45 protein-coding genes, 5 pseudogenes and 1 riboswitch are annotated in these 53237 nt (G+C 69.2%); of the genes and pseudogenes, 16 read left to right on the top strand and 34 right to left on the bottom strand.

The features are described 5' to 3' along the window. Positions 1-68: 68 nt before the first annotated feature. Positions 69-473 (bottom strand): helix-turn-helix domain-containing protein, encoded by a 405-nt coding sequence (locus tag RB628_RS24060; RefSeq protein ID WP_318322594.1) that lies wholly within the window; start codon positions 471-473, stop codon positions 69-71. 118 nt (positions 474-591) lie between these two features. Here RB628_RS24060 and RB628_RS24055 point away from each other — a divergent pair, with 118 nt between their 5' ends. The 7 genes and pseudogenes from RB628_RS24055 to RB628_RS24025 all read left to right on the top strand — a co-directional run. Continuing rightward, entirely contained in the window at positions 592-1443 is an 852-nt protein-coding gene (locus RB628_RS24055; protein ID WP_318322590.1) for an NAD(P)H-binding protein, read from the top strand. Positions 1444-1610: 167 nt separating this feature from the next. Beyond that, positions 1611-2579 (top strand): EamA family transporter RarD, encoded by a 969-nt coding sequence (gene rarD, locus RB628_RS24050; protein ID WP_318322589.1) that lies wholly within the window; start codon positions 1611-1613, stop codon positions 2577-2579. Positions 2580-2620: 41 nt separating this feature from the next. Beyond that, positions 2621-3118 carry a VOC family protein gene (locus RB628_RS24045; protein WP_318322588.1) on the top strand — a complete coding sequence of 166 codons (498 nt, stop codon included), beginning with the start codon at positions 2621-2623 and terminating at the stop codon, positions 3116-3118. 159 nt (positions 3119-3277) lie between these two features. Beyond that, the gene (locus RB628_RS24040) at positions 3278-4252 is read left to right on the top strand and encodes a M28 family metallopeptidase (protein ID WP_318322587.1); all 975 of its coding nucleotides are present in this window, start codon (positions 3278-3280) and stop codon (positions 4250-4252) included. 97 nt (positions 4253-4349) lie between these two features. Beyond that, positions 4350-5777 (top strand): hypothetical protein, encoded by a 1428-nt coding sequence (locus tag RB628_RS24035; RefSeq protein ID WP_318322586.1) that lies wholly within the window; start codon positions 4350-4352, stop codon positions 5775-5777. 4 nt (positions 5778-5781) lie between these two features. After that, positions 5782-6105 (top strand): annotated as a pseudogene (locus RB628_RS24030) (amidase family protein); the annotation flags it as partial. Beyond that, positions 6077-6505 (top strand): annotated as a pseudogene (locus tag RB628_RS24025) (flavodoxin family protein); the annotation flags it as partial. The pseudogenes RB628_RS24030 and RB628_RS24025, both read left to right, overlap by 29 nt. On the opposite strand, the gene RB628_RS24020 reads toward RB628_RS24025, so the two are convergent. The 4 genes from RB628_RS24020 to RB628_RS24005 form a co-directional block, all read right to left on the bottom strand. Continuing rightward, positions 6495-7415, bottom strand: a complete 921-nt coding sequence (locus RB628_RS24020) for an ABC transporter permease (protein WP_318322585.1) — start codon at positions 7413-7415, stop codon at positions 6495-6497. The pseudogene RB628_RS24025 and the gene RB628_RS24020 overlap by 11 nt on opposite strands. Further along, complete coding sequence (locus tag RB628_RS24015; protein WP_318322584.1) at positions 7402-8385, bottom strand: ABC transporter ATP-binding protein; 984 nt, start codon at positions 8383-8385, stop codon at positions 7402-7404. The genes RB628_RS24020 and RB628_RS24015 overlap by 14 nt, the downstream gene beginning before the upstream one ends. A 46-nt stretch (positions 8386-8431) precedes the next feature. Further along, positions 8432-9745, bottom strand: a complete 1314-nt coding sequence (locus RB628_RS24010) for a DUF2092 domain-containing protein (protein ID WP_318322583.1) — start codon at positions 9743-9745, stop codon at positions 8432-8434. Positions 9746-10170: 425 nt separating this feature from the next. Further along, positions 10171-11181, bottom strand: a complete 1011-nt coding sequence (locus RB628_RS24005) for a polyprenyl synthetase family protein (protein WP_318322582.1) — start codon at positions 11179-11181, stop codon at positions 10171-10173. Between the two features lie 626 nt (positions 11182-11807). Continuing rightward, positions 11808-11973, top strand: a riboswitch (cyclic di-AMP (ydaO/yuaA leader). Between the two features lie 3 nt (positions 11974-11976). Here RB628_RS24005 and RB628_RS24000 point away from each other — a divergent pair. Continuing rightward, a complete protein-coding gene (locus tag RB628_RS24000; protein WP_318322581.1) occupies positions 11977-12471 on the top strand; it encodes a transglycosylase SLT domain-containing protein in 495 nt (164 codons plus the stop codon). A gap of 68 nt (positions 12472-12539) precedes the next feature. Here the strand turns inward: RB628_RS24000 and RB628_RS23995 are convergent, their stop codons facing one another. After that, positions 12540-13373 carry an HAD family hydrolase gene (locus tag RB628_RS23995; RefSeq protein WP_318322580.1) on the bottom strand — a complete coding sequence of 278 codons (834 nt, stop codon included), beginning with the start codon at positions 13371-13373 and terminating at the stop codon, positions 12540-12542. Positions 13374-13576: 203 nt separating this feature from the next. Next, positions 13577-13869, bottom strand: a pseudogene (locus RB628_RS23990) (ATP-grasp domain-containing protein); the annotation flags it as partial. 202 nt (positions 13870-14071) lie between these two features. Here RB628_RS23990 and fahA point away from each other — a divergent pair. Then, on the top strand, positions 14072-15286 hold the full coding sequence (fahA, locus tag RB628_RS23985; protein ID WP_318322579.1) for a fumarylacetoacetase: 1215 nt from the start codon (positions 14072-14074) through the stop codon (positions 15284-15286). A gap of 153 nt (positions 15287-15439) precedes the next feature. Here the strand turns inward: fahA and recQ are convergent, their stop codons facing one another. Beyond that, on the bottom strand, positions 15440-17518 hold the full coding sequence (gene recQ / locus RB628_RS23980; protein ID WP_412180714.1) for a DNA helicase RecQ: 2079 nt from the start codon (positions 17516-17518) through the stop codon (positions 15440-15442). 310 nt (positions 17519-17828) lie between these two features. On the opposite strand from recQ, the gene RB628_RS23975 reads away from it, so the two are divergent. Further along, a complete protein-coding gene (locus tag RB628_RS23975; RefSeq protein WP_318322578.1) occupies positions 17829-18473 on the top strand; it encodes a hypothetical protein in 645 nt (214 codons plus the stop codon). 64 nt (positions 18474-18537) lie between these two features. On the opposite strand, the gene nuoN is transcribed toward RB628_RS23975, so the two are convergent. From nuoN to RB628_RS23905, 14 genes are read right to left on the bottom strand one after another with little or no spacing between them, the layout of a single operon-like run. Next, positions 18538-20187, bottom strand: coding sequence for an NADH-quinone oxidoreductase subunit NuoN (nuoN, locus tag RB628_RS23970; protein ID WP_318322577.1), 1650 nt, complete (start codon positions 20185-20187; stop codon positions 18538-18540). Next, positions 20184-21779, bottom strand: a complete 1596-nt coding sequence (locus tag RB628_RS23965; protein WP_318322576.1) for an NADH-quinone oxidoreductase subunit M — start codon at positions 21777-21779, stop codon at positions 20184-20186. The genes nuoN and RB628_RS23965 overlap by 4 nt, the downstream gene beginning before the upstream one ends. Before the next feature lie 5 nt (positions 21780-21784). Then, the gene (nuoL, locus tag RB628_RS23960) at positions 21785-23680 is read right to left on the bottom strand and encodes an NADH-quinone oxidoreductase subunit L (protein ID WP_318322575.1); all 1896 of its coding nucleotides are present in this window, start codon (positions 23678-23680) and stop codon (positions 21785-21787) included. 14 nt (positions 23681-23694) lie between these two features. Then, entirely contained in the window at positions 23695-23994 is a 300-nt protein-coding gene (gene nuoK, locus RB628_RS23955; RefSeq protein WP_006382214.1) for an NADH-quinone oxidoreductase subunit NuoK, read from the bottom strand. Beyond that, positions 23991-24833 carry an NADH-quinone oxidoreductase subunit J gene (locus tag RB628_RS23950; protein WP_318322574.1) on the bottom strand — a complete coding sequence of 281 codons (843 nt, stop codon included), beginning with the start codon at positions 24831-24833 and terminating at the stop codon, positions 23991-23993. Before RB628_RS23950 ends, nuoK begins: the two co-directional genes overlap by 4 nt. Beyond that, positions 24830-25468 carry an NADH-quinone oxidoreductase subunit NuoI gene (gene nuoI, locus RB628_RS23945; RefSeq protein WP_318322573.1) on the bottom strand — a complete coding sequence of 213 codons (639 nt, stop codon included), beginning with the start codon at positions 25466-25468 and terminating at the stop codon, positions 24830-24832. The genes RB628_RS23950 and nuoI overlap by 4 nt, the downstream gene beginning before the upstream one ends. Then, positions 25461-26858 carry an NADH-quinone oxidoreductase subunit NuoH gene (nuoH, locus tag RB628_RS23940; protein ID WP_318322572.1) on the bottom strand — a complete coding sequence of 466 codons (1398 nt, stop codon included), beginning with the start codon at positions 26856-26858 and terminating at the stop codon, positions 25461-25463. The genes nuoI and nuoH overlap by 8 nt, the downstream gene beginning before the upstream one ends. After that, positions 26855-29359, bottom strand: a complete 2505-nt coding sequence (locus RB628_RS23935) for an NADH-quinone oxidoreductase subunit G (RefSeq protein WP_318322571.1) — start codon at positions 29357-29359, stop codon at positions 26855-26857. Before RB628_RS23935 ends, nuoH begins: the two co-directional genes overlap by 4 nt. Next, entirely contained in the window at positions 29356-30705 is a 1350-nt protein-coding gene (gene nuoF / locus RB628_RS23930) for an NADH-quinone oxidoreductase subunit NuoF (RefSeq protein ID WP_318322570.1), read from the bottom strand. Before nuoF ends, RB628_RS23935 begins: the two co-directional genes overlap by 4 nt. Next, complete coding sequence (gene nuoE / locus RB628_RS23925; protein ID WP_318322592.1) at positions 30702-31520, bottom strand: NADH-quinone oxidoreductase subunit NuoE; 819 nt, start codon at positions 31518-31520, stop codon at positions 30702-30704. The genes nuoF and nuoE overlap by 4 nt, the downstream gene beginning before the upstream one ends. Positions 31521-31549: 29 nt before the next feature. After that, a complete protein-coding gene (locus RB628_RS23920; RefSeq protein ID WP_318322569.1) occupies positions 31550-32872 on the bottom strand; it encodes an NADH-quinone oxidoreductase subunit D in 1323 nt (440 codons plus the stop codon). Continuing rightward, a complete protein-coding gene (locus RB628_RS23915; RefSeq protein WP_318322568.1) occupies positions 32869-33630 on the bottom strand; it encodes an NADH-quinone oxidoreductase subunit C in 762 nt (253 codons plus the stop codon). Before RB628_RS23915 ends, RB628_RS23920 begins: the two co-directional genes overlap by 4 nt. Next, positions 33627-34181, bottom strand: a complete 555-nt coding sequence (locus RB628_RS23910) for a NuoB/complex I 20 kDa subunit family protein (RefSeq protein ID WP_056552623.1) — start codon at positions 34179-34181, stop codon at positions 33627-33629. The genes RB628_RS23915 and RB628_RS23910 overlap by 4 nt, the downstream gene beginning before the upstream one ends. Positions 34182-34195: 14 nt before the next feature. Then, positions 34196-34555 carry an NADH-quinone oxidoreductase subunit A gene (locus tag RB628_RS23905; RefSeq protein WP_189151771.1) on the bottom strand — a complete coding sequence of 120 codons (360 nt, stop codon included), beginning with the start codon at positions 34553-34555 and terminating at the stop codon, positions 34196-34198. Positions 34556-35280: 725 nt separating this feature from the next. On the opposite strand from RB628_RS23905, the gene RB628_RS23900 reads away from it, so the two are divergent. Both RB628_RS23900 and def read left to right on the top strand, forming a co-directional pair. Continuing rightward, the gene (locus RB628_RS23900) at positions 35281-36135 is read left to right on the top strand and encodes a C40 family peptidase (protein WP_318322567.1); all 855 of its coding nucleotides are present in this window, start codon (positions 35281-35283) and stop codon (positions 36133-36135) included. A gap of 140 nt (positions 36136-36275) precedes the next feature. Then, entirely contained in the window at positions 36276-36902 is a 627-nt protein-coding gene (def, locus tag RB628_RS23895; protein WP_318322566.1) for a peptide deformylase, read from the top strand. A gap of 29 nt (positions 36903-36931) precedes the next feature. On the opposite strand, the gene RB628_RS23890 is transcribed toward def, so the two are convergent. After that, positions 36932-38215: a geranylgeranyl reductase family protein gene (locus tag RB628_RS23890; protein ID WP_318322565.1), complete on the bottom strand. Its 1284-nt coding sequence runs from the start codon at positions 38213-38215 to the stop codon at positions 36932-36934. 99 nt (positions 38216-38314) lie between these two features. On the opposite strand from RB628_RS23890, the gene RB628_RS23885 reads away from it, so the two are divergent. Both RB628_RS23885 and RB628_RS23880 read left to right on the top strand, forming a co-directional pair. Further along, a complete protein-coding gene (locus tag RB628_RS23885) occupies positions 38315-38821 on the top strand; it encodes a GNAT family N-acetyltransferase (protein ID WP_318322564.1) in 507 nt (168 codons plus the stop codon). A 159-nt stretch (positions 38822-38980) separates the two neighbouring features. After that, positions 38981-39285: pseudogene (locus RB628_RS23880) on the top strand (serine/threonine kinase). Between the two features lie 3 nt (positions 39286-39288). Here RB628_RS23880 and RB628_RS23875 read toward each other — a convergent pair. From RB628_RS23875 to RB628_RS23860, 4 genes are all read right to left on the bottom strand, one after another. Beyond that, positions 39289-39984, bottom strand: a complete 696-nt coding sequence (locus tag RB628_RS23875) for a demethylmenaquinone methyltransferase (RefSeq protein ID WP_318322563.1) — start codon at positions 39982-39984, stop codon at positions 39289-39291. 100 nt (positions 39985-40084) lie between these two features. Further along, a complete protein-coding gene (locus tag RB628_RS23870; protein WP_318322562.1) occupies positions 40085-41350 on the bottom strand; it encodes an acyltransferase in 1266 nt (421 codons plus the stop codon). Continuing rightward, positions 41350-43722, bottom strand: a complete 2373-nt coding sequence (locus tag RB628_RS23865) for a bifunctional polysaccharide deacetylase/glycosyltransferase family 2 protein (RefSeq protein ID WP_318322561.1) — start codon at positions 43720-43722, stop codon at positions 41350-41352. Before RB628_RS23865 ends, RB628_RS23870 begins: the two co-directional genes overlap by 1 nt. A gap of 18 nt (positions 43723-43740) precedes the next feature. Beyond that, entirely contained in the window at positions 43741-44094 is a 354-nt protein-coding gene (locus tag RB628_RS23860; RefSeq protein ID WP_412180713.1) for a hypothetical protein, read from the bottom strand. Between the two features lie 411 nt (positions 44095-44505). Between RB628_RS23860 and RB628_RS23855 the strand changes: the two genes are divergently transcribed. Beyond that, positions 44506-45555 (top strand): hydrolase, encoded by a 1050-nt coding sequence (locus RB628_RS23855; protein WP_318322559.1) that lies wholly within the window; start codon positions 44506-44508, stop codon positions 45553-45555. A 66-nt stretch (positions 45556-45621) separates the two neighbouring features. Here the strand turns inward: RB628_RS23855 and RB628_RS23850 are convergent, their stop codons facing one another. The 4 genes from RB628_RS23850 to RB628_RS23835 all read right to left on the bottom strand — a co-directional run bounded on the left by RB628_RS23850 (position 45622) and on the right by RB628_RS23835 (position 51255). After that, on the bottom strand, positions 45622-46068 hold the full coding sequence (locus RB628_RS23850) for an imidazolonepropionase-like domain-containing protein (RefSeq protein WP_318322558.1): 447 nt from the start codon (positions 46066-46068) through the stop codon (positions 45622-45624). 39 nt (positions 46069-46107) lie between these two features. Beyond that, complete coding sequence (mqnC, locus tag RB628_RS23845) at positions 46108-47301, bottom strand: cyclic dehypoxanthinyl futalosine synthase (protein WP_318322591.1); 1194 nt, start codon at positions 47299-47301, stop codon at positions 46108-46110. Between the two features lie 89 nt (positions 47302-47390). Continuing rightward, positions 47391-48197: an A24 family peptidase gene (locus tag RB628_RS23840; RefSeq protein WP_318322557.1), complete on the bottom strand. Its 807-nt coding sequence runs from the start codon at positions 48195-48197 to the stop codon at positions 47391-47393. A gap of 4 nt (positions 48198-48201) precedes the next feature. Further along, positions 48202-51255 (bottom strand): BTAD domain-containing putative transcriptional regulator, encoded by a 3054-nt coding sequence (locus RB628_RS23835; RefSeq protein WP_318322556.1) that lies wholly within the window; start codon positions 51253-51255, stop codon positions 48202-48204. Between the two features lie 267 nt (positions 51256-51522). Between RB628_RS23835 and RB628_RS23830 the strand changes: the two are divergent. Further along, positions 51523-52152, top strand: a pseudogene (locus tag RB628_RS23830) (hypothetical protein); the annotation flags it as partial. Positions 52153-52176: 24 nt separating this feature from the next. On the opposite strand, the gene RB628_RS23825 reads toward RB628_RS23830, so the two are convergent. From RB628_RS23825 to RB628_RS23815, 3 genes are all read right to left on the bottom strand, one after another. Next, a complete protein-coding gene (locus RB628_RS23825) occupies positions 52177-52533 on the bottom strand; it encodes a hypothetical protein (protein WP_318322555.1) in 357 nt (118 codons plus the stop codon). Beyond that, positions 52517-52762 carry a hypothetical protein gene (locus tag RB628_RS23820; protein ID WP_412180712.1) on the bottom strand — a complete coding sequence of 82 codons (246 nt, stop codon included), beginning with the start codon at positions 52760-52762 and terminating at the stop codon, positions 52517-52519. The genes RB628_RS23825 and RB628_RS23820 overlap by 17 nt, the downstream gene beginning before the upstream one ends. Positions 52763-52871: 109 nt before the next feature. After that, positions 52872-53237, bottom strand: a 366-nt coding sequence (locus RB628_RS23815) for an ATP-binding protein (RefSeq protein WP_318322554.1), incomplete at its 5' end; no start/stop codon positions are given.

Raw genomic sequence — 53237 nt, 5'->3', positions numbered from 1 at the left:
CGCCGCACTACTCGCCGGCCGCGACACCTGGACCGTCACCAACTGACCGACCGACCCGCACCGAGCGGTTACCGGGCCCGGGCCTTTTCGGCCCGGGCCTCGTCGTATGCCCCGCGGGCCCGCTCCACGTCCGGCATGCGCTCCGTGGTCCAGACGGCCAGGGCCCGGACCTGGGTCGCGGCCTCGCGGCCGAGGTCGGTGAGCGAGTAGTCGACGCGGGGCGGGATGACCGGCTTCGCGTCCCGGTGGACCAGGCCGTCGCGCTCCAGCGTCTGGAGGGTCTGCGTCAGCATCTTCTCGCTGACCCTGCCGATGGCCCGGCGCAGCTCGCTGAAACGGTACGGGCGCTCCAGCAGCTCCATGAGGACGAGCACACCCCAGCGACTGGTGACGTGCTCCAGGACCAGGCGGTACGGACACATGCCCTCGGCGTCGACCGTCTCGTACTTGCCCGGGGCCTGCTTGCCCGCCATGCCTTCGACCTCATCACTAACCGCCATGCAAGTACCTTACATGAAAGTGTGTACTTTCCTGAAGTTAGCGCTTCCCCTATGGTTAGCGCCAGCCCGCACCCACAAGGAGATACACATCATGAGCATCGTCGTCACCGGAGCCACCGGCCACCTCGGTCGTCACGTAGTCGAGCAGCTGCTGGAGAAGGTTCCGGCCGACCAGATCACCGCCGTCGTACGCGACGCGGAGAAGGCCTCCGGCTTCGCGGCCCGCGGCGTGAAGATCGCGGTCGCCGACTACAACCAGCCGGAGACCTACGACGGCGTCATAGCCGCCGGTGACAAGGTGCTGCTCATCTCCGGCAACGAGTTCGACAAGGGCCGCGTCGGCCAGCACAAGGTCGTCCTCGACGCCGCGAAGGCCGCGGGCGCCGCGCTGCTCGCGTACACCAGCGCCCCGGGCACCCTGACGGCCGCACTCGCCGACGACCACAAGGGCACCGAGGCGGCGATCCTCGAGTCCGGCGTCCCGTACTCGCTGCTGCGCAACGGCTGGTACAACGAGAACTACACCGAGCAGCTCCCCGTCGTCCTGGAGCACGGCGTCACCCAGGCCGCCGGTGAGGGCCGGGTCGCCTCCGCCGCGCGCGCCGACTACGCAGCCGCCGCTGTCGCGGTGCTGACCGGCGAGGGCCACGAGAACACGACGTACGAGCTGAGCGGCGACACCAACTGGAGCTTCGCCGAGTACGCGGCCGAGGTGTCCAGGCAGTCCGGCAAGGACGTCGCCTACAACGCCGTCTCCGTCGAGGTCCTGATCGGCATCCTGACCGGTGTCGGCCTGCCCGAGGGCCTCGCCACGATCCTCGCGGGCGTGGACGCGTCCATCGAGCAGGGCCAGCTGGCCGGCACCCCGGGCGATCTGTCCCGCCTGACCGGCCGCCCGACCACGCCGATCGCCGAGTCGATCGCCGCCGCGCTCAAGGGCTGACCCCCACACCCCTCGGGGGCGCGCACTCCCCCGTCGCGCCCCCGAGGACGCCCACCCCCGCCTGTCATGACCGTATGCCGATACGAACATGACAGCCGGGGGCGCTCGGCGTTACCGTCGTGAACGCACGTCCATATGGTCATGTGCTGGTACGAGGGGAGACGCCGGTGGCCGGCAAGCCGACGAGCGAGCAGCGCAAAGGCCTGCTGAACGGCTTCGCGGCATACGGGATGTGGGGCCTCGTCCCGCTCTTCTGGCCGCTGCTGAAGCCGGCCGGGGCGGCCGAGATCCTGGCCCACCGGATGGTGTGGTCCCTCGCCTTCGTCGGCATCGCCCTCCTGGCGCTGCGCCGCTGGGCCTGGGCCGGCGAGCTGCTGCGGCAGCCGCGCCGGCTGGCCCTGATCACGGTCGCCGCGGTGTTCATCACGGTCAACTGGGGCGTCTACATCTGGGCCGTGAACTCCGGGCACGTGGTCGAGGCCTCGCTCGGCTATTTCATCAACCCGCTCGTCACCATCGCCATGGGTGTGATCCTGCTGAAGGAACGGCTGCGGCCGGTGCAGTGGGCTGCGGTCGGCGTCTGTCTGGCCGCCGTGCTCGTCCTGACGATCGGATACGGCCGGCCGCCCTGGATCTCCCTCTGCCTGGCCTTCTCCTTCGCCACGTACGGCCTGGTCAAGAAGAAGGTCAACCTGGGCGGGGTGGAGTCGCTGGCCGCCGAGACCGCGGTCCAGTTCCTGCCCGCGCTGGCGTATCTGCTGTGGCTGGGCGGGCAGGGCGAGGCGACCTTCGGCGCGGAGGGCGCCGGGCACGCGACCCTGCTCGCGGCGACCGGGATCGTGACCGCTCTCCCGCTGGTCTGCTTCGGCGCGGCGGCGATACGGGTGCCGCTGTCGACGCTGGGGCTGCTCCAGTACCTGGCCCCCGTCTTCCAGTTCCTCCTGGGCGTCTTCTACTTCCACGAGGCCATGCCGCCGGAGCGCTGGGCCGGGTTCGCCCTGGTGTGGCTCGCCCTGACCCTGCTGACGTGGGACGCGCTGCGAGCGGCCCGGCGGGGGGCGCGGGCACTCAGGGTGGGGCCCGACGCGATCCCCACCCTGCGGGCGGCGGAGGCCACGCAGGACGTACGCAACTGAAAGCGGGGCGCTGTCAGTGCGAAGCGTTATAAGTGGTCCCCATGACACAGACGCCCGCACCCCAAGACCCCGCTCCCACTCCCGTTCCCGTCCCCGTGCACTGGAAGCTGGTCATCGACTGCGCGGACCCGCACGCGCAGGCCGACTTCTGGGCCGGCGCGCTCGCGTACACGGTCGAGGACCACAGTGCGCTGATCGAGCGCCTGCTGGGCCTCGGCGCCGCGCCGGCCGAACTGACCGTCGAGTCGCACGGCCGCCGCGCCTGGAGGGACCTGGCCGCCGTACGGCATCCCGGTGATCCGTACGAGGAGGAGAGCGGGACCGGGCTCGGGCGGCGGCTGCTCTTCCAGCGGGTACCGGAGGCGAAGACGGTCAAGAACCGGCTTCATCTCGATCTGCACCCGGGCCCGGACCGGCGCGCGGCCGAGGTCGAGCGGCTGACGGGGCTTGGGGCGGGCGCGCTGCGGGAGGTGCGGGAGGCGGGTGGTGAGTGGGTGGTGATGGAGGATCCGGAGGGGAACGAGTTCTGCGTGCACTGAACCGGGCCGCCGAGGACATTGATCATGCCCATGTTCATCCGGTATGCGAACTCCCTGTCCAGATAGCGCTCTTGACGAACAGTTGGCCAGAGCTTCACCATCCAGGCACCTATCCGCTGTGGAATCCCTGTGATTCCCGAGGAATTCGGAGCCCCCCACATGAAGCTCTCGGTTCCCGGACGCGCCACAGCCACCGCTGTGGCCGTCACCGTGCTCGCCACCACCGCGCTCCTCACCACGGGCACGGCGGCCGGCGCCGCCCCCGCCCCCGACTCCGCGCCGGCCGTCAAACTCGCCGCCGCGCCCGACCTGCCCCTGGCCAACGTCAAGGCGCACCTGACCCAGCTGCAGTCCATAGCCACCGCCAACGGCGGTAACCGGGCGCACGGCAGAGCCGGTTACCGCGCCTCGCTCGACTATGTGAAGGCCAGACTGGACGCGGCCGGATTCACCACCACCATCCAGCAGTTCACCGCGTCCGGCCGTACCGGCTACAACCTGATCGCCGACTGGCCCGGCGGCGACGCCGACCAGGTGATCATGGCGGGCTCGCACCTCGACAGCGTCTCCTCCGGCGCCGGCATCAACGACAACGGCAGTGGTTCGGCCGCCGTTCTGGAGATCGCGCTCGCCGTCTCGCGCGCCCAGTACCAGCCCACGAAGCACCTGCGGTTCGCCTGGTGGGGAGCGGAGGAGCTGGGCCTGGTCGGGTCCCGGTACTACGTCAACAACCTCTCCTCCGCGAACCGCGCGCGCATCGACGGCTATCTGAACTTCGACATGATCGGCTCACCGAACCCCGGCTACTTCGTCTACGACGACGACCCGGCCATCGAGCAGACCTTCAAGGACTACTTCGTCGGCCTCGGCGTCCCGACCGAGATCGAGACCGAGGGCGACGGCCGCTCCGACCACGCGCCCTTCAAGAACGTGGGCGTCCCCGTCGGCGGTCTGTTCACGGGTGCCAGTAACACCAAGTCGGCGGCGCAGGCGGCCAAGTGGGGCGGTACGTCGGGCCAGGCGTTCGACCGCTGCTACCACTCGTCCTGCGACACGACGGCCAACATCAACGACACCGCCCTGGACCGAAACAGTGACGCGGCCGCGTACGCCGTGTGGGAGTTGTCGGAGTAACGCGCGCACTCCATGGTCCAACTCCCCCGTACCGCACTGCCGATGGCATCGTACGGATGCCAAGATCTGTGATCCGGTACGGGGGAAGGAACGTTCCATGCGCGGTACGAGTACGAGAGCAGGCACGGGTACGAGGGTGATGGTGGCCGTCGTGGCAGGGCTGGTCCTCGCCGGATGCGGCGGATCGGCGCAGCCCGAGAAGACCGCCGGCACCGGGGATCCGAAGGGAAACGGTCAACCAGGCGGCACGCTCGCCGAGTTGGCCGTTCCCGCCGCCTACGACGCCGGCCGCGGCTGGGACCAGGAACTGGGCTGGGTCGAGGAGGGTGCCGAGAGCGCGCCCGTCGCCGTCGCCCCCGGGTCCGGGACCGTCGCGTACGTGATCGCCGACCAGGCCGAGATGTACGTGCAGGTGCGCAGGGCCACGACGGGCAAGGTGCTGTGGACCAGCGCCGCCTGGACCCCGCCGGGGTCACTGGACGACTCCGCGGGCTACGACCCCGCCCTCATCGCGCCCGCGTCGGTGACCGCCGTCAGCGCGGGCGGGCGCGAGTACTTCGTCGCGTGGGCACACGGGCTGGCCGGCAGGGACGAGCTGCACGACGGCAAGGAGATCGTCCAGGCCCAGGTGTACGCGGCCGACGCCTCGGGGAACGCGGTCGCGCCGCTGCGCAGCGTCGACGTCCCCGTAGAGGCCGACAACGGCACCGCCCAGGGCGACGCCGTGGTCCGTGACGGCGGCGCGGGCCAGGCCCTCGTCAGCTGGGCCGACGGCTACGAGGGCCACGCGGCGGCGATCGACGTCACGAGCGGCAGGGTCACGACGTACGGCGACGAAGCGGGCGCGGTCGTCGGGATGAGCGGGCGGGGGCCCGTGGCGAACGCGTCCGGCGGCGGATTCGGGGTGCCGGACGGCTGGTCCAGCACCGACGTGGCCCCCGAAGGTGCCGCCGCCGAAACCGGCGGCTTCGGCGCCGACCAGGTCAACGGCACCGCCCAGACGGTGGCCGACGGCAAGGTCGTCGCCTCCTGGGAGCCCGCCGGCGAGGGCAACGAGAACGGTTCCGAGGACACCGTACGGACCGTGCACGACGCCGCGACCGGCAAGGTTTTGCTGCGCGCCGAGTGCCGCGACCGCACGCTCACTCAGATATTCGACACGGACGACACCGTCCTCGGCGACAGCGTCCTGACCTCCGTCTCCCCGGGCGGCCGCTATCTCTCGTACGGCTGGATGCTCTTCGACCTCCAGAGGGGCTCCGTGGCCTGTCTCGCCAAGGGCGTGGGCGGGGACGAGGGCCGCAAGGACATGCTGATCGGCTCCGTGCGCGACGACGGCACGGCGTACGGCACCGTCGCGGGCTCGGACCCGCGCGTCGCGGTCGAGATCCCGGCCTCGACGGGCACACCGAAGGCCCTGCCGGCCGGCACGGAGGTGCCCGCGTACACGCCCGCCGGCGCCGGGATCTTCCTCACCTGGATCGAGGGCGGCGGGATTCTGGTCTCGGGACGCGTGGAGAGCTGAGCCATTGAGGACCCTCTCGGTCGCGGAGATCGCCGCCGCTGTCCGGGCGCGGGAAGTGACGGCCGTCGATGTCGTCACGGCCGCGCTCGCGCGGATCGCCGCCGTGGAGCCGGAGTTGTGCGCGCTCACGGAGGTGTGGGGCGAGGCGGCGGTACGGCGGGCGCGCGAGGTCGACGCTCGGGTCGCCGCGGGTGAGCGACTGCCGCTCGCGGGCGTCCCGATCGCCGTGAAGGGGCGGTACGGACAGCGGGCGGCGGACGCGGCACGGCTGACCGCCGCCGGGTGTGTGCCGCTGGGCGCCACGTCCGTACCCGGAGGACCTGCGCCACGACGCGGACCACGTCCGGCCCACCGGAAACGCGGGCCTCCTGCTCGACGCCACGCTCGCGGCCACGGACATCGTGATCGTCTCGCCGCTGTACTGGTACACGGTGTCCGCCCCCGTCAAGCGCTACCTCGACCACTGGTCGGGCTGGCTGTGCACGCCCGGCCTGGGCTTCAGGGCCGCCCTCGCCGGACGCACCCTCTGGGGCGTCACCGTCCTCGCGGACCCGGACCAGGCAGTCGCCGACCCGCTGGTCGGCACGCTCACCAACTCGGCCGCGTACATGGGGATGCGGTTCGGCGGGGTGCTGCTCGGCAACGGGAGCAAGCCGGGTGACGTATGGAACGACACCGACGCGCTCACCCGCGCGAAGACCTTCTTCGGCCCGGGGTTCAGGCCGTGATGTCCTTCGTCGTGAAGCGTGCCCAGGCCGCCGAGCCGAACACCGCCGCGTACAGGGCCTGGATGCCGAGGTTCTTCACCAGGTCGTCCCAGTAAACGGGTTCGCGCATCAGGTCGGCGAAGGACAGCCAGTAGTGGGAGAAGAAGTACGGGTGAAGCGCGTGCAGTTGGGGGATCTGGTCGAGGATCTGGATGGTGATGAGCAGCCCGACGGTGGTCGCCATCGCCGCGATGCCGCTGCTCGTCAGCGTGGAGATGAACAGCCCGAGCGCGGCCACACCGATGAGTGACGCGGCGACGACCAGCGCGATGAGCAGCGCCCGTCCGAGGCCCTCCGTGAAGCTGATGCTCGTACCGGAGATCGTCATCAGGTCGCCGAGCGGGAAGAGGAGCGCCCCGACCGTGAGCGCCGATATCGCCACCACCAGCGTCGCCACCAGGCAGAACGTCAGCGTGGTCGCGTACTTGGTGAGGAGCAGGCGAGTGCGGCCGGCCGGGGCGACCAGCAGATAGCGGAGCGTGCCCGCGTTCGCCTCGCCGGCTATCGCGTCGCCCGCGATGACGCCGATGGCCATCGGCAGGAAGAAGGGGAGTGTCGCGGCCAGCGCCGTGAACACCAGGAACAGTCCGTTGTTGCTGATCTGCGTGATGAACGCCGGTCCCCCGCCGCCGCCCCCGGGACCGCCGCCGACGGCTGACGAACCGTCACTCGTCTCGATCTTCACCGCGATACCGACGACGATCGGTACGGCCGCGAGCACGGCGAGCAGCGCGAGGGTCCGCCAGCGCCGGAAGGTGGTGACGAGTTCGCTGCGGAAAAGGCTCAGAGTCCAGAGGGGGTTGGGCCTGGGTGTGCTGCCGGGCTCCTTCCGCAGCCGCGGAGGTGCTGTTCCGGTTTCAGCCTGCGACATCGAAGCCCTCCCCCGTCAGCGCCACGAACGCGTCCTCCAGGGACGCCCGTTCGACACCGAAGCCCCGGACGCGGATGCCCGCGCCAACCAACGCGGCGTTCAGATCGGCCAGTTCGCGGTCGCCGTCCGGCACCTCGCCGGTCACCCGGTCCTCGGTCACGACCACGTCGCCGACTCCCTGTTCCTTGAGCACACGGGCCGCGTCCGCCGGGTCGGGCGTCGTCACGACCAGCCGACCGCGGGCTCCGGCGGCCAACTCGGCCACCGCACCCTGGGTGATCAGCCGCCCCTGCGCCATCACGGCAGCGTGCGTACAGACCTGTTCGATCTCGTCGAGGAGGTGGGAGGAGAGAAAGACGGTGGTGCCGTCCGATGCCAACTCCCGTACCAGGGAACGGATTTCGCGCATCCCCTGCGGATCGAGCCCGTTGGTCGGTTCGTCGAGGACGAGCAGCCGACGCGGCTGGAGCAGCGCCGCCGCGAGACCTAGCCGCTGTTTCATGCCCAGCGAGTACGCCTTCGTCTTCTTGCCGGCGGCGGCCGTCAGGCCCACCCGGTCCAGCGCCACCGCGACGCGGGTACGCCGGGTGCGCGGATCGGCGGTCGGGTCGGCGGCGTCGTACCTGACAAGGTTGTCGCGGCCCGAGAGGAAGCCGTACAGCGCGGGCCCTTCGATGAGTGCGCCGACGTGCGGCAGGACGGCGCGGGTGGCGCGGGGCATCGGCCGCCCCAGCACCCGCGCCGTGCCCGACGTCGGCTCGATCAGGCCCATCAGCATGCGGATGGTGGTCGTCTTGCCCGAGCCGTTCGGCCCGAGGAAACCGAAGACGCTGCCCGCCGGAACGGTGAGGTCGAGGGCGTCGACGGCGAGCTGTCCGCCGCGGAAGCGCTTGGTGAGGGCGCGGGTGACGATGACCGCGTCATCGTCCCGGTGCGCCTCTTCCGGCTCCGTGGCGGACGGTCCCTCCATGAGCTCCCTCAATCGTCATATCGGTACGACGGTTCCCGTACGGGAGTTACTGGGCTGCGTTCGCCGCCTTGACCAGGGCGTCCTTCGTGACGGCGCCGACGTAGAGCTTGCCGTCGTCCGTCATCAGGGCGTTGATCAGACGGGTCTTGAAGACCGTGCCGGAGCCGAAGTCGCCGGAGACCTTGTCGCCGAAGGAGTCGAGGAAGCCGCCGAAGGCACCGGCGTCGGGCGAGCTGCCCGCCGACGGAAGACCGCCCTCGGCCCCCGAGTCGAACGTGGCGATGGAGTTCCAGCCCTCGCCGATGACCTTGACGCCGTCGCCTTCGAGCCCGTCCGCCGTACCCTCGTGGCCGTCGAACCCCTTGCCGGCACCGTCGAACTCCTTGCCGAAGTCGCGGTCGAAGTCCTCCTCGGCCTTGCCCGGGCCCTCCTCGGTGACCTTCGTGCCCTTGGGCGGGGTGAAGTCGAAGGTCGAGGCGGCGGGCTTGGCGAAGTCGACGTCGACGAAGCCGGCGTCCACGACGGCGGCACCGCCGCTCGCCGGGGTCAGCGTGAACTTCAGCGGTGTACCGGTCTTGGAGTCGACCGCGATACTGATCGCCCCGACCGTGGACCCGGACGCCTTCGGCTTGATGACCAGCTTGTAGGCGTCCCGCCCGGCGACCTGGGCGGTGCCGTCGACGGTCACGGAGGTCGTGTCGTCGACCGCCTTCAGGGCCTCCTCGGCGAACTCCCCGGGCGTGGCGGGTACGTCGTCTCCTGGCAGGACCTGACCCTTGCCCTCACCCTTGGCGCCTTCGCCCTTGCTGTCCTCGGATGCGGGGGCCGTCGCGTGGTACGCCTCGTTGGACGCGCTGTCGTACGCCCACACCTCGTCGCCGTTGTGGATCACGCTGTACTCGGCGGCCTTCTCCAGCAGCGACAGCTTCTGCTTGTCGGGGCCGTCCGCGGCGACACGGATCGTGTGTGTGCCGGAGGCCAGTTCGAGGAGCTTGGCGCTCGGTTCGGCGGCCGACCCCGAGTCGTCGGAACCCCCGCCGAGCCCGCCCGACAGAAGTCCGCTCTCCAGACCGCCGAGGTCGGGCAGCCCCAGATCCGTACTGATCTTCACCGTGCCGGACAACTGCTGCACGTCCGAGGCGGCGATCTTCTCGATGAGTTCCTGCGCGCTGATCTTCGGCAGATCGGGGTCACCGGAGCCGGCGAACGCCGGTACCAGCCCGATCGTCGCGACCGTCAGACCGATCACCGCGACCGGGGCGGCGTACCGCGCGGCCCTGCGGCGCCGGGACGGCACGTCCTCGGCCTCGATCTCGGCCTCGATCCGGTTCCCGGCCTTGGCCTCTTCGTACGGTGCCATGTGTGCCTTACCTCCGTCGTCGGCGGCGGCTGTCCGTCCCACACTTGCCCACCCTGAGCCGCCATTCTCACCTGAACCGGTGAGGAGTGGTGGTTTCCATCTGACCAAATCGGCGAGGAGGAATCGTCAGACCTTGGGCGCAACTCCGTGTACTGCTACGGGATGACATGAGGAGGCATCCCCTCCCCTGACCCGTAGGGGTCGGCTCTGATTCTGGCAGCGTCGGGAGGCGATCTCACCGTGGACCTGGTCCACGCATGTGACGTACGCCACCATCCGCCCGCCCGGCGTTTGCGGACAAGGCCCCGTTCAGGGCCGTGGCGGGGGTCTGGGGGCGCAGCCCCCAGGTACGGGATGGGACCCCAGGTACGGGATGGGACCCCAGGTAAGGGATGGGACGGGTGAGGGCGGCGAGGGCGAACCCCCTACCCGGCCCGATGCACCACCGCGTCGCACAACTCCACCAACGCGGCCTTGGCGTCACACTCCGGCAACGGCACCAACGCAGCCCGCGCCTCCTCCGCATACCGCACCGTGTCCCGCCGAGCCTGCTCCAACGCGGGATGCACCCGCAGCCGGGCCAACGCCTCCGCATGCCGGGCATCGTCACTGAGATCGGAGTCCAGCAACTCGCACAGCGCGACATCCTCGGCCAGCCCCAGCCGAGCCACCCGCTCCCGCAGCCGCAGCACGGGCATCGTGGGAATGCCTTCCCGCAGATCCGTCCCCGGCGTCTTCCCCGACTCGTGGGAGTCGGACGCGATGTCCAGCACATCGTCCGCGAGCTGGAAGGCGACCCCGAGCCGCTCCCCGTACTGGGTGAGCACGTCCACGACACTGTCGTCGGCCCCGGACATCATCGCCCCGAACCGGCAGGCCACGGCCACCAGTGATCCGGTCTTCCCGCCCAGCACATCCAGATAGTGCTCGACCGGATCCCGCCCGTCCGACGGCCCCGCCGTCTCCAGGATCTGCCCGGTCACCAGCCGCTCGAACGCCTCCGCCTGCACCCGCACCGCCTCGGGCCCGAGGTCGGCGAGGATGTGCGAGGCGCGCGCGAACAGAAAGTCCCCGGTGAGAACCGCGACGGAGTTGCCCCAGCGCGTGTTGGCGCTGGGCACCCCGCGCCGTACCTCGGCCTCGTCCATGACATCGTCGTGATACAGCGTCGCGAGGTGGGTCAGCTCGACCACCACCGCGGACGGCACGATCCCCGGCGCATGGCGGTCCCCGAACTGCGCCGCGAGCATCACGAGCAACGGCCGGAACCGCTTCCCGCCGGCCCGCACGAGATGCTGCGCGGCCTCCGTGATGAAGGGCACCTCGCTCTTGGTGGCTTCGAGCAGCCCTTCCTCGACAGCCGCCAATCCGGCCTGGACATCGGCTTCGAGAGCCTGGTCCCGCACGCTCAGCCCGAACGGCCCGACGACGGTCACGAGGGATCTCCTGTCTGCTGGTGTCTACTGGCGGTCACACGGTGTGTCGATAGGTCGCTGCCATCACTCAAGTCAGCGTATCCGGTCATGTTTCGATCACCGCGAGCGCCCGCCCGTCCAGGCCAGGCGGTATCGGATCGCGACCGGAATGTTTTTGATCAGTCCAAAGCATGGACATTTATAAACATCCCGCCCCGCCAGTGAGTGCGCACACACATATGCCACCTCACCCCATCCTTCACAGTCGGCGTCGCCACGACAACGAAGCACGTCGCGCGAGAGGTTCCGCCCTCTCGGCGGACATGCATCCCCAGAATGCGAAAAACATCCAAAAGCTCCCTAATCACCCCACTCCTCCATCTGCCCCACCACTACCCCCGGCCAGTGATTCGAGTCACGCCGAAATCCGGCACCCCTCACCCACCCTCCGCAAACTACCCATTCACTAAAGCAAGTAGCCCTCCACCTGCCCTTACCTCGATGCCCGTTTCGCACCAAACATCCATCTCGTATGAGCAAGTCCGCTGTTTCTGCCCCTTGTTCCATCCGTGTGCTCTCGCATACGTTCGCGCCACACCGGGCGGACCGCCGAATCCTGCCACCGCCCGCGGAGCACAGATCCCACCCACCCACACGTGACTCACGCAGGCAGGAGCGGGGGACCCAGGTAGGCCGCCGGTCCGGGCACGACGCCGGAGCGGCTAGGGGTGAAGCCGTGCGCCGACAGCGCGCGCGGCCGGGCATCTCCCGCCCGAACCCGACAGCTCACCTCGCAGGCGCCGGAGAGGACTCACCATGCCCGCACGAGGTCAGCACCACCGCGCGAGAACCCCCCGCCGCACGCTCACGCGCACCCTCGCCATAACCGGAACGGCCGCCGCCGCCCTGGCCATGCCCTTCCTGACCGCGACAACGGCGTCAGCCGCACCCTCGTCCACGTCGTCCGCGTCGTCGACGACGACGTACTACGCGAACAACCTGGACGGCTGGATCCACGAATCGCTCGACATCATGGCGCAGAACGGAATCCCCGGAACGTACGACGGCATCTACCGCAACATCATCCGCGAGTCGTCGGGCAACCCGTACGCCATCAACAACTGGGACTCGAACGCGGCAGCCGGCACCCCTTCAAAGGGCCTCCTCCAGGTCATCGACCCGACCTTCGCCGCATACCACGTCGCCGGCACCTCGTACGACCCCTACGACCCGATCGCGAACATCACAGCGGCCTGCAACTACGCGGCGGCGCGGTACGGATCGATAGACAACGTGTACGGGGCCTACTAGGCCGCCCCTGGCCCACAGGCCGACCCCGACCGGTGGGGGCGACCCCGGCCGGTGGGGGCGACCCCGGCCTACCAGCCCACCCCGCCCTCGCCCCCACCGCCGAACAACCGCTCCAGCACCACCGCGATCCCGTCGTCCTCGTTCGAGAGGGTGACCTCGTCCGCCACGGCCCTGAGTTCGGGATGGGCGTTGGCCATGGCGACACCGTGGGCCGCCCAGTCGAACATCGGGATGTCATTGGGCATGTCGCCGAAGGCGATGGTGGCGGACGAGGTCAGCCCGAGATACTCGGCGGCCAGCGCGAGCCCCGTCGCCTTGGTGATGCCGCATGGCTGGAGTTCGACGGTGCCCGGCCCCGACATGGTGACGGTCGCGAGGGAACCGACCGCTCCACGCGCCGCCGACGCCAACTCGTCGTCGGACAGGGACGGGTGGCGCAGCAACACCTTGCTGATGGGCGCGGCCCACAGGTCGTCCCGGTGCGGTACCCGTACGGCGGGCAGCGTCGGATGCGGCATCAGGTACCCGGGTTCGATGAGTGTCAGCCCGTCGACCCCGTCCTGGTCTACTGCTGCGTACACCTGCCCGACCTCCGCCTCGATCTTGCCGAGGGCGGTCTCCGCCAGTTCCTGGTCCAGGGTCACCGACCACAGCAGACGGTCGGCGCCGGCGTCGTACAACTGCGCTCCCTGCCCGCACACCGCGAGCCCCCCGGCACCGAGGTCGTCGAGCAGCGGCCGGACTCTCGGCGCCGGCCGTCCCGTCACCACCAGATGCCGGGCGCCGGCGGCAGTGGCACGTGCCAGCGCGGTCCGCGACCGGTCGGAGAGCGTGTCGTCGCCGCGCAGGAGCGTTCCGTCCAGGTCCGTGGCGATCAGGGCGTATGAGGTGGGAGCGGCCATGATCCAGAGAATACGGATCGTTCGGCCCATCGGTCCCCGTCCGAACCGGACGACGTTCGGCATCCCGGCAGCAACAGCCCCCACGCCCGCGCCAGTTCCCTCTGCGGGAGGACACGGGCACCACGACAACGCGGGTCAGTGAGACCCTGTTCACAAGATCGAGCGAGGGGAGCGTCGACCGACGGCACCGAACCCGTGCCCTACCTGTGCGCCGCCAGATGCCCCACGCCGATGTTCGCCACGATGTACCGGTACCCGGCGCGCTGTTCCCCCCTGCGGAACGGTGCGCCCGGTCGATCGAGATGCATGGCCCGGACGACATCCACCCCCGACTCGCTCTCGAAGAGCCGGAACTGGACGCCCATGCGTGGGTTGAAGTCGAGAACCTGCACTGTCCGCCGCGCCGGCCGAAGCGCAGGTCGAGGTCCATCGTTCCGGCGAAGCCGATCTGTTTGATGAAACGTGCGGCAAGGTCCGCGAGTTCCGGATTGTGGACATCAAGAACTCTTTGGGCACTGGGGACACTGCCCTGAGCCCGCAACTCACCCGTAACCTGTGGCGCGACGACTTGGCCGGACGGCACGACCCCCTGCACGCCACACCGGACAGACACACGCCACCCCAGGCACCGGACGTCCACGACAACGGCCGTCCACGACAGCAGACTTGTACGACACACGAGAGCGAGGCAGCACCCGATGCCCCCCTTCGATGTCCCCGAGGGCGACCCCTTCGGCCCGCACAACCTCCCGTACGGCGTGTTCTCCCCGGCCGGCTCCGCGGACCGCCGCGTCGGCGTCCGTCTGGGCGACCACGTCCTGGACGCGGGCGCCGCAGCCGCAGCGCTCGGCTCCCCCTACGTCTCCGTACTGGCCCGCCCGGCCCTCAACCCTCTGCTCGCCGCGGGCCGCACGACCTGGTCCGACATCCGACGCGCCCTCACCGCCTGGGTCACCGTCCCGTCCCACCAGGACACCATCGCCGCTTTCCTGTACCCCCTCTCCTCGGTGACGCTGCATCTCCCCTTCGATGTCGCGGACTACGTCGACTTCTACGCCTCCGAGAACCACGCCCGGAACGTCGGTCAGATCTTCCGCCCCGACGCCGAGGACTCCCTGACCCCCAACTGGAAGCACCTGCCGATCGGCTACCACGGCCGCTCGGGCACGGTCGTGGTCTCCGGCACGAAGGTCGTACGTCCCTCGGGCCAGCGCAAGGGCCCCACCGACCCTGCCCCGCTCTTCGGCCCGTCGGTCCGCCTGGACATCGAGGCCGAGGTCGGTTTCGTGGTGGGCACACCGTCAACCATGGGCAGCCCCGTGGCCCTGTCCGCCTTCCGGGACCACGTCTTCGGCCTCTGCCTCCTGAACGACTGGTCCGCCCGCGACATCCAGGCCTGGGAGTACGTCCCTCTGGGCCCGTTCCTGGGCAAGTCCTTCGCCACGTCGGTCTCGGCGTGGATCACCCCGCTGGACGCCCTGGAGGAGGCCAGGGTCCGCGCGCCCGCCCGCACGCACCCCCTGCTCCCCTACCTCGACGACGCCGAGGAAGAGCCGGGCGGCTACGACCTGCGTATTTCCGTTGCCGTGAACGGCCACACCATCTCCGAGCCTCCCTTCTCCAGCATGTACTGGACGGCCGCCCAGCAACTCGCCCACATGACCGTCAACGGCGCCTCCCTCCGCACCGGCGACCTCTACGGTTCTGGCACGGTCAGTGGCCCCACCGAACGAGAACGCGGCTCCCTCCTCGAACTCACCTGGAACGGCACCAACCCCCTCGACCTGCCCGCCGGCAAGCGAACCTTCCTGGAGGACCACGACGAGGTCACCCTCACCGCCTGGGCGCCCGGTCCGGGCGGCACCCGCGTGGGCCTGGGCGAGGTGACGGGCAGGATCACTCCGGCAAACTGAGCTTGACGGGCAGGATCACTCCGGCAAGCCGGATAAAACGCCCGAAACAGCCGGCCCGGAGCAGCCGGGGGCGGGCAGTCCGCCGCCGACCGGGAGAAAGCCGGCGCTTCCGCCTCGCCCCGCTGCCCCGGTCTCCTCCCCGAATCCCGCCCCCTACATCCAGTCCTCCGGCTCGGGCTCCATCTCCATCTCGGGCCAGTCATCCGGCCCCGGCTGGTCCGGCACCGCCCGGTCCGGCACCGGACCGGATTCCACACCCTTGCCTTCGCTGCCGGCGGCTCCGCGTCCGCCGCCCGCTGCCCCGGACGTCGGCGCCCCGCCCAGCGCCGCAAGCGCCTTCACCACGCCCTCGCCGTACGTGACGAGCTTCTTCTCGCCCACCCCGCTGATTCCGCCCAGGTCAGCCACCGACTCGGGCCAGACGCTGACGATCTCCCGAAGCGTGGCGTCATGGAAGATGACATACGCCGGAACCCCCTGCTCACGGGCCTGTTCAGCGCGCCAGGCCCGCAGTGCCTCGAACGCCGGCAACAGCTCGGAAGGCAACTCGACGGCCGCCGCCTTCGCCTTCCGCTCACCCCGGCCACCTCCACCGGCCGACCGCGAAGTCGCCGCCTTCTTGGGTTCCTTTCGCATCGGCACGTCCCGCTCGCGCCGAAGCACCGAGCCGCTCTCCTCGGTCAGCACCAGCGTCCCGTACTCCCCCTCGACCGTGAGGAGCCCCTGCGCCAGCATCTGCCGTACGACACCGCGCCATTCGCCCTCGGTCAGCTCCTCACCGATGCCGAACACGGAGAGCTGGTCGTGGTCGAACTGGATCACCTTCGCGGTCCGCCGGCCCAGCAGGATGTCCACGATCTGCACCGCGCCGAACTTCTGCCGCCGCTCACGCTCCAGCCGCCACACCGTCGACAGCACCTTCTGCGCGGCGACCGTGCCGTCCCACGTGTCCGGTGGCGACAGGCACGTGTCGCAGTTCCCGCAACCGCCCGGCTCCGGGTCCTGTCCGAAGTAGGCGAGGAGCTGGCTGCGTCGGCACTGCACCGTCTCGCACAGTGCCAGCATCGCGTCCAGGTGTGCGGCGGACCGGCGCCGGAACGCCTCGTCACCCTCCCCGCCCTGGATCAGTTTCCGCTGCTGTATGACGTCGTTCAGCCCGTACGCCATCCAGGCCGTGGACGGCAGTCCGTCCCGCCCCGCGCGGCCCGTCTCCTGGTAGTAGCCCTCGACGGACTTGGGCAGGTCGTAGTGGGCGACGAACCGGACGTCGGGCTTGTCGATGCCCATCCCGAAGGCGATGGTCGCCACGACGACGAGACCGTCCTCCCGCAGAAAGCGCGACTGGTGCGCCGCACGGGTGCCCGCGTCCAGGCCCGCGTGGTACGGCACCGCCTCCACACCGTTGGCGGACAAGAACTCGGCCGTGCGCTCCACTGAGTTGCGCGAGAGGCAGTAGACGATGCCGGCGTCACCCGGGTGCTCGTCCTTCAGGAAGGACAGCAGCTGCCTCTTGGGATCGGCCTTGGGCACAATGCGGTACTGGATGTTGGGCCGGTCGAAGCTCGCGACGAAGTGACGGGCGTCCGGCATGCCCAGCCGCTGGGTGATCTCCTGGTGCGTCGCATGCGTGGCCGTCGCCGTGAGCGCGATCCGCGGGACGTCCGGCCAGCGCTCGCCCAGCAGCGACAGCGCCAGGTAGTCGGGCCGGAAGTCGTGCCCCCACTGCGAGACGCAGTGCGCCTCGTCGATGGCGAAAACAGCGATCTTTCCCCGGGAGAGCAGGTCCAGGGTCGACTCCAGACGCAGCCGCTCCGGAGCCAGGTACAAGAGGTCCAGTTCACCGGCGAGGAACTCGGCCTCCACTACCCGGCGCTCGTCGAAATCCTGCGTGGAGTTCATGAACCCGGCCCGCACGCCGAGCGCCCTGAGCGCGTCCACCTGGTCCTGCATCAGCGCGATGAGCGGCGAGACGACGATCCCCGTACCCGGTCTGACCAGGGACGGAATCTGGTAGCAGAGCGATTTTCCGCCGCCGGTCGGCATGAGGACGACGGCGTCGCCGCCCGCCACCACGTGCTCGATGACCGCCGCCTGCTCACCGCGGAAGGAGTCGTACCCGAAGACCCGGTGCAGCGTGGCCAGCGCCTCGTTGTCCACCGCCCCGGCCGATCCGGCCACCGCGCTCACGCCCGGCCCCTCGCCCGCTTCCGTCATCACTCCCGACCCGCCCATCACGCTCATCGCGCTCATCGTCGTGTCCCCCGTACGTCGCGCCTCGACCACTGCGTCCACCATAGGGGCCCGCACCGACAGCCCCTGAGTTATCCACAGGCCACTCCGCCACACCTCCGGCCCGTGTCACCGGTGCCCTCCACCGAGCCCCGGGTGTTCAGCCCAATGGGCTCCTTCGCATGGCGCCCCCGAATGCCCCGGGACATGCTGCTCGGGCGGGACGAGGGGAGGCCCGCTCCACGGACCGGCGCCCCGCGCGCCTCCCGGACCGGCGTCTCCCGCGCGCCTCTCCCGCTCAAGGAGTCCCCACATGCCCCGCCGCCGGCTCAAGGTCACCGTCGCCCTCGCTACGGCCGCCGCCGCATCCCTCTCCCTGGCCGTCGTTCCCGCGCACTCCGTGCCCGGCGATCCCGTCGACCCCGCGGTCTGGACCGAACTGGCCAGGACACTCGAAGGCACTGCGAAGTACCAGTACACCCCCTTCGCCGTCACGGACGGCTACAAGGCCTCCTGGTGCTCGGCCGACCCGGCCCTTGGCGGGATGGGCTACCACTACGTCAACGAGAAACTCTACGGATCACTCGATCCGGCGAAGCCGGCCGCTCTGCTGTACGAGGACAGGACCAACGAGGACTGGATGGACGAGGTGTCCGACGCGAGCTGGGTCGACGACCTCGACGCTCTCGACGGGGACGCCCCCGCTGTCATCGCCCCGAGCGCCACCGCCGAGTCGCGCAGGCTCATCGCCGCGGAGTGGATCGTGGTGGACAAGGACCAGGATCTGACGACCGACGACGACCGCCCCAGCCTGTTCGGGGTCCCCTTCAACGGGCCGATGCTCGGCCACGAGCCCGGCATGCCGATCCACTACGACCTGCATGCCCGGGTCTGGAAGAAGAACCCCGGCGGCACGTTCGCCCAGTGGAACCCCACGGTGACGTGCCCGGCCCCGTGAACACACACTGGGCCCCGGTCCCACAAGGAGACCGGGGCCCAGCGCAATCCGCGAAACTCGCTGCTCAGCGCACGAAGACGCCCGCCTGGTTCGCCAGATCGAGGAAGTACTGCGGCGCCACACCCAGCACCACGGTGACCGCCACCCCCACCCCGATCGCCGTCATGGTCAGCGGCGACGGCACGGCGACGGTGGGACCGTCGGGCCGGGGCTCGCTGAAGAACATCAGCACGATCACCCGGATGTAGAAGAACGCGGCGATCGCCGACGAGATCACACCGACAACGACCAGCGCCTCCGCACCGCTTTCCGCCGCCGCCTTGAACACGGCGAACTTCCCGGCGAAACCGGAGGTCAGCGGAATACCGGCGAAGGCCAGCAGGAAGATCGCGAACACGGCCGCCACCAGCGGCGAACGGCGTCCCAGCCCCGCCCACTTGGACAGATGGGTCGCCTCGCCGCCGGCATCCCGCACCAGGGTGACCACGGCGAACGCCCCGATCGTCACGAACGAGTACGCGCCCAGGTAGAAGAGGACGGACGAGATCCCGTCCGGTGTCATGGCGATGACACCCGCGAGGATGAACCCGGCGTGCGCGATGGACGAGTACGCCAGCAGTCGCTTGATGTCCGTCTGGGTGATCGCGACGATCGCGCCGCCCAGCATGGTGACGACCGTGACGCCCCACATGACCGGCCGCCAGTCCCAGCTCAGGCCCGGCAGTACGACGTACAGCAGCCGCAGCAGCGCACCGAACGCGGCCACCTTCGTCGCCGCCGCCATGAAGCCCGTCACCGGCGTGGGCGCGCCCTGGTACACGTCGGGCGTCCACATGTGGAACGGCACGGCGCCCACCTTGAAGAGCAGGCCCACGACGATCAACGCGGCGCCGATGAGCAGCAGCACGTCGTTGCCCATGGTGTCGGCGAGCGCCGGGGTGACGTCCGTGATGGTGCCGTCCACGACCTGGGCGATCGTCCCGTACGAGACCGAGCCGGCATAGCCGTACAGCAGGGCGATACCGAACAGGGTGAACGCGGAGGCGAAGGCGCCCAGCAGGAAGTACTTGACCGCGGCCTCCTGCGACATGAGCCGCTTGCGGCGGGCCAGGGCGCACAGCAGGTACAGCGGCAGCGAGAAGACTTCCAGGGCCACGAACAGGGTCAGCAGGTCGTTGGCCGAGGGAAAGATCAGCATGCCGCCGATCGCGAACAGCAGCAGCGGGAACACCTCGGTGGTGGTGAACCCTGCCTTCACCGCGGCCTTTTCACTGTCGCTGCCCGGCACGGACGCGGCCTGCGCCACGAACGAGTCGACGCGGTTGCCGTGGGTCTCGGGGTCGAGACGCCGTTCGGCGAAGGTGAACAGTGCGACCAGGCCCGCGAGCAGGATCGTGCCCTGCAGGAACAGTGCGGGTCCGTCGACGGCGATCGCGCCCATCGCCGCGATGCCGGCCTTGGTGGTGCCGTACCCGCTCGCCGCGAGCCCCACGACCGCGGCGAACGCGGCGGTGAGGGCGACGACGGACACGAACAGCTGTACGTAGTAGCGGGACTTGCGGGGCACGCACGCCTCGACCAGGATCCCGATGATCGCCGCGCCGATGACGATCAGGGTGGGCGACAACTGCCCGTATTCGATCTTCGGCGCCTCGATCTTCGCGATCGGGTCGGCCGCCGTTGTCCACAGGCTGTGGACGGCTGATGCGCTCACTTGGCCGCCTCCACCTCGGGCTGGGGGTCCTTCTGCTGGACGTCGGACATGGTCTGCTCGACCGCCGGGTTGACGATGTCCGTCAAGGGCTTCGGATAGACGCCCAGGAAGATCAACAGCACGATCAACGGCGTCACGACCACGAGTTCACGCACCCTGAGATCCGGCATCCTGGCGATCTCCGCCTTCACCGGGCCCGTCATCGTCCTCTGGTAGAGGACAAGGATGTAGAGCGCGGCGAGGACGATACCGAAGGTGGCGATGATGCCGACCACCGGGTAGCGCGCGTACGTGCCCACCAGGACCAGGAACTCACTCACGAAGGGCGCGAGGCCCGGGAGCGACAGGGTCGCGAGCCCGCCGATCAGGAACGTGCCGGCGAGCACCGGAGCGACCTTCTGGACGCCTCCGTAGTCGGCGATGAGCCGTGAGCCGCGCCGCGAGATCAGGAAGCCGGCCACCAGCATCAACGCGGCCGTCGAGATGCCGTGGTTGACCATGTACAGCGTCGCGCCCGACTGGCCCTGGCTGGTCATCGCGAAGATGCCCAGGACGATGAACCCGAAGTGCGAGATCGACGCGTACGCGACCAGCCGCTTGATGTCCCGCTGCCCGACCGCGAGCAGCGCCCCGTAGATGATGCTGATCAGCGCCAGTACGAGGATGACGGGCGTCGCCCACTTGGACGCCTCCGGGAACAGCTGGAGGCAGAAGCGGAGCATCGCGAAGGTGCCCACCTTGTCGACGACCGCCGTGATCAGGACGGCGACCGGCGCGGTGGCCTCCCCCATGGCGTTGGGCAGCCAGGTGTGCAGCGGCCACAGGGGCGCCTTCACCGCGAAGGCGAAGAAGAAGCCCAGGAACAGCCAGCGCTCGGTGTTCGTCGCCATGTCCAGCGAGCCGTTGGCCCGCGCGGCGGCGATCTCCGTGAGCGAGAAGTTCCCGGCCACCACGTAGAGGCCGATCACGGCCGCCAGCATGATCAGGCCGCCGACGAGGTTGTAGAGGAGGAACTTCACTGCCGCGTACGAGCGTTGGGTGGACGCCGTTTCCTCGCCGTGTTCGTGGGCACGGTCGCCGAAGCCGCCGATGAGGAAGTACATCGGGATGAGCATGGCTTCGAAGAAGATGTAGAAGAGGAAGACGTCGGTGGCCTCGAAGGAGATGATCACCATCGCCTCGACGGCCAGGATCAGCGCGAAGAAGCCCTGGGTGGGCCGCCAGCGCCCCGCGGCGAAGCTGCCAAGAGACGCGTCCCCTGTCTCCAGGGGGTCGGCGTCGTGCCAGCCGGCCAGGATCACGAACGGGATCAGCAGCGCGGTCAGTGCGATGAGCGCGACGGCGATGCCGTCCACGCCCAGTTCGTACCGCACCCCGAAGTCCGCGATCCAGGCACGGGATTCGGTGAGCTGGTAGCGGTCGCCGCCCGGGTCGAAGCGCACCAGGATGATCGCGGCGAGCACCAGCGTGGCGAGCGAGACAAGCAGCGCAAGCCACTTGGCGGCGGTGCGCCGCGCGGCCGGTACGGCCGCCGTGGCGATCGCCCCGAGGGCCGGGAGCACCGCCGTCGCTGTCAGGAGGGGAAAGGACATCGGTATCAGACCGCCCTCATCAGCAGGGTCGCGGCGATGAGGACCGCCGCACCGCCGAACATCGAGACCGCGTACGAGCGCGCGTAGCCGTTCTGCAACTTGCGGAGCCGTCCGGAGAGGCCGCCCATGGAGGCCGCCGTACCGTTGACGACCCCGTCGACCAGGGTGTGGTCGACGTACACCAGGGAGCGCGTGAGGTGCTCTCCGCCACGTACGAGGACGACGTGGTTGAAGTCGTCCTGGAGGAGGTCGCGCCGGGCGGCCCGGGTGAGCAGCGACCCGCGCGGGGCGACGACCGGGACCGGACGGCGCCCGTACTGGACGTACGCGGTGCCGGCGCCGATGACGAGCACGACCATGGTGGACAGCGTGACCGTGAGGGCGCTGACCGGCGGGTGTCCGTGCGCGTGCTCGGTGACTGGCTCCAGCCAGTGCAGGAAGCGGTCGCCGATTCCGAAGATCCCGCCCGCGAAGACCGACCCGAAGGCGAGCACGATCATGGGGATCGTCATCGACCTCGGGGACTCGTGCGGGTGCGGCTCGTTGCCGTTCTCGTCGGGCTGCCAGCGCTTCTCGCCGAAGAACGTCATCAGCATCACGCGCGTCATGTAGTACGCCGTGATGGCCGCGCCAAGCAGGGCGACGCCGCCGAGGATCCAGCCCTCGGTGCCGCCCTTGGCGAACGCCGCCTCGATGATCTTGTCCTTGGAGAAGAAGCCGGACAGACCCGGGAAGCCGATGATGGCGAGGTAACCGAGGCCGAAGGTCACGAAGGTGACGGGCATGTACGTGCGAAGGCCGCCGTACTTGCGCATGTCGACCTCGTCGTTCATGCCGTGCATGACCGAGCCGGCGCCGAGGAACAGTCCGGCCTTGAAGAAGCCGTGGGTCACCAGGTGCATGATCGCGAAAACGTAGCCGATGGGCCCGAGGCCGGCCGCGAGGATCATGTAGCCGATCTGCGACATGGTCGACCCGGCCAGCGCCTTCTTGATGTCGTCCTTCGCGCAACCGACGATCGCACCGAAGAGGAGCGTGACGGCGCCGACCACGGTGACCACCAACTGGGCGTCGGGCGCCGCGTTGAAGATCGCCCCGGAGCGGACGATCAGGTACACGCCCGCCGTCACCATCGTCGCCGCGTGGATGAGGGCCGAGACCGGGGTGGGGCCCTCCATCGCGTCCCCGAGCCAGGACTGCAGCGGCACCTGGGCGGACTTGCCACAGGCCGCGAGCAGCAGCATCAGGGCGATGGCGGTGAGCTTGCCCTCGCTCGTCTCACCGGTGGCTTCGAGGACCGGCCCGAAGGCGAAGGTCCCGAAGGTGGTGAACATCAGCATGATGGCGATCGACAGGCCCATGTCGCCGACACGGTTGACCAGGAAGGCCTTCTTCGCGGCGGTCGCGGCACTGGGCTTGTGCTGCCAGAAGCCGATCAGGAGGTACGAGGCAAGGCCGACGCCCTCCCAGCCGACGTACAGCAGCAGGTAGTTGTCGGCGAGAACGAGCAGCAGCATCGCCGCGAGGAACAGGTTGAGATAACCGAAGAAGCGGCGGCGGCGCTCGTCGTGCTCCATGTACCCGATCGAGTACACGTGGATCAGCGAGCCGACGCCGGAGATCAGCAGGACGAACGTCATCGACAACTGGTCGAGCTGGAAGGCGACGTCGGCCTGGAAGCCCTCCACGGGGATCCAGCTGAACAGGTGCTGCATCAGGGCACGGTGCTCGGCGTCCTTGCCCAGCATGTCGGCGAAGAGGACCACGCCGATCACGAAGGAGCAGGCGGCGAGGGCCGTGCCGATCCAGTGGCCGACGGCGTCCAGCCGCCGGCCCCCGCACAGCAGTACCACCGCTCCGAGCAGAGGCGCCGCCACCAGCAGCGCAATCAGATTCTCCACGATTCAGCGACCCCTTACAGCTTCATCAGGCTGGCGTCGTCGACCGAGGCCGAGTGGCGGGAACGGAACAGCGACACGATGATCGCGAGCCCGACGACGACCTCCGCGGCGGCGACGACCATCGTGAAGAAGGCGATGACCTGGCCGTCGAGATTGCCGTGCATCCGGGAGAAGGTGACGAACGCGAGGTTGCAGGCGTTGAGCATCAGCTCGACGCACATGAAGACCACGATGGCGTTGCGCCTGATCAGGACGCCGGTGGCGCCGATCGTGAACAACAGGGCGGCGAGATAGAGGTAGTTGACCGGGTTCACTTCGACACCTCCCCACTGTTCGAGCCATTGCCCGGACCGTTGTTGGTGCGCTCCAGGCGGTCCTCGGCGCGCTGTTCCAGGGCCTTGACGCCGCCGATGGCCTCGGCGGACACATCACGGACCTGGCCGCGCTGACGCAGCGTCTGCATGACCGAGAGCTCGGCCGGGGTGCCGTCGGGCAGCAGGCCCGCGACGTCCACCGCGTTGTGGCGGGCGTACACGCCGGGAGCGGGCAGCGGCGGCAGGTGCTTGCCGTCCCGTACGCGCTGTTCGGCCATCTCGCGCTGGGTCTTGGCCCGCTCGGTGCGCTCTCGGTGGGTGAGCACCATGGCGCCGACGGCGGCCGTGATCAGCAGGGCGCCGGTGACCTCGAAGGCGAACACGTACTTCGTGAAGATGAGGGCGGCGAGGCCCTCCACGTTGCCGTTCGCGTTGGCCTGGCCGAGGCCGGCGAACTCCTTCAGGGAGGCGTTTCCGACGCCTGCGGTCAGGAGGATGCCGAAGCCGAGACCGCACACCAGGGCCAGCCAGCGCTGGCCCTTGATGGTCTCCTTGAGGGAGTCCGCGGCGGTGACACCGACGAGCATGACCACGAAGAGGAACAGCATCATGATGGCGCCGGTGTAGACGATGATCTGGACGACGCCCAGGAAGTAGGCACCGTTGGCCAGATAGAACACCGCCAGGATGATCATGGTTCCGGCGAGACAGAGCGCGCTGTGCACAGCCCTCTTCATGAAGACGGTGCACAGGGCTCCGGCCACGGCGACGGTACCGAGCACCCAGAACTGGACAGCCTCACCCGTGGACGTGGAGTAGGCGGCGAGTTGCGCGCTCACGCTCCCACCCCCTTTTCCTCGGCCGCACCCGAAGGGTCCGCCATCGGATACGGCTCGCCCTTGGAGACGGCGACTTGGCGCACCGTGCCGGGCGCGGCCTCGGTGACCAGCCCCCGGTAGTAGTCCTGTTCCTCGGTGCCCGGGAAGATCGAGTGGGGCGAGTCGACCATGCCCTCGTCGAGTCCGGCGAGCAGCTGTTCCTTGGTGTAGATGAGGTTGGCGCGGCTGCTGTCGGCCAGCTCGAACTCGTTTGTCATCGTCAACGCGCGCGTGGGGCACGCCTCGATGCACAGGCCGCACAGGATGCAGCGGGCGTAGTTGATCTGGTAAACGGCGCCGTACCGCTCGCCCGGCGAGTAGCGCTCCTCGTCGGTGTTGTCGGCACCCTCCACATAGATGGCGTCCGCGGGGCAGGCCCAGGCGCACAGTTCGCAGCCGACGCACTTCTCCAGGCCGTCCGGATGGCGGTTGAGCTGGTGCCGTCCGTGGAACCGGGGAGCGGTGGTCTTCTGCTGTTCGGGGTACTGCTCGGTCAGCCGCTTCTTGAACATGGCCTTGAAGGTCACGCCGAAGCCGGCCACGGGGTTCTGGAAGCCAGGCTTCGTCTGCCCGGTCTCCTTTGGCTCCTCAGCCATCGGACGCCTCCTTTCCATCCAGGGATCCGTCACTGGCGCCGGGGGTCCGGGGGTGTCCCCCGGGACCAGCACTGCCCGGCCCGCCACTGACAATCAACTCGCGCTCACGGCGCGGGCGCCTGCGCGGCACCGCCGGCGCCTCCTGTCCCGGCAGTGGCGGTACGGGGAATCCGCCCGCCATCGGGTCGAAGGCGACGGGTTCGGCGGTGGTCGACTGCGCTGCCCTGCCCCGGTCGCGGAAGATGTCGACCACGAAGGAGAGCAGGAGCAGGGCGAGGACACCGCCGCCGATGTAGAGGGCGATGTCGGCGAAGTCGTAGTTCTCGTTGCGCAGGGTCCGTACGGTCGCGACGAGCATCAGCCAGGCCAGCGAGACCGGGATGAGGACCTTCCAGCCGAGCTTCATCAGCTGGTCGTAGCGGACGCGAGGGAGGGTGCCGCGCAGCCAGATGAAGAAGAACAGCAGCAGCTGCACCTTCACCACGAACCAGAGCATCGGCCACCAGCCGTGGTTGGCGCCCTCCCAGAAGGTGCTGATGGGCCAGGGGGCCCGCCAGCCGCCCAGGAAGAGCGTCACCGACACGGCCGAGACGGTCACCATGTTGACGTACTCGGCGAGCATGAACAGCGCGAACTTGATGGACGAGTACTCGGTGTTGAAGCCGCCGACCAGGTCGCCCTCGGACTCCGGCATGTCGAAGGGGGCGCGGTTGGTCTCGCCGACCATCGTCACGACGTAGATGATGAAGGAGACCGGAAGCAGGACGACGAACCAGCGGTCGTGCTGCTGCTCGACGATGGTCGAGGTCGACATCGACCCGGAGTAGAGGAACACCGAGGCGAAGGCGGCGCCCATGGCGATCTCGTACGAGATCATCTGCGCGCAGGCCCGCAGACCGCCCAGCAGCGGGTAGGTGGATCCGGAACTCCAGCCCGCGAGCACCATCCCGTAGATGCCGACCGAGGCGACCGCGAGGATGTAGAGCAGCGCGATCGGCAGGTCGGTGAGCTGCATCGTCGTACGGTGACCGAAGATCGAGATTTCGTTGCCGGCCGGCCCGAAGGGGATCACCGCGATGGCCATGAAGGCCGGGATGGCCGCGATGACCGGCGCGAGGACGTAGACCACCTTGTCCGCGCGCTTGACGATCAGGTCTTCCTTGAGCATCAGTTTCACGCCGTCGGCGAGCGACTGGAGCATGCCCCAGGGTCCGTGCCGGTTGGGGCCGACGCGCAGCTGCATCCAGGCGACTACCTTGCGCTCCCACACGATGGAGAACAGCACGGTGATCATCAGGAAGGCGAAGCAGAAGACCGCCTTGACGACGACCAGCCACCACGGGTCGGTGCCGAACATGGAAAGGTCTTCAGCGGCGAGGTACGGGCTCATGCCTCCACCTCCTTGGGGGCCTCGGGGGCGAGGGTCGCCGGGCCGATGCGGACGAGTGCGCCGGGCAGCGCCCCGGTGTCGGAGGCGACGCCGCCTCCGGTGGAGTTCAGCGGCAGCCAGACCACGCGGTCGGGCATCTCGGTGACCCTGAGCGGGAGTTCGACCGTCCCGGTGCTGCCGGTCACGGCGAGCAGATCGCCTTCCTTGACACCGGCTTCGGCGGCCGTGGCGGACGACACGCGCGCGTGTGCGGCGTGCCGCGTCCCGGCGAGCGCGTCGTCGCCCTCCTGAAGACGCCCCTGGTCGAGCAGCAGCCGGTGACCGGCGAGGACCGCCTCTCCGGCGGCCGGACGCGGCAACTGGGCACCGATCTCCAGGGGGTTGCCGGCCCGCGCGCCGTCCCAGGAGCCGAGCCGGTCCAGTTCCTGCCGCGCGGTCCGCAGATCCGGCAGCCCCAGGTGTACGTCCATGGCGTCGGCCAGCATCTGGAGCACTCGGGCGTCGGACGGCGCCAGGCGCCGGGTCATCTGGTCGGGCTTGAGCGCGGCCTCGAAGAGGCGGGCCCGGCCCTCCCAGTTGAGGAAGGTGCCCGCCTTCTCGGCGACCGCGGCGACCGGGAGTACGACATCGGCGTGCTCGGTGACCTCGCTGGGCCGCAGTTCCAGCGACACCAGGAAGCCCACTTCGTGAAGGGCTTCACGCGCGCGTGCCGGATCGGGCAGGTCGGCGACCTCCACTCCGGCGACCACCAGGGCCTGCAACTCGCCCCCGGCGGCGGCCTCGACGATCTGGCCGGTGTCGCGGCCGAAGCGGTGCGGAAGCTCGGTCACGCCCCAGGCGACGGCGACCTCGTCCCGCGCGCGCGGGTCGGTCGCCGGACGCCCGCCCGGCAGCAGCGACGGCAGCGCGCCCGCCTCGACGGCACCGCGCTCCCCGGCCCGGCGCGGGATCCACACCAGCTGGGCGCCCGTCGTGGAAGCGGCCCGTACGGCGGCGGTGAGCCCGCCCGCCACAGCGGCCAGCCGCTCCCCTACGACGATCACCGCGCCCTCGGTGCGCAGCGCCTCGGCGGCCTTCGCCCCGCTCTCCTCCAGCCCGAACCCGCTCCCGAGCGCGTCCAGCCACTCGGTCTCGGTGCCGGGGGCGGCGGGCAGCAGCGTGCCGCCGGCCTTCTCCAGGCCGCGTGTCGCGTGTGTGGCGAGCGAGAAGACCTTCTGTCCGTGTCCCCGCCAGGCCTTGCGCAGCCTCAGGAAGACGCCGGGCGCCTCCTCCTCGGACTCGAACCCGACCAGCAGGACCGCGGGCGCCTTCTCCAGAGAGCTGTACGTGACACCCGTACCGTCGAGGTCGCGGCCGCGTCCGCCGACCCTGGCGGCCAGGAAGTCGGCCTCCTCGGCGCTGTGCACACGCGCGCGGAAGTCGATGTCGTTGGTGTCGAGGGCCACGCGCGCGAACTTGCTGTACGCGTAGGCGTCCTCGACGGTGAGCCGGCCGCCGGTGAGAACGCCCGTACGACTGCGGGCCGCGAGGAGTCCCTGCGCCGCCGCTTCCAGTGCCTCGGGCCAGGAGGCGGGCTCCAGGACACCGTCGGCGTTGCGCACCAGGGGCGTCTGGAGCCGGTCGGGCTTCTGCGCGTACCGGAAGCCGAAGCGTCCCTTGTCGCAGATCCACTCCTCGTTTACCTCGGCGTCGGGTGCGGCCAGGCGCCGCATGACCTTGCCGCGCCGGTGGTCGGTGCGGGTGGCGCAGCCGCCGGAGCAGTGCTCGCACACCGAGTGCGAGGAGACGAGGTCGAAGGGGCGGGAGCGGAAGCGATACGCCGCCGAGGTCAGCGCGCCGACCGGGCAGATCTGGATCGTGTTCCCGGAGAAGTACGACTCGAAGGGGTCGCCCTGACCGGTGCCGACCTGCTGGAGCGCGCCGCGCTCGATCAGCTCGATCATCGGGTCGCCCGCGATCTGGTTGGAGAAGCGGGTGCAGCGGGCGCACAGCACGCACCGCTCGCGGTCGAGCAGCACCTGCGTGGAGATCGGAACGGGCTTCTCGTAGGTCCGCTTCTTGCCGTCGAAGCGGGACTCCGCCTGGCCGTGCGACATGGCCTGGTTCTGCAGGGGGCACTCGCCGCCCTTGTCGCAGACCGGGCAGTCGAGCGGGTGGTTGATGAGCAGCAGCTCCATCACACCGTGCTGGGCCTTTTCGGCCACGGGCGAGGTGAGGTGAGTCTTGACGACCATCCCGTCCGTACAGGTGATCGTGCAGGACGCCATGGGCTTGCGCTGGCCCTCGACCTCGACGATGCACTGGCGGCAGGCGCCGACGGGGTCGAGGAGCGGGTGGTCGCAGAAGCGCGGGATCTCGATGCCGAGCTGCTCGGCGGCGCGGATCACCAGGGTGCCCTTGGGCACGCTGATGTCGATGCCGTCGATCTTCAGCGAGACGAGATCTTCCGGCGGGACCGCCGCCTCGCCCCCTCCGGAGGGAGCGCTCGTGGTCACCGTCATGCGTTCACCTCCGTGCGGTCGGCCCAGGCCGTGGACTTGGCCGGGTCGAAGGGGCAGCCCCGGCCCGTGATGTGGTCCTCGTACTCCTCACGGAAGTACTTGAGGGAGGAGAAGATCGGCGAGGCGGCGCCGTCGCCGAGGGCGCAGAAGGACTTGCCGTTGATGTTGTCGGCGATGTCGTTCAGCTTGTCGAGGTCGGACATGACGCCCTTGCCGGCCTCGATGTCGCGCAGCAACTGCACGAGCCAGTACGTCCCTTCACGGCAGGGCGTGCACTTGCCGCAGGACTCGTGGGCGTAGAACTCGGTCCAGCGGGTGACCGCCCGGACGACACAGGTGGTCTCGTCGAAGCACTGGAGTGCTTTTGTGCCGAGCATGGAACCCGCGGCGCCCACTCCTTCGTAGTCAAGAGGGACGTCGAGGTGCTCGTCGGTGAACATCGGTGTCGAGGAACCGCCCGGTGTCCAGAACTTCAGCCGGTGGCCGGCGCGCATCCCGCCGCTCATGCCGAGGAGTTGGCGGAGCGTGATGCCGAGCGGTGCCTCGTACTGGCCCGGACTGGTGACATGGCCGCTGAGCGAGTAGAGCGTGAAGCCCGGGGACTTCTCGCTGCCCATAGACCGGAACCATTCTTTGCCCTTTTGCAGAATCGCGGGAACCGACGCGATCGACTCGACGTTGTTTACAACAGTTGGGCAGGCATAGAGCCCTGCCACGGCAGGAAAGGGGGGACGGAGCCGCGGTTGACCCCGGCGGCCTTCGAGCGAGTCGAGCAGTGCGGTCTCTTCACCACAGATGTACGCGCCCGCGCCCGCGTGCACGGTGAGTTCGAGGTCGAGTCCGCTGCCGAGCACGTCCTTGCCGAGGTAGCCCGCCGCGTAGGCCTCACGTACGGCCTCGTGCAAGCGCCGCAGCACTGGCACGACTTCACCGCGCAGATAGATGAAGGCATGCGAAGACCTGATGGCATAACACGCGATCACAATGCCCTCGATGAGGCTGTGCGGGTTCGCGAAGAGGAGCGGGATGTCCTTACAGGTTCCCGGCTCCGATTCGTCGGCGTTGACAACTAGATAGTGTGGTTTTCCATCACCCTGAGGAATGAACTGCCATTTCATTCCCGTAGGGAATCCCGCACCGCCGCGGCCACGCAGACCGGACTCCTTGACGTACGCGATGAGGTCGTCCGGTGTCATCGCGAGAGCCTTGCGGAGTCCCTCGTACCCTTCGTGCCTCCGGTAGACGTCCAGACTCCAGGACCTGTCCTCGTCCCAGAAGGCCGACAGCACGGGTGCGAGCAGCTTCTCGGGGCTGGTCTCGTTGATCTCGGGTGCCAATGTCATCACTCCCCCTCCTCGGTGACTGGCCCCGCCGAGTGGGAGGGGTCGGACGCCGCCGTGTCCTGCGGCGCGTCGTGCGAACTGAGGTGCTCGGTGGGCGACGGGTCGTGCGGCGGCGCGGCCTTGGGGGCGGAGCCCCTGGGGTGCACCACACGCCCGGGGTTCTCGCCCTTGGCCAGCCGGAGCCCGATCAGCGAGGCGGGACCTGAGCTGCCGCTCGCCTCGACAGCCCCGTCCCGGGTGTCGGGGAAGCCCGCCAGGATGCGGGCGGTGTCCTTGAACGTGCACAGGGGGGCACCGCGCGTGGGTTCGACCTGCACGCCGGCGCGCAGGTCGTCGACGAGGCGCTTGGCGCTGGCCGGGGTCTGGTTGTCGAAGAACTCCCAGTTGACCATCACGACGGGTGCGAAGTCGCAGGCCGCGTTGCACTCGATGTGCTCCAGGGTGACCTTGCCGTCCTCGGTGGTACCGCCGTTGGCGACGCCGAGGTGTTCCTGGAGGGTCTCGAAGATGGCGTCGCCGCCCAGCACCGCGCACAGGGTGTTGGTGCAGACGCCGACCTGGTAGTCGCCGGAGGGGCCCCGGCGGTACATGGAGTAGAAGGTGGCGACCGCGGTGACCTCGGCCGTGGTCAGGCCCAGCATGTCCGCGCAGAACCGCATCCCGGTGCGCGTGACATGGCCCTCCTCCGACTGCACGAGATGCAGCAACGGCAGAAGGGCGGACCTGGAGTCCGGGTAGCGGGCGATGACCTCGCGGGAGTCCGCTTCGAGCCGGGCTCGAACGTCGTCCGGGTAAGCGGGCGCGGGCAGTTGGGGCATGCCCAGGCTGACGCCCTCGGGGGTGGTGGTCACCGGTCGACGCCTCCCATCACGGGGTCGATGGACGCGACGGCGACGATGACGTCGGCGACCTGGCCGCCCTCGCACATCGCCGCCATGGCCTGCAGGTTGGTGAAGGACGGGTCACGGAAGTGGACCCGGAAGGGACGGGTGCCTCCGTCGGAGACGACGTGCACCCCGAGTTCGCCCTTGGGTGACTCGACGGCCGCGTACGCCTGTCCCGGCGGGACGCGGAAGCCCTCGGTCACCAGCTTGAAGTGGTGGATCAGGGCCTCCATGGAAGTGCCCATGATCTTCTTGATGTGGTCCAGGGAGTTGCCCAGACCGTCCGGTCCCAGGGCGAGCTGGGCGGGCCACGCGATCTTCTTGTCGGTGACCATGACCGGGCCGGGCTGGAGCCGGTCCAGGCACTGCTCGACGATCCTGAGCGACTGGCGCATTTCCTCCAGGCGGATCAGGAAGCGGCCGTAGGAGTCGCAGGAGTCGGCGGTGGGGACGTCGAAGTCGAACGTCTCGTAGCCGCAGTACGGCTGGCTCTTGCGCAGGTCGTGCGGGAGGCCGGTGGAGCGCAGGACCGGGCCGGTGGCGCCGAGAGCCATACAGCCGGCCAGGTCGAGGTAGCCGATGTCCTGCATACGGGCCTTGAAGATGGGGTTCCCGGTGGCGAGCTTGTCGTACTCGGGAAGGTTCTTCTTCATCTTCTTCACGAACTCGCGGATGTGGTCCACCGCGCCGGGCGGCAGGTCCTGGGCGAGTCCGCCGGGGCGGATGTACGCGTGGTTCATCCGCAGGCCCGTGATGAGCTCGTAGATGTCGAGAATCATTTCACGATCACGGAATCCGTAGATCATGATCGTGGTGGCGCCGAGTTCCATACCGCCGGTGGCGATGCACACGAGGTGCGAGGACAGCCGGTTGAGCTCCATCAGGAGCACACGGATGAGGGTGGCGCGGTCGGGAATCTGGTCGTCGATGCCGAGGAGTTTCTCGACGGCGAGACAGTAGGCGGTCTCGTTGAAGAAGGACGTCAGATAGTCCATGCGCGTGACGAAGGTCGTGCCCTGCGTCCACGTGCGGAACTCGAGGTTCTTCTCGATGCCGGTGTGCAGATAGCCGATGCCGCAGCGGGCCTCGGTGACCGTCTCGCCGTCGATCTCCAGGATGAGGCGGAGCACGCCGTGCGTGGAGGGGTGCTGCGGGCCCATGTTGACGACGATGCGCTCGTCGTCGGCACGGGCCGCGGACTGGACGACCTCGTCCCAGTCGCCACCGGTGACCGTGTAGACGGTGCCCTCGGTGGTCTCGCGCGGATTTGCGTGCTGCGTGCTCATGAGTACGACCTCCGCTGGTCCGGAGCCGGGATCTGGGCGCCCTTGTACTCGACGGGGATGCCGCCGAGGGGGTAGTCCTTGCGCTGCGGGTGGCCCTGCCAGTCGTCCGGCATCATGATCCGCGTCAGGGCCGGGTGACCGTCGAAGACGATCCCGAAGAAGTCGTACGTCTCGCGTTCGTGCCAGTCGTTCGTCGGATAGACGGAGACCAGGGACGGGACGTGCGGGTCGCTGTCCGGGGCGCTGACTTCGAGGCGGATCAGCCGGTTGTGGGTGATCGAGCGCAGGTGGTAGACGGCGTGCAGCTCACGGCCCTTGTCGTGCGGGTAGTGCACTCCGCTCACGCCCGTGCAGAGTTCGAAGCGCAGGGCCGGGTCGTCGCGCAGGGTCTGGGCGACGCTGAGCAGGTACGCGCGTTCGACGTGGAACGTCAGCTCGTCGCGGTCGACGACCGTCTTCTCGATCACGTTCTCGGGGACCAGCCCCTGTTCCTCCAGGGCGCCTTCGAGTTCGTCGGCGACCTCGTCGAACCAGCCCCCGTACGGCCTCGCCGAGGCTCCGGGGAGCCGGATCGAGCGGACCAGGCCGCCGTATCCGGAGGTGTCGCCGCCGTTGTTGGCGCCGAACATTCCGCGCTGGACGCGGACCTCCTCGCCACCGTCGCCGCGCTGGCCGGGGAGGTTGGAGGCGGCGAGGTCCTTCTCGGGATTGACCCCTTCGGCCGGCCTGTCCGCCCCGGTGCTGTTCGCGTCGCTCATCGCAGCAGCCCCTTCATCTCGATCGTGGGGAGTGCCTTGAGCGCGGCCTCCTCCGCCTCGCGGGCGGCTTCCTCGGCGTTCACACCGAGCTTGGAGGTCTGGATCTTCTGGTGGAGCTTGAGAATCGCGTCCAACAGCATTTCGGGCCGTGGCGGGCAGCCGGGCAGATAGATGTCGACCGGGACGATGTGGTCGACGCCCTGCACGATGGCGTAGTTGTTGAACATGCCGCCCGAGGAGGCACAGACCCCCATGGAGATCACCCACTTGGGGTTGGGCATCTGGTCGTAGACCTGCCGCAGAACCGGCGCCATCTTCTGGCTGACCCGGCCGGCCACGATCATCAGGTCCGCCTGGCGGGGTGAACCGCGGAAGACCTCCATGCCGAAGCGCGCGAGGTCGTAGCGGCCGGCGCCGGTGGTCATCATCTCGATGGCGCAGCAGGCGAGTCCGAACGTGGCGGGGAAGACGGACGCCTTGCGCACCCAGCCCGCGGCCTGCTCGACGGTGGTCAGCAGGAATCCGCTCGGCAGTTTTTCTTCGAGTCCCATGTCTTAGAGGCCCCTCAGTCCCATTCCAGGCCGCCGCGCCGCCATACGTACGCGTACGCCACGAAGACGGTGAGCACGAAGAGCAACATCTCCACGAGCCCGAAAACACCCAGGGCGTCGAAGGTGACGGCCCAGGGGTAGAGGAAGACGATCTCGATGTCGAAGACGATGAAGAGCATCGCCGTCAGGTAGTACTTGATGGGGAATCGCCCACCGCCGGCCGGCGTGGGTGTCGGCTCGATCCCGCATTCATAGGCTTCGAGTTTGGCCCGGTTGTAACGCTTCGGGCCAATGATCGAAGCCATGATCACGGAGAAGATCGCAAAGCCTGCCCCGAGGGCTCCCAGTACGAGGATGGGCGCATAGGCGTTCACCGCTCCTCGCTCCTCTCAGTCGGCACTGACTGCTGGCGATTGCATGGGCCGGCGCTTCCCGCCGCGTCCGCCCGCGAACCCCGCCCGTCTCGACGAAGATCGCGAACATGTGAAGCAGGTCACAAGCCCAACTGCCCCGCATCCTATGCCCGCCGGTCTGTGATCTGCGACACGGGGTATTGCCGAACCTTTGTGATCTCCACCACCTGACGAACGATCATGAAGTCGGATGAGCGGTGATCTTCACACTCGAAGCGTCCACGCGATCACCAGAGGTGACATTGCCTCCAGTCGCCGCAGGTCACGAGCGTCATCTCCATATCAAGAGACTTCTTCTGCATGCAAATTGGCGATGGACAGGACCGCTCGGCAGTCAAGCGCGTTCACACACCGATGGGGCGTGAGTGGCGAATGTGGACGGCCGTACGTGCGTGCACGCGTTCACTAGCGGTCGCGGTCGACGATCTCCGCGCGGGACGCACCCCGTGCGGTGACCGTTCCGTGACCTGTGCCACATCCGTGAAGACCTGTGAAGATCCGGGGTTGGCCACGGACCGCAACCGATGGTAGGCAGCGGGCAATTCGGGCGTACCGATGAAAGCGCATGATCACAGGCATGATCAGCTGTGTCCGCAATGCCCGTTACGGCGTCAATAAAGAGTGACAGTCCGGGAATTTGGGGGCCCGATTGAACAACTGTGGCGCACCACACGTTTCTTGAAGGTATGGAGGAGTCGCTGGTACCGCTAGTACCCATGTCCCACACCGCTACCGCTCACATACGAAGCCACCGGAAGCCCCGGCGTGCCGGCAACTCGTCGCTGGCCATGCGCGCCGGAGTCGCCGGTGGCGTTCTCAGCACCCTGGCAGTGGCGGGTGCGTCCAGCGCGGCGAACGCCGCCGAACCCGTGACGCAGACACTCGAACTGTCCACCCTCACGGCCGACCTGGCCACTCAGATCGCCGAGTCCGCGGACGCCACTCAGCAGGCCGCCGCGAACTACGCGCTCCAGGCCGAGCGTGACGCCGCAGCCGCCAAGGCGGCCCAGGAGGCCAGGAAGGACCTCGCGGAGGCGAAGCAGAAGGCGGAGGCCAAGAAGAAGGCCGAGGCTGCTCGCAAGGCCGCTGCGGAGGCCGCCGTCTCCCGCTCCACCGAGCGCGCGACGCTGGCCGTCTCCGACTCCGCATCCAGCTCGGAGACGTCGCAGGTCACCGCTCCTGCCAGCGGCAGCGTCGCGACCGTCATCGCCTTCCTCAACGCGCAGGTGGGCGACGCCTACGTCCTGGGCGCCACGGGCCCCAACGCGTGGGACTGCTCTTCCCTGGTCCAGGCCGCTTTCAAGCAGGTCGGCGTGGATCTCCCCCGGGTCTCGCAGGACCAGTCGACGGTCGGCACGGAGGTCTCGCTCTCCAACCTGGAGGTCGGGGACATCCTGTACTGGGGTGCGAAGGGTTCGGCCTACCACACTGGGGTGTACGTCGGGAACGGCCAGTACCTCGACGCGGCCAACCCGTCCAAGGGTGTTGTCGTGCAGGACCTGTCCGGGTACCCGGCGTCGGGTGCGGTACGCGTTCTCTGAGCGGATCGTTGAGGACTCGTGCGTGAGGGTCGCTGCCACTGGTGGGCAGCGGCCCTTCTCCGCCCCCTCCGGGGGGCGCTGTGTGAGGCTGAGGCCCCAGTACTTCCTCAGTACTTCACCCAGCAGAAGGAGAGACAGCGATGCCTCGTGTCTTCGTACAGGGCAGGCCCGTCGACTCGTATCCGCGGCTCACACCCGAGGCACTGCGTGGAGCCGTGCGGCGGATCACCGAAGTGGGCGAAGAGGTCCTGCACAGGCCGTGCCGGGACGTGACCGAGTTCGGGCCCGAACTCGCCGCGCTCATCTCCGACATGTTCCTGACGATGCATGTCGCTGACGGCGCGGGGCTCGCGGCCAACCAGGTCGGCGTCGGTCTGCGGCTGTTCGTGTACGACTGTCCGGACGACGACGGTGTCCGGCATGTCGGGCATGTCGTCAACCCGGTGCTGGAGCCGCTCGACGCAGGCGACCGGCGCCTCCTCGACGAGGGCGAGGGGTGCCTGTCCGTGCCGGGGGCGGTGATGGACGCACCCCGCCCGGATCGGGCCGTCGTGCGTGGGCTGGATCAGGACGGGAACCCTCTGGTGATCGAGGGGACGGGGTACTTCGCCCGGTGTCTGGCGCACGAGACCGACCATGTGAACGGGCACGTGTATCTGGACCGGCTCACCGCACGGGAGCGGAAGGACGCACTGCGGCAGGTGGCGGACCGTCGCGAGGCGGTGTTCGCGCGACGGGCCGCCAGACAGGAGGCCCTCAGCTCCTGATCACGTACCTCCTGACAAGCTCGGCCTGATCACGCCTTCGGGGCCACCTTGCTCAGGCCGTTGATGATCCGGTCCATCGCGTCGCCGCCCGTCGGGTCGGTCAGGTTGGCCAGCATCTTCAGGGTGAACTTCATCAACAAGGGGTGGGTCAGACCGCGTTCGGCCGCGATCTTCATGACCTTCGGGTTGCCGATGAGCTTCACGAAGGCGCGGCCCAGCGTGTAGTAGCCGCCGTAGGTGTCCTTGAGCACGCGCGGGTAGCGCTGGAGCGCGATCTCCCGCTGGGCCGGGGTGGCCCTCGCGTGGGCCTGGACGATGACGTCGGCGGCGATCTGGCCGGACTCCATGGCGTAGGCGATGCCCTCGCCGTTGAACGGGTTCACCAGGCCGCCGGCGTCGCCGACGAGCAGCAGGCCCTTCGTGTAGTGGGGCTGGCGGTTGAAGGCCATGGGGAGGGCGGCGCCGCGGATCGGGCCGGTCATGTTGTCGGGGGTGTAGCCCCACTCCTCCGGCATCGACGCGCACCAGGCCTTCAGCACCTCACGCCAGTCCAGTTCCTTGAAGGAGTCCGAGGTGTTGAGCACTCCGAGGCCGACGTTCGACGTGCCGTCGCCCATGCCGAAGATCCAGCCGTAGCCGGGGAGCAGGCGGTCCTCGGCTCCTCGCCGGTCCCAGAGTTCCAGCCATGACTCCAGGTAGTCGTCCTCGTGGCGCGGCGAGGTGAAGTACGTCCGGACCGCGACGCCCATCGGACGGTCCTCACGGCGGTGCAGGCCCATCGCCAGGGACAGGCGGGTGGAGTTGCCGTCGGCCGCGACCACCAGCGGGGCCTGGAAGGTGACTTCGCGCTTGTCCTCACCGAGTTTCGCGTGCACGCCCGTGATGCGGCCGGTGCGGTCGTCGGTGATCGGGGCGCCGACGTTGCAGCGCTCGTACAGGCGCGCGCCCGCCTTCTGGGCCTGGCGGGCGAGTTGCTCGTCGAAGTCGTCGCGCTTGCGGACGAGGCCGTAGTCCGGGAAGGAGGCGAGTTCCGGCCAGTCGAGCTGGAGGCGGACGCCGCCGCCGATGATGCGGAGGCCCTTGTTCCGCAGCCAGCCGGCCTCCTCGGAGATGTCGATGCCCATCGCGACGAGCTGCTTGGTAGCCCGGGGGGTCAGGCCGTCACCGCAGACCTTTTCGCGCGGGAAGCTGGTCTTCTCCAGCAGCAGCACGTCGAGTCCGGCCTTCGCCAGGTAGTAGGCGGTGGTGGAACCGGCTGGCCCGGCCCCGACGACGATGACATCGGCGGTGTTTTCGGAGAGGGGCTCGGTCACGGCGGGTTCTCCCCAGGACTTGTGAATCTGCGTGCCGACCGGCACTGGACATGGGCAGTCTATTCAGCAGTACTGATCACCCGGCTGAAGGGCTGCCCCGTGAACCGACCGCTCCCCGAAGTACGCCTGCGTGTTCCCACCGACGAGGACGCCTTCGCCTGGCACCGGGTCTTCGACGACCCCGATGTCATGGAGTTCCACGGGGGCAGGTCGGCGGAACTTTCCGTCTACGAGGAACTCACCGCCCGCCAGCGTCGGCACGACGCCGAGTACGGGTTCTGCCTGTGGACCATGCTCGACGAGTCGGACCAGGTCATCGGCTTCACGGGCGCCCAGCCATGGCCGCAGGACTGGGGACCCAAGGGGGAGATCGAGATCGGCTGGCGGCTCGGGCGGGCCCACTGGGGCCAGGGGTACGCCACCGCGGCGGCCGGGTTGACGCTGGACCGGGTGCGTTCGGCGGGAGTGCCCAGTGTGGTCGCGATGGTCCTCGCCCGGAACGAGCGGTCCATCGCGGTCACCCGGCGACTGGGCATGCGGCTCGCCGAGGTCTTCACGACGCCGGCTGCGGAACAGGTGGGGCACTGCTATCGGCTTGATCTGTGACCGGGATACGTTACGGAAAGTGACCGTCTGGCGCAAAAAGCACTCAGCGCTTCCGGGCGGTACGCGGCCGGGGTTACTCCGCCGGTACCGCTGGGGGTGACGTCAGTGCACACAACACGCAACACACCCGAAGTACGCGTATCGGAGCCCGTCGGCCTGATGGCCGTGGACGCGCGCGAGAGGGCCGGGGCACACGGGGTGCTGCTCGCCGCGCCCGACCGGCCCGAATTCCCTCTCGCCGTCGTCGACTACGTCGTGCCGCAGTATGCGCCGCCCGGTGTCGCGACACCGGGCGGTGCCGTCGTCACCGTGTGGTTCGACTTCGGGGAGGGGAAGGCGGCGGGGGCGCTGGGGTGCGTGAACCTCGGGTGCCGAAGCCACCCAGGGGTGGGCCGGAGCGCGAACTCGACCGGCCCGGGGACACGTTCGAGGCGATCAGGTCACCGGCCGGCGCAGGACAGTGACGGTCAGGGCTGCTTGAAGCCGCGGTGGAGGGCGACGACGCCGCCCGTCAGGTTGCGCCAGGCCGGCTTCGACCAGCCCGCGTCGCGCAGCAGCTCGGCCAGGGCCGGCTGGTCGGGCCAGGCGCGGATGGACTCGGCGAGGTAGACGTACGCGTCCGGGTTCGAGGAGACCGCGCGCGCGACCGGGGGCAGGGCGCGCATCAGGTACTCCGTGTACACCGTGCGGAAGGGCGCCCAGGTCGGGTGCGAGAACTCGCAGATCACGACCCGTCCACCGGGGCGCGTGACCCGGTACAGCTCGCGCAGCGCCGCGCCGGTGTCCTGGACGTTGCGCAGCCCGAAGGAGATCGTCACCGCGTCGAAGGTGTCGTCCTTGAAGGGCAGCCTGGTGGCGTCGCCCGCCGTGAAGGGCAGCCAGGGGTGGTTCCGCTTGCCGACCCTGAGCATCCCGAGGGAGAAGTCGCAGGGGACGACGTACGCGCCCGTGCGGGCGAAGGGGAGGGAGGACGTTGCCGTACCGGCGGCCAGGTCGAGGACCTTCTGCGCCGGGCGGGCGTCGACCGCCTTCGCGACCTCCTTGCGCCACACGCGGTCCTGTCCGAGCGACAGCACGTCGTTCGTGAGGTCGTACCGTTCCGCCACGTCGTCGAACATCGAGGCGACTTCGTGCGGCTGCTTGTTCAGGGATGCGCGGGTCACGTGCCCATTGTGGCAGTAAGTACCTCACGGCCTCCCGGCGGCACGGGCGCGGGCCGGGCGTACCAGAAGCGCCCGGCCCGTCATCGCACCACCCGGCTGCCTACGGCAACAGTTTCGGTTTCTTCTTGCCGGCCACGTCCTCCACCCAGCCGCACAGCAGGACGAACACGGCTGTCAGGATCCAGCCGATGCCGAACATGAACCACTGGCTCTCCAGCGGCAGGTACTTCTCGAAGGCCGGGATGTTCCAGAACCGGTCGATCAGCGGGACGGCCAGGACCAGCGCGATCTCGTGCCAGAGGTAGAGCGTGACGGCGCGCGCGTTGAAGATCGTCACGATCCGGTCGAGTCGCTTGAAACGGGTGAGCCCCGCGAAGTCGATCTCGAAGTGCGCCTTCGCGTACATCAGCAGCGTCACGAAGCCCGCCGACCAGAACGCCTGCGCGAGCGGGATGTCGTCGAGGTCGTAGGAGCCCGTCTCGGCCTGGTGGGTGAAGGCGTACCAGCCGCCGAAGCCGATGGCGGCCAGGGAGAGCAGAACCACCAGCGCCGGCTTGAGCCGTCGCAGGACGCCCTCGCGGTGCGCGAAGCCGAGGACCCAGCAGAAGAGGAAGGTGGCCAGGTCGGTGAGGCCGTTGCCGAAGCGGTTGTCCGGGGGCTCCCAGAGGGAGTGGAACACCACGATCGGGGCCAGGGAGAGGAGCAGTACGGCCGACGGGGCCAGGCGGAACGTCCTCAGCAGGAGTGGGGACAGCAGGACGAACCAGAGGTACGTGCGCAGGTACCAGAGGATCTCCCAGGCCTGCTCGCCCCAGGCGTTGCCCGGCGGGTCGCCGATCGGCACGACCCAGAAGACGATCTGCCAGCCCGGCATCCAGTCGTGGACCATCATCGCGAGGATCACGAAGAAGCCCCAGAACCAGAAGGGGGGCAGGAGCCGGCGGACCCGGCTCCTGATCACCCTGAGGGCGGGACGCTCCAGGGACTTCGCCATCAGCGTGCCGGCCAGGGCGAACATGATGCCCATGGAGGGAAACACCATGCCGGCCCAGGCCCAGCCGAAGGTGTGGTACGTGACGACGCGGACGAGGGCGATGGCGCGCAGCGTGTCGAAGTAGCGGTCGCGGCCCGCCGGTTTCCTCGCCGTCGGCGGGAGCTCGGTCTCCTTGGTGGCCCTGGGGCTGGTGGCGTTGAGGCTGGTGGCGGCTTGCGGCTCCGCCACGTACTCCGGTTGCTCGTAGGAGACTTGTCGGTGGCCGACGTACTGCTGGGGGTACGGCTGTTGCCCGTACTCGTACCCATGGCCATGGTCGTTGCCGTAGCCATGGGTGGGGCCGTGACCCTGCTGATCCGTCCCCCAGCTCATCAGCTCGCTCCCGCCGGGGTGCCTACCTCGCCCGTGCGCTTCAGTTTCTGCCAGCGCAGGCGGCCGCCGGTGAGGGCGGTGATGCAGGAGTGGATCAGGACGAGGTACATCATCTGGCGGTACGCCAGTTGCTGCAGCGGCATCATCAGCAGGTACCGGTACTGTTCGCGGTCCAGGCGGAACGCGTAGGCCGCGCAGACGAGTTGGATGCCCAGGACCGCCAGCCAGGCCAGGATCGCCGCCTGGAAGTCGACGAAGATCATCGAGTAGACCGTGAACACGTCGATCAGCGGGGCGAAGACCGGCGTGAGGATCTGGAAGATGACCACCAGCGGCATGCCCACGCGGCCGAAGCGGCCCGACGGGCCCTTGTCCGTAAGGGACTTGCGGTGCTTCCAGAGGGCCTGCATGGTGCCGTACGACCAGCGGTAGCGCTGGCTCCACAGCTGCTTCAGCGAACCGGGCGCCTCCGTCCATGCCTTGGCGTGCTCCTGGTAGACGACCCGCCAGCCCGCGCGGTGCATCGCGATGGTGATGTCGGTGTCCTCGGCGAGCGTGTCCTCGCTCATGCCGCCGGCCTCCAGGACCGCGTCGCGGCGGAACGCGCCGATCGCGCCGGGGATGGTGGGCATGCAGCGCAGCAGGTCGTACATGCGGCGGTCGAGGTTGAAGCCCATCACGTACTCGATGTGCTGCCAGGCGCCGATGATCGTGTTGCGGTTGCCGACCTTGGCGTTGCCCGCGACCGCGCCGACCTCGGGGTCGGCGAAGGGCTGGACGAGCTGGTGCACGGCGTCCGGTTCGAAGACGGTGTCGCCGTCCATCATCACGACGATGTCGTAACTCGCGCTGCGTACACCGTTGTTGAGGGCGGCCGGCTTGCCCGCGTTCTCCTGGCGGATGACCCGGACGTTCGTCATGCCGAAGGAGAGGGCCGCGTCGCGCGCGATCTGGGACGTGTTGTCGTCCGAGCCGTCGTCGACGACGATGATCTCGATCGGGTGGGTGCTCCTCGCCAGCGACTCTAGGGTGTTGGCGATGCACTCCTTCTCGTTGTACGCGGGCACGATCACCGTCACCGGCCGGGTGACCGTGGGCCCCCAGCTGAACCTTCCGCCCTTGCCGCGTTTCCGGTTGCGTTGCCGGTAGTGGCGGCGGGCGAGGATCAGCATCATCCCGAACCGGCCCATGACGGCGAAGCCGACCACCGCCAGTCCGGTTGCCAGCCCCGGTACGGCCCACTCGGCGACGGCGACGGCCGCGATGAGTGCCTTGCCCTCGTAGAGGGTCGCACCGGTGGCGGTGCGGTGGGCGGCCTGGAGGTTCGACGCCCCACCACCTCCCGGACCGCTGCCCTGCTGGCCGCTGCCCTGCTGCCCGTCGCCCTGCTGCCCGGTCGGTGCGCCGCCGGGCTGCTGGCCCTCGGCGGTACCCGGAGCACCCGCGCCCGCACCGGCACCCGCACCGCTGGCCGCCTGCTGCGCGCTCGGCTCCTGCTGCTGGATCGCGCCGCTGATGGTGGTGAAGGTGTAGCCCGCGGCCTTCATCTTCTCGATGTACGTCGGCAGCGCCTTGATCGTCTGCGAGCGCTCGCCGCCGGCGTCGTGGAAGAGCACCGAGGCGCCCTTGCCGTCCTCCGGTGTGGCCCACTTGATGATCTTCGCGACGCCGGGCCGCTTCCAGTCGTCGCTGTCGGTGTCGACGAAGACGCTGGTGTAGCCCTCCTCGCCGAGCTTCTCGTAGACGGGCCAGCTGTAGTTGTCGATGGCGTCCGCTTCCGACGAGTACGGCGCCCGGAACAGCGTCGTCGTGATGCCGGCCGCGCCCGCCAGCGCGAGCTGCGTCTGCTGCATCTCGCGGTTGACCCGGGCGTCGCTCTGGTAGGAGAGGTCGACGTGCGTGAAGGTGTGGATGCCGATCTCGTTGCCCTGTTCGACCATCGTCTGCACGGTGCTCGGGTAGCGCGACACCATCGAGCCGACCACGAAGAACGTGCCTGGGACGTCGTACTCCTCCAGGATCTCCAGGACCTGGGGCGTCCAGGTGGGGTTGGGACCGTCGTCGAAGGTGAGCGCGATGGTCTTCTCCGGCACGGACTGGCTCACGGCCTGCCCGTTGCGGAAGGAGAGGATCGGCCCGCCGTCGATGACCGTGTCGGGGACGGCGCTGGAGCTGGCCCCGGTGCGTACACGCTGGTCGCCGCCGACCTCCGCGCGCAGATAGCCGTCGAGCAGCATCACGCTGGTCAGCGCGAGCAGGAGCAGCAGGGCGAGGATGACTCGCGGTTTCTGCAGCGCCGCGGCCTTGCCGGCGGCCCGCTGCACCTTCGAGGGGGCGCGCCTGCGGCCGCGCGAGGTGGTCGTCGTAGTCATGTGGTGGCTGCGTTCCGGTCAGTTGGCGGCCGCGGAGGCGGACGCGGTGGCGGTCGGTGCCGAAGCGGGCGGCTCGCCCGTGGCGACGCCCGTCGGCGGGGTGCCGGAGGGCCTGGCGGGCGGGGTGGCGGCGCCGGTGGGAGCGCCCGACGGGGCCGCCCCGAAGCCGCCCTGCGGCTGCTGGTTGCCTCCCGGGCCCTGGTTGGCGCCGGGGCCGCCGCCGAAGGGCAGCAGCGAGGACGGGGTGAGCGACGTGCCCCAGCCCATGAAGGCCATGCCGAGCACGACGGCATACCCAAGACAGACGACACCGAGGAAGGTGCCGAACCGGCGGAGCAGTTTCGCCCGGCGGCCGGAGTTGTCAACGAACACGGGACCCGCTGCGGACCCGTCGGACCCGTTGCCGCTCTCGCGGCGACGGCCGCGGCTCTCGGCACAGTTTTCGATGGCAGGCTCGGAATGCATTCCCCGGACATTAGGAGGGCTTTATGTGACTGAAACTCTGGTTCTCATGTGAGACGCCCATGAGAAACTCCTTAACCTGTGCATCTTCTGAGAGATTCCCTGGAAGCCTGCGCGGCCGACCCTCAATGGAAAGGAGTTGATTGTCCCGCCAACTCGCCCCATTCGCGCCCTTCGTGGGGCGCCATCCATGAGCGCGCTGTGTGTTCACTGTTCTCATGAAGGACAGGCTCGTGTGAGACCTTTCCACTCCGGATCCACTTCGAAATCACACTTCGTTTCCATCCTGAGACGGAAATCACGAGAGCGGGTGCATGCGCGATGAGGCGTTTTCTGAGGTCGGCCATCGGATTCACATGTCTGGTGGCGCTGGCCTGCGCCGGGTGCTCGTCGGGCTCGGACAGCGATGCGGACAGTGGCTCCGACACCGCGTCCGAGGCCACTTCCGAACAGGCCCGGCCGAGCGCCTCCCCTTCGGCGGACACGGCCTCGACGACCGCGTTCGCCCCCTACGTCAGTGCCACCGAGGCGTCCGACAACGACAGCGCCGGCTCACCGACGACGTACAACCTCGCGTTCGTGATCTCGGACGGTACGACGTGCACGCCGAAGTGGAACGGTACGACGGCCATCGGCGACTCGGCCGTCAAGTCCCGTACAGCGAAGCTGACGGCGACCGGTGGCTCGGTCCGCGTCTCCTTCGGCGGCGCCTCCGGCAAGGAGCTGGCGGAGGTCTGCGACAGCGCGTCCGCGCTGGCCAAGGCCTACGGCGCGGCCCTGGACGCGTCCGGTTCGACCCAGGCCGACTTCGATGTCGAGGGCGACGCTCTCACCGACTCCGGTTCCATCGAGCTGCGTTCGAAAGCGATCGCCCTGCTGCAGAAGGAGCGCACCGATCTGAGCGTCACCTTCACACTGCCGGTCATGCCGACCGGCCTCGACGACGACAGCGTGACCCTGCTCGACTCGGCCAACAACAACTCGGTGCAGGTGTCCACCGTCAACATCATGACGATGAACTACAGCAGCGAGCACTCCGGTGACATGGGCGAGTACGCACTCGCCTCGGCCGCCGCGACGCACGATCAACTCGCCGACATCTTCGGGCTGTCGGAGGAGGGGGCATGGCGGGGGATGGCTCTGACGTCGATGATCGGTGTGAACGACGTCGACAACGAGACGTTTTCTCTGGCGGACGCGGCGGAGGTGCGGGCGTTCGCGGAAGAGAAAGGGATTGCGTGGGTGTCGATGTGGTCGACATTCCGGGACCAGGAGTGTGCGGAGGGGATTACCGCTTCCGATGATGCGGCGACTGATTGCAGTGGGGTTTCTCAGGACGCGGGGGCTTTTGGGGTGGCTTTTTCGGGGTGAGAGGGGTTGTTTGCCGGGTGCGGGTGCGTGGGGGCCTGTCGCGCGGCTACCCGCGCCCCTGACTGTTCACCGGCGTCTGTGGATCAGGCGTCCTGCGCATACCGTTGCCAGGCACTGCCCGCCCTCGTCGAATACGGCCAGGTCCGCCCGCTCGCCCTCCACGATCGCCGGAGTTCGCGGGTGGCGGAGTAGGACAACCTCATTGCGTTCGGCGGCCGAGCGGAGGTCGGGTGAGGTGACGTACGCCTCCACCAGGGCCACCGCGCCCCCCTTCAGCACGGCGTGCACGCGTTCGCGCGGCGTCGGGGCGTCCGGGAGTGGGCCCTCGTGGACGAGGCCGGGGCCCAGGACCCCGGGCCAGCGGCGCACCCTCGCCCCCGGAAACCGTTCCGCCAGCTCGGCGAGCGGGCCCACAGCGGCGACCCGGTTGCCGTCGACCGCGACGGCACCGTCCTTCAGCGGCTCCGCGTCCCAGGTGGTACGCACCTCGTCGGCGGCGTGAATCGTCAGCACAGGAAGGCCAGTTGGTCAGTAAGGCAGTCGGTCAGTCGGTCAGTTGCTGGCGAGGAGCTTGAGCTCGGGGTGGGCCGTGCCGCCCTCGATCGCGGTGGACGAGATGTGGGACATGACGCGCTCGTCGACCGGGTCGTTCGCCGGGTCGTCGTGGACGACGATGTGCTCGTACGTCGTGGTCCGCTGGGCGGGTACGCGGCCCGCCTTGCGGATCAGGTCGATGATCTCCATACGGTTGGAGCGGTGCTTGGCGCCGGCGCTGGAGACCACGTTCTCCTCCAGCATGATCGAGCCGAGGTCGTCCGCGCCGTAGTGCAGGGACAGCTGGCCGGCCTCCTTGCCCGTGGTCAGCCATGAGCCCTGGATGTGGGCGGTGTTGTCCATGAAGAGGCGGGCGATGGCGATCATGCGCAGGTACTCGAAGATCGTGGCCTGCGTACGGCCCTTGAGGTGGTTGTTCTCGGGCTGGTAGGTGTACGGGATGAAGGCGCGGAAGCCGCCCGTCCGGTCCTGTACGTCACGGATCATCCGCAGGTGCTCGATGCGCTCGGCGTTGGTCTCGCCGGTACCCATGAGCATGGTGGACGTCGATTCGACGCCCAGCCCGTGCGCGGTCTCCATGATCTCCAGCCAGCGTTCGCCGGACTCCTTGAGGGGCGCGATGGCCTTGCGGGGGCGCGCGGGGAGCAGTTCGGCGCCGGCGCCCGCGAAGGAGTCGAGACCTGCCTGGTGGATACGGGTGATGGCCTCTTCGACCGATACCTTCGAGATCCGGGCCATGTGCTCGACCTCGCTCGCACCCAGGCTGTGGATGACGAGCTGCGGGAACTCGGCCTTGATCGCGGCGAAGTGCTTCTCGTAGTACTCGACGCCGTAGTCCGGGTGGTGGCCGCCCTGGAACATGATCTGCGTGCCGCCGAGTTCGACGGTCTCCGCGCACCGGCGCAGGATGTCGTCGAGATCGCGGGTCCAGCCCTTGGCCTTGTCCTTGGGGGCGGCGTAGAAGGCGCAGAACCTGCACGCCGTGACGCAGACGTTCGTGTAGTTGATGTTGCGCTCGATGATGTACGTCGCGATGTGCTCCGTACCCGCGTACCGGCGGCGGCGCACGGCGTCGGCGGCCGAGCCGAGGGCGTGCAGCGGGGCGTCCCGGTACAGGACGAGCGCCTCTTCGGGGGTGATCCGCTCGCCTGCGGCGGCACGGTCCAGGACGGCTGTGACATCAAACGACATATGGTCGGCGTTCTCGGTCACCGGGCGTCCCTTCGGAAGGCGTGGGGCGGACCGTTCCAGCCTACGTCAGCGTCCCGCCACGCCTCACGTCAGGCCGCGTACGCCCCGATCAGCAGCCCGACGAAGGCGCCCGCGATCAGGAACGGGCCGAACGGGATGGACGTCCTGCGCCCGGCGCGCCGCGCGATGACCAGGGCCAAGCCGTAGAGGCCTCCGAACAGGAACCCGGCGAAGGTGCCGAGCACGACGCTCCCCCAGCCGTACCAGCCCAGGACGGCCCCCAGCCCCAGGGCGAGCTTCACGTCGCCGAAACCCATGCCGTTGGGGCTGATGAGGAAGAGCACGAAGTACGCGCCGCCGAGCAGCAGAGCGCCCAACAGGGTGGTGAGCCAGTCGCCCGCGTGTTCGGGCAGCAGCGCGGCCACGCCCAGCAGGACGAGGGCGGCGGCGGCCCACGGGAGGGTGAGCAGGTCGGGCAGCCGCTGCACCCGGAAGTCCACGACCGCGAGCAGCACCCCGACGGGCGCGAGCAGCAGCCAGGCCCCGAGCTCCGGGCGGGTACCGGTCGCGACGGCGAGGGCGGCACAGACAAGCGCGGTGGCGAGGGCGAGGAGGGGGGTGCTGGGCCCGTACGACGCACTCCTGTCGTACGAGGGGCCGGCCGCGCCCGGCGCGAGGTGGCCCGCGTCCCGGGCGGCCTCACTGGCACTGCCCGTACCGGCGCAGCTCGCGCACCGTGCCCAGCCCAGCCAGCCGCCCAGGGGGTGACCCTGAGGGCACCGGTCCCGCCAGGTCTCCTCGGGCGGGACGGAGAAGCGGTAGGCGACGCGCGGCAGCAGCGTCCCGGCCGCCGCGCCCCACAGCGCGGCGACCGCGATCAGCAGCTGGTCGGTCATGGCCTCAGCCCACGGCCGCGGTGCCGTCGCGCCATGTGGGCAGCAGCTCGTCGAGGAGTGCCTCGGTGCGGGGCGGCACGCCGCGTGCGCCGCTGCGGCCAATCAGGTCGGCGGCGACCTGCTGGAGCTTGTCCATGTCGCCGGTGGAGTGCGTGGCGCGCAGGAGTTCGTGCCACAGCCGCTCGTCGGCGGGGGCGGACTTGAGCGCGGCGGCGAGTGCCTCGATGGCCCGCTCCGCACGGTTCTTCACCAGGTGGAACTCGGCGAGCGCGAGCCCGATGTCCGCTACCAGCAGCGGGAGTTGGGCGTCGATGATCTCGTGCGTCAGCCAGCCGTAGCGGCCCTCGGCACGGTCGGCGAGCAGCGGCCCGCGCACCAGCGCGAGCGCGTCGGTGAGCAGCCGTCCGCGAACGACCCGGCTGTCGACGCCCCTGCCCTGCGTGGCCTCGTGGTAGAGGGAGCGCAGCACATCGAGGTCGGACACGACCGACTTGGCGAGCGTGAGCCGCCCGTTGGCGTCGGTGGCGAGGCGGGGCGTGCCGTCGGGGTCGTTGCCGAGCCAGACGCGCAGCCGGTCGAGGAGCGCCTCGCGTACGTCGTCGGTGACACCGCGCGGCCAGAGCGCGGAGGACAGTACACGCGGGTGCACACCTTCGCGGTGCAGCAACAGCATTGCGAGCGCCTCGTGTTGGAGCGGGCTGCGCTCCCCGTCGGGGGTGCCGAGGCCGATGATCTCGTACGGGCCCACGAGCCGGGCGTACACCGCCGGCCGTCCCTGCTCGCTGATGTCGACGAGGAAGGGGGGCGTGGTCGTCGGCCCGTCCGGAGTGCTCTCGGGGTCGGCGTTGACGAACAGCTCGACGATCGCACGCTGTTGGGCGACGGGCAGAACCTGGGCGTCGAGTTCGAGCCCGAGGAGGGGCGCGAGGAGCTTGCCCTCGCCGGTGATCTCCATCTCCCAGGCGGCGCCGGGCAGATCGCCACTCTCGGTGCCGACGAGGTATCCGATGCCCAGCCGGCTTGCGTCGGCGGCGAGTTCGGCGAGCCTGACGGCGTCGTCGGCGGAGGGTTCGGCGGCGAGGAGGACGAGGTGCGGGGCCCAACGGGTGTGCTGGGCGGGCCCGGTACGGCCGGTGAGGACCGAGTCGTGACCGGCGGCACCGAGCGCACCGCGCCGCTGCCGGGTCTCGGCCTCCATCGTCTCGACGAGGGCCTCGATGTCGTCGAGGTGGCGCAGCCGGTTGGGGGCGAGGGGGGTGAGGTCCTGGCCAAATCCGACGAGGGTGATGGTCATCCGGTCGGACCACCCGTTGGTGGCCAACTCGGCGGCTACGGACGCGAATACGGCGGCCCGGTCGGACTCGCTGCCGCTCAGGGAGACGATGCCCGGTACCGACTCCAGGTTGAGCAGCAGGCGCGAGTCGTCCATGGTCCCGAGGCTGACGAGCCCGGGGTAGGGAGCGGCGGTGTCGACATCCTCGTACCGCTCGGCGTCGGTCCGGGACAGCAGCCAGAAGGTCTGGTCCTGCCCGAGCTGCCACGGGGCCGGGGGCTTCCCGGCGGGCTGGGCGAGCTGGAGGTGCAGGTCACCGTTGCTGAGCCACGCGGCGTAGACGGTGGGCAGCGGGCGGGACTCGCCGGCGAGGGAGGCCGCGAGGCCACGCAGCGAGCGGTCCAGCAGGCGTACGCCTTCGGGGTCGGCGCCGATCATGAGCGCGTCCTGGGCGTCGGCGGCGGCACCGGTCGGCGTGGGCGGCTCCATACCGCGCCGACCGCCGACCGCACCGAGCGCCGACTGCCACAGGGCCTGACGGCGCCGGCGGCCCAGCGCGCCGAGGAGACCGGCGGCGAGCAGGGGGGCGCCGACGAGGGCTTCGGGGAGGCCGAAGGAGAAACCGGCGTCGGCTTCGGCGGCGGTGGCTTCGGCCGGGGTCGCGGCCTGCTGCTCGCCGTGGACGGCGGGGGTGGCCTGGGAGCCGGTCGCGGGGCGCTGCTGGGGGAGGCTGATGCGGGTGGTGTGGGTGTCGAGGGAGGCGGTGCCGCCCTGCTTGCCGCCACCGGCTTTCTGCGCGTGGTCGCCGGTCTGGGCGTACTGGCTGATCTGCTGCGCGACCTGCGGGGAGACGGTGGAACCGGCTTCGGAAGCGGTGGTGTTGGCGCTGGTGCCGGTGCCGGGCATCTCGACGAGGTCGCCGCCGCGGGCGTCACCGGGCATCTGCATGATCCAGCCGGGCCGGATCAGACTGGCCTCGGACAGCCGCGAACCGTCGGGCTGCACGCGGTCCTTGTTGAGCTGGTAGATCTCGCCGTAGCGGCGCCCGTCACCGAGATGCCGTTCGGCTATCTCCCAGAGGGAGTCGTGGTGCCGGCCCTCGGGAGGCTGGATCCGGTAGTACTTCGTGTCCTCGGCCTTGACCGACGGCCCCCCGACCTCCGCGTGACTGGCGGCATCGGCGGCCTGCCGGCCGAGCGCGGCGGCGGTGCTGGCCGCCTGCTCCTGCTGCTGCGCGAACACCCCGCTCAGCGAACCGCCGGGCGTGGCCTGGGCGGAGGCGACGGTGCCCTTCTGGTTCTGGTCCATGCTGTGCCCGAGCTGCGAGAGCCCCGGCGTGAGGGAGGCGGCCGTGGCACCCACGAGCAGCAGCGCGGCGACGAGTTGCCGCGCGAGCAGCTGACTCGGCCCGGCTCCGGGCACCCGCCCCGGCATCCCGACCCCGGACAGGGCGGCCTTCATTTCGACGAGCACGCACGCGGTGAACTGGGCCCAGGCGATCCACACGACGACGCCGAGGACGCCGAGGAACGTGTTGACCGTGATCTCTTCCTGCAGCCAGTCCAGGGACGGCGACCCGTCCGGGAACGGCCAGCCGATCGTCACGGCGAGCGCGTAGGGCACCCCGACGAGCAGGACGACGAGGGCGACGAACGCGAGAAACGCCTTGACGAAGTCACCGAAGCTGCGCCGCCGCCTCGGCAGGGGCTGCGGAGTGCGGTTCCTGGGCCCCGACGGGTCTCCCGACGAGCTTCCCGTCCGGCTTGATGTGCTGCGTCGCGGCATGGCGGGTGTCCTGGGTTCGTGTCGTGTGGGGTGCAGACCTATGTGGGGGTGTACTGAGCCTATCGGGAACCCATTTCGGGCGTGGAGGGTCGGGCAGGAGGGTCGGGCAGGGGGGGCTTCCCGGACGCGGGGAACGTGCCATTACCGACCACTAAGTCCGGGTCGGGGTGGATGAAGGGTCCCGGCACTGCTCGGCATCGGGACCGCTCGCAACCGCCACGACACGCTTCTCACAGTCCCCACACAATGCTGAACTAGCCCACCAACAGCACCGCCGAGGGCTGCGAGAACTACAACCTCGGCAAGGACGGCTACTTCTGGCGCGGGGTCGCACCTGATCCCAGCGACGCGGATTCGTGGGACTGCGGTCGCATCATGTTCTGGGTCGACGCGGGCGAGACCCCGAAGACGCTTGCCGAGTACGCCTACGACAAGATCAAGGTCCCCGAGACCGAGGTCCAGCTGAAGCCGGCGGCCAAGTCCACCGTCAACCTGCCCACCTGGGTCTGGCTGGACAAGGGCACCTTCCAGGAGGTCAAGGTTCGCGCCGAGCTCCCCAACACGGGCCTACGGGCGGAGACGACGGCCAAGCCTGTCGCCCTCCACCTGGACCCGGGCACGCGCGACGCCACCACCTACCCGGCCTCGGGCGACTGCACGATCAACGAGGACGGCTCGATCGGTACGCCGTACGCGGCGGGCAAGGCGTCCCAGGCACCACCGTGCGGGATCACATACCTCCGCGCCACCGATGGCAGCCCGTACCAGCTGAAGGCCTCCGTCACCTGGGAAATCACCTGGCAGGGCAGCGACGGCACCGGGGGCGACCTCCCGAACGGCACGTTCGAGACGACGCAGGACATCAACGTCCAGGAGATCCAGTCGGTCAACCGGTGACACCCGTGCCTCCCGACGACCGGATCAGGTCCGGTCGGTCCGGTCGGTCCGGCCGGTCCGGTCGTGGGCGAACAGGTTCTCCGGGTCGTTCACTTCATAGGCGAGGTCACGCCAGACTCGGAGTTGGCCCAGATCCGTACTCGCGCGCACCTTTTGACGGACGGGTTCCGGTACGTCGATCCCTCGCCAGTAGAAGAGGCGAAGGATCACTCTCTGCCTGAGGCTCGCACGGAAACCCTCCTCGAAGCCCTCACTGAATGCCAGCTCTGCGGCCTCCAGCCATGCTCGGCGTGCCGACTCGTGCCAGATGTACGGAGGAAGCTTCCACGGGGTCCGGTCGTCCGCGATGCTCCCGGCGGACTCATCAGGTTCGATCGTCATCACCTACGAACAAGTTGTCCGCGGCCGTCGCATGGACCGCTCGCTGAGCCCAGGTCTTGAGCTGCTCCAGGTGTGTGCAGGCCAGCACCCGCTCCCGAACCGCTTCGGGCACCGGGATACCGCGCCACTCCAGAATGCCGAGCGTCATTCTGGCCCTCTCCTCGACCCGGCCCTCTTCGCGCGCCTGCTCCGCCAGCGGGTGCCGCCAGAAGTAGTTGATCGCCGTCATCAGGCCCCTCCAGATCTGCTTCGCCCGGATCCTTTTGGAAGATCCGATGCAGCGCCTCGTGTGACGAGCCGACCATCATCTCTCCTTCCTGTCCGACGTGATCAACGCGCTATGCCGCGACGAGGTCACCCCACACGTACTTGCCTCGCCGGCCACCCCTGCTCAACGGCTGCCAGCCCCACAGATCGGCGCACGAACTGACCAGAGCCAGGCCGCGCCCGTCCTCCAGGTGCGTGAGCTGCGTCAACGCCTCTGCTGAGGGCGGCGGCGTGGGCGGCTCGGGGTCGGCGTCCCACGCTCCGACGCGCAGGAAGCCGTTCCGCATCCGCAGGCGCAGAACGACGGGGCCCTTGGTGTGGCGTACGGCGTTGGAGATCAGCTCGGTGGCGAGGAGTTCGGCGACGTCGGTGAGGCGGATGTGGCCGTGCATGGTGAGGATGAGGCGGACGGTGCGGCGGCAGACGGTGACGGCGCG

Origin of the sequence: Streptomyces sp. ADMS (genome assembly GCF_033441795.1) — a bacterium.
Taxonomy (GTDB): Bacteria; Actinomycetota; Actinomycetes; order Streptomycetales; family Streptomycetaceae; genus Streptomyces.
This window is presented reverse-complemented; position numbering and strand designations above follow the sequence as displayed.

Excerpts from the sequence above, each read along its gene's own strand:
- recQ (WP_412180714.1), bottom strand. The coding sequence starts at position 17,518 with ATGGGCGGGTCGGGAGTGATGACGGAAGCGGGCGAGGGGCCGGGCGTG.
- nuoI (WP_318322573.1), bottom strand. The coding sequence starts at position 25,468 with ATGGCTGAGGAGCCAAAGGAGACCGGGCAGACGAAGCCTGGCTTCCAG.
- RB628_RS24045 (WP_318322588.1), top strand. The coding sequence starts at position 2,621 with ATGACACAGACGCCCGCACCCCAAGACCCCGCTCCCACTCCCGTTCCC.
- RB628_RS24020 (WP_318322585.1), bottom strand. The coding sequence starts at position 7,415 with ATGTCGCAGGCTGAAACCGGAACAGCACCTCCGCGGCTGCGGAAGGAG.
- RB628_RS24055 (WP_318322590.1), top strand. The coding sequence starts at position 592 with ATGAGCATCGTCGTCACCGGAGCCACCGGCCACCTCGGTCGTCACGTA.
- nuoH (WP_318322572.1), bottom strand. The coding sequence starts at position 26,858 with ATGAGCCCGTACCTCGCCGCTGAAGACCTTTCCATGTTCGGCACCGAC.
- RB628_RS23820 (WP_412180712.1), bottom strand. The coding sequence starts at position 52,762 with ATGACGGCGATCAACTACTTCTGGCGGCACCCGCTGGCGGAGCAGGCG.
- RB628_RS23865 (WP_318322561.1), bottom strand. The coding sequence starts at position 43,722 with ATGACTACGACGACCACCTCGCGCGGCCGCAGGCGCGCCCCCTCGAAG.
- RB628_RS23870 (WP_318322562.1), bottom strand. The coding sequence starts at position 41,350 with ATGAGCTGGGGGACGGATCAGCAGGGTCACGGCCCCACCCATGGCTAC.
- RB628_RS23835 (WP_318322556.1), bottom strand. The coding sequence starts at position 51,255 with ATGCCGCGACGCAGCACATCAAGCCGGACGGGAAGCTCGTCGGGAGAC.
- fahA (WP_318322579.1), top strand. The coding sequence starts at position 14,072 with ATGCCCCCCTTCGATGTCCCCGAGGGCGACCCCTTCGGCCCGCACAAC.
- mqnC (WP_318322591.1), bottom strand. The coding sequence starts at position 47,301 with ATGTCGTTTGATGTCACAGCCGTCCTGGACCGTGCCGCCGCAGGCGAG.
- RB628_RS23900 (WP_318322567.1), top strand. The coding sequence starts at position 35,281 with ATGGAGGAGTCGCTGGTACCGCTAGTACCCATGTCCCACACCGCTACC.
- RB628_RS23855 (WP_318322559.1), top strand. The coding sequence starts at position 44,506 with ATGAGGCGTTTTCTGAGGTCGGCCATCGGATTCACATGTCTGGTGGCG.
- RB628_RS23915 (WP_318322568.1), bottom strand. The coding sequence starts at position 33,630 with ATGAGCGACGCGAACAGCACCGGGGCGGACAGGCCGGCCGAAGGGGTC.
- RB628_RS24000 (WP_318322581.1), top strand. The coding sequence starts at position 11,977 with ATGCCCGCACGAGGTCAGCACCACCGCGCGAGAACCCCCCGCCGCACG.
- RB628_RS23965 (WP_318322576.1), bottom strand. The coding sequence starts at position 21,779 with ATGTCCTTTCCCCTCCTGACAGCGACGGCGGTGCTCCCGGCCCTCGGG.
- RB628_RS23975 (WP_318322578.1), top strand. The coding sequence starts at position 17,829 with ATGCCCCGCCGCCGGCTCAAGGTCACCGTCGCCCTCGCTACGGCCGCC.
- RB628_RS24015 (WP_318322584.1), bottom strand. The coding sequence starts at position 8,385 with ATGGAGGGACCGTCCGCCACGGAGCCGGAAGAGGCGCACCGGGACGAT.
- RB628_RS23935 (WP_318322571.1), bottom strand. The coding sequence starts at position 29,359 with ATGACGGTGACCACGAGCGCTCCCTCCGGAGGGGGCGAGGCGGCGGTC.
- RB628_RS24010 (WP_318322583.1), bottom strand. The coding sequence starts at position 9,745 with ATGGCACCGTACGAAGAGGCCAAGGCCGGGAACCGGATCGAGGCCGAG.
- nuoE (WP_318322592.1), bottom strand. The coding sequence starts at position 31,520 with ATGCCCCAACTGCCCGCGCCCGCTTACCCGGACGACGTTCGAGCCCGG.
- RB628_RS23920 (WP_318322569.1), bottom strand. The coding sequence starts at position 32,872 with ATGAGCACGCAGCACGCAAATCCGCGCGAGACCACCGAGGGCACCGTC.
- RB628_RS24060 (WP_318322594.1), bottom strand. The coding sequence starts at position 473 with ATGGCGGGCAAGCAGGCCCCGGGCAAGTACGAGACGGTCGACGCCGAG.
- def (WP_318322566.1), top strand. The coding sequence starts at position 36,276 with ATGCCTCGTGTCTTCGTACAGGGCAGGCCCGTCGACTCGTATCCGCGG.
- RB628_RS23910 (WP_056552623.1), bottom strand. The coding sequence starts at position 34,181 with ATGGGACTCGAAGAAAAACTGCCGAGCGGATTCCTGCTGACCACCGTC.
- RB628_RS23840 (WP_318322557.1), bottom strand. The coding sequence starts at position 48,197 with ATGACCGACCAGCTGCTGATCGCGGTCGCCGCGCTGTGGGGCGCGGCG.
- RB628_RS23995 (WP_318322580.1), bottom strand. The coding sequence starts at position 13,373 with ATGGCCGCTCCCACCTCATACGCCCTGATCGCCACGGACCTGGACGGA.
- RB628_RS24035 (WP_318322586.1), top strand. The coding sequence starts at position 4,350 with ATGCGCGGTACGAGTACGAGAGCAGGCACGGGTACGAGGGTGATGGTG.
- RB628_RS23825 (WP_318322555.1), bottom strand. The coding sequence starts at position 52,533 with ATGACGATCGAACCTGATGAGTCCGCCGGGAGCATCGCGGACGACCGG.
- RB628_RS24040 (WP_318322587.1), top strand. The coding sequence starts at position 3,278 with ATGAAGCTCTCGGTTCCCGGACGCGCCACAGCCACCGCTGTGGCCGTC.